The 57,671-nt window shown below is 54.6% G+C and carries 37 protein-coding genes, 1 tRNA gene and 2 pseudogenes (1 of these 40 cut by a window edge); 22 read left to right on the forward strand and 18 right to left on the reverse strand.

Annotated elements, in window-relative coordinates; genetic code table 11:
• Positions 1-81 precede the first annotated feature (81 nt).
• The 4 genes from HKK55_RS27220 (at position 82) to HKK55_RS27235 (ending at position 11,484) form a co-directional block, all read left to right on the forward strand.
• Positions 82-891: a hypothetical protein gene (locus HKK55_RS27220; protein WP_169357422.1), complete on the forward strand. Its 810-nt coding sequence runs from the start codon at positions 82-84 to the stop codon at positions 889-891.
• Between the two features lie 11 nt (positions 892-902).
• Complete coding sequence (locus HKK55_RS27225; protein ID WP_169357423.1) at positions 903-7,655, forward strand: S8 family serine peptidase; 6,753 nt, start codon at positions 903-905, stop codon at positions 7,653-7,655.
• Positions 7,656-8,182: 527 nt separating this feature from the next.
• Positions 8,183-9,283 carry a site-specific integrase gene (locus HKK55_RS27230; RefSeq protein ID WP_169357424.1) on the forward strand — a complete coding sequence of 367 codons (1,101 nt, stop codon included), beginning with the start codon at positions 8,183-8,185 and terminating at the stop codon, positions 9,281-9,283.
• Positions 9,280-11,484, forward strand: coding sequence for a DUF927 domain-containing protein (locus tag HKK55_RS27235; RefSeq protein ID WP_169357425.1), 2,205 nt, complete (start codon positions 9,280-9,282; stop codon positions 11,482-11,484). The genes HKK55_RS27230 and HKK55_RS27235 overlap by 4 nt, the downstream gene beginning before the upstream one ends.
• A gap of 153 nt (positions 11,485-11,637) precedes the next feature.
• Here HKK55_RS27235 and HKK55_RS27240 read toward each other — a convergent pair whose 3' ends face one another.
• From HKK55_RS27240 to HKK55_RS27260, 5 genes are all read right to left on the reverse strand, one after another.
• Entirely contained in the window at positions 11,638-12,519 is an 882-nt protein-coding gene (locus HKK55_RS27240; RefSeq protein WP_169357426.1) for a YafY family protein, read from the reverse strand.
• A gap of 579 nt (positions 12,520-13,098) precedes the next feature.
• Positions 13,099-13,446, reverse strand: a complete 348-nt coding sequence (locus tag HKK55_RS27245) for a hypothetical protein (protein WP_058421848.1) — start codon at positions 13,444-13,446, stop codon at positions 13,099-13,101.
• 76 nt (positions 13,447-13,522) lie between these two features.
• Complete coding sequence (locus HKK55_RS27250; RefSeq protein ID WP_169357427.1) at positions 13,523-14,683, reverse strand: site-specific integrase; 1,161 nt, start codon at positions 14,681-14,683, stop codon at positions 13,523-13,525.
• Positions 14,684-14,854: 171 nt separating this feature from the next.
• Positions 14,855-15,223 (reverse strand): hypothetical protein, encoded by a 369-nt coding sequence (locus HKK55_RS27255; RefSeq protein WP_169357428.1) that lies wholly within the window; start codon positions 15,221-15,223, stop codon positions 14,855-14,857.
• A complete protein-coding gene (locus HKK55_RS27260) occupies positions 15,201-15,752 on the reverse strand; it encodes a hypothetical protein (protein ID WP_169357429.1) in 552 nt (183 codons plus the stop codon). The genes HKK55_RS27255 and HKK55_RS27260 overlap by 23 nt, the downstream gene beginning before the upstream one ends.
• A gap of 1,295 nt (positions 15,753-17,047) precedes the next feature.
• Between HKK55_RS27260 and HKK55_RS27265 the strand changes: the two genes are divergently transcribed.
• The 6 genes from HKK55_RS27265 (at position 17,048) to imm2 (ending at position 34,492) form a co-directional block, all read left to right on the forward strand.
• On the forward strand, positions 17,048-18,760 hold the full coding sequence (locus tag HKK55_RS27265) for a ShlB/FhaC/HecB family hemolysin secretion/activation protein (RefSeq protein ID WP_169357430.1): 1,713 nt from the start codon (positions 17,048-17,050) through the stop codon (positions 18,758-18,760).
• 30 nt (positions 18,761-18,790) lie between these two features.
• Positions 18,791-32,764, forward strand: a complete 13,974-nt coding sequence (locus HKK55_RS27270) for a hemagglutinin repeat-containing protein (RefSeq protein ID WP_178128864.1) — start codon at positions 18,791-18,793, stop codon at positions 32,762-32,764.
• Positions 32,761-33,033: a colicin immunity domain-containing protein gene (locus HKK55_RS27285; protein ID WP_169357431.1), complete on the forward strand. Its 273-nt coding sequence runs from the start codon at positions 32,761-32,763 to the stop codon at positions 33,031-33,033. Before HKK55_RS27270 ends, HKK55_RS27285 begins: the two co-directional genes overlap by 4 nt.
• A gap of 349 nt (positions 33,034-33,382) precedes the next feature.
• Positions 33,383-33,640: a hypothetical protein gene (locus HKK55_RS27290; protein WP_169357432.1), complete on the forward strand. Its 258-nt coding sequence runs from the start codon at positions 33,383-33,385 to the stop codon at positions 33,638-33,640.
• 82 nt (positions 33,641-33,722) lie between these two features.
• Positions 33,723-34,139, forward strand: a complete 417-nt coding sequence (locus tag HKK55_RS27295) for a deaminase domain-containing protein (protein ID WP_080266532.1) — start codon at positions 33,723-33,725, stop codon at positions 34,137-34,139.
• Positions 34,139-34,492 (forward strand): Imm2 family immunity protein, encoded by a 354-nt coding sequence (gene imm2 / locus HKK55_RS27300; RefSeq protein ID WP_024672729.1) that lies wholly within the window; start codon positions 34,139-34,141, stop codon positions 34,490-34,492. The genes HKK55_RS27295 and imm2 overlap by 1 nt, the downstream gene beginning before the upstream one ends.
• Positions 34,493-34,837: 345 nt before the next feature.
• On the opposite strand, the gene HKK55_RS27305 is transcribed toward imm2, so the two are convergent.
• Positions 34,838-36,000 (reverse strand): IS3 family transposase gene (locus HKK55_RS27305; protein WP_169357433.1). Its coding sequence is split into 2 segments (ribosomal slippage): positions 34,838-35,745 and positions 35,745-36,000, totalling 1,164 coding nucleotides; the frame shifts between segments, so codons are not numbered across the junction.
• Positions 36,001-36,159: 159 nt separating this feature from the next.
• Between HKK55_RS27305 and HKK55_RS27310 the strand changes: the two genes are divergently transcribed.
• Positions 36,160-36,528: a hypothetical protein gene (locus HKK55_RS27310; RefSeq protein ID WP_169357434.1), complete on the forward strand. Its 369-nt coding sequence runs from the start codon at positions 36,160-36,162 to the stop codon at positions 36,526-36,528.
• A gap of 38 nt (positions 36,529-36,566) precedes the next feature.
• Here the strand turns inward: HKK55_RS27310 and HKK55_RS27315 are convergent.
• Positions 36,567-37,300 (reverse strand): annotated as a pseudogene (locus tag HKK55_RS27315) (IS3 family transposase); the annotation flags it as partial.
• 281 nt (positions 37,301-37,581) lie between these two features.
• Between HKK55_RS27315 and HKK55_RS27320 the strand changes: the two are divergent.
• Together HKK55_RS27320 and HKK55_RS27325 are read left to right on the forward strand one after the other, a co-directional pair.
• Positions 37,582-37,830, forward strand: a complete 249-nt coding sequence (locus tag HKK55_RS27320; RefSeq protein WP_169357435.1) for an Arc family DNA-binding protein — start codon at positions 37,582-37,584, stop codon at positions 37,828-37,830.
• Between the two features lie 355 nt (positions 37,831-38,185).
• The gene (locus tag HKK55_RS27325; protein WP_237151300.1) at positions 38,186-38,800 is read left to right on the forward strand and encodes a histidine phosphatase family protein; all 615 of its coding nucleotides are present in this window, start codon (positions 38,186-38,188) and stop codon (positions 38,798-38,800) included.
• A 774-nt stretch (positions 38,801-39,574) separates the two neighbouring features.
• On the opposite strand, the pseudogene HKK55_RS27330 reads toward HKK55_RS27325, so the two are convergent.
• A pseudogene (locus HKK55_RS27330) lies at positions 39,575-40,258 on the reverse strand (IS3 family transposase); the annotation flags it as partial.
• Positions 40,259-40,496: 238 nt separating this feature from the next.
• Positions 40,497-40,829, reverse strand: a complete 333-nt coding sequence (locus tag HKK55_RS27335; protein ID WP_169357436.1) for a hypothetical protein — start codon at positions 40,827-40,829, stop codon at positions 40,497-40,499.
• Positions 40,830-41,320: 491 nt separating this feature from the next.
• Here HKK55_RS27335 and HKK55_RS27340 point away from each other — a divergent pair, with 491 nt between their 5' ends.
• On the forward strand, positions 41,321-41,719 hold the full coding sequence (locus HKK55_RS27340) for a hypothetical protein (RefSeq protein WP_169357437.1): 399 nt from the start codon (positions 41,321-41,323) through the stop codon (positions 41,717-41,719).
• Between the two features lie 217 nt (positions 41,720-41,936).
• Complete coding sequence (locus HKK55_RS27345) at positions 41,937-42,353, forward strand: TonB family protein (protein WP_169357438.1); 417 nt, start codon at positions 41,937-41,939, stop codon at positions 42,351-42,353.
• Between the two features lie 378 nt (positions 42,354-42,731).
• On the opposite strand, the gene HKK55_RS27350 is transcribed toward HKK55_RS27345, so the two are convergent.
• The 4 genes from HKK55_RS27350 to HKK55_RS27365 form a co-directional block, all read right to left on the reverse strand.
• Positions 42,732-42,807 (reverse strand) — tRNA-Phe (locus HKK55_RS27350).
• Between the two features lie 103 nt (positions 42,808-42,910).
• Entirely contained in the window at positions 42,911-43,183 is a 273-nt protein-coding gene (locus tag HKK55_RS27355; RefSeq protein WP_155582961.1) for an oxidative damage protection protein, read from the reverse strand.
• On the reverse strand, positions 43,180-44,247 hold the full coding sequence (gene mutY, locus HKK55_RS27360) for an A/G-specific adenine glycosylase (protein ID WP_155582960.1): 1,068 nt from the start codon (positions 44,245-44,247) through the stop codon (positions 43,180-43,182). The genes HKK55_RS27355 and mutY overlap by 4 nt, the downstream gene beginning before the upstream one ends.
• Positions 44,244-46,460: an AsmA family protein gene (locus HKK55_RS27365; protein WP_169357439.1), complete on the reverse strand. Its 2,217-nt coding sequence runs from the start codon at positions 46,458-46,460 to the stop codon at positions 44,244-44,246. The genes mutY and HKK55_RS27365 overlap by 4 nt, the downstream gene beginning before the upstream one ends.
• A 295-nt stretch (positions 46,461-46,755) precedes the next feature.
• Between HKK55_RS27365 and HKK55_RS27370 the strand changes: the two genes are divergently transcribed.
• From HKK55_RS27370 to HKK55_RS27400, 7 genes are all read left to right on the forward strand, one after another.
• Positions 46,756-48,417, forward strand: coding sequence for an OFA family MFS transporter (locus HKK55_RS27370; RefSeq protein ID WP_169357440.1), 1,662 nt, complete (start codon positions 46,756-46,758; stop codon positions 48,415-48,417).
• 244 nt (positions 48,418-48,661) lie between these two features.
• Positions 48,662-49,255 (forward strand): imidazoleglycerol-phosphate dehydratase HisB, encoded by a 594-nt coding sequence (gene hisB / locus HKK55_RS27375; RefSeq protein WP_003218037.1) that lies wholly within the window; start codon positions 48,662-48,664, stop codon positions 49,253-49,255.
• Positions 49,255-49,893 (forward strand): imidazole glycerol phosphate synthase subunit HisH, encoded by a 639-nt coding sequence (hisH, locus tag HKK55_RS27380; RefSeq protein WP_169357441.1) that lies wholly within the window; start codon positions 49,255-49,257, stop codon positions 49,891-49,893. Before hisB ends, hisH begins: the two co-directional genes overlap by 1 nt.
• On the forward strand, positions 49,893-50,150 hold the full coding sequence (locus HKK55_RS27385; protein ID WP_169357442.1) for a DUF2164 domain-containing protein: 258 nt from the start codon (positions 49,893-49,895) through the stop codon (positions 50,148-50,150). Before hisH ends, HKK55_RS27385 begins: the two co-directional genes overlap by 1 nt.
• A 39-nt stretch (positions 50,151-50,189) precedes the next feature.
• On the forward strand, positions 50,190-50,927 hold the full coding sequence (hisA, locus tag HKK55_RS27390) for a 1-(5-phosphoribosyl)-5-[(5-phosphoribosylamino)methylideneamino]imidazole-4-carboxamide isomerase (RefSeq protein ID WP_169357443.1): 738 nt from the start codon (positions 50,190-50,192) through the stop codon (positions 50,925-50,927).
• 9 nt (positions 50,928-50,936) lie between these two features.
• A complete protein-coding gene (hisF, locus tag HKK55_RS27395; RefSeq protein WP_003171107.1) occupies positions 50,937-51,707 on the forward strand; it encodes an imidazole glycerol phosphate synthase subunit HisF in 771 nt (256 codons plus the stop codon).
• Between the two features lie 66 nt (positions 51,708-51,773).
• Positions 51,774-52,529 (forward strand): ABC transporter substrate-binding protein, encoded by a 756-nt coding sequence (locus HKK55_RS27400; RefSeq protein ID WP_169357444.1) that lies wholly within the window; start codon positions 51,774-51,776, stop codon positions 52,527-52,529.
• A 298-nt stretch (positions 52,530-52,827) separates the two neighbouring features.
• On the opposite strand, the gene HKK55_RS27405 is transcribed toward HKK55_RS27400, so the two are convergent.
• The 5 genes from HKK55_RS27405 to gpmI all read right to left on the reverse strand — a co-directional run.
• Entirely contained in the window at positions 52,828-53,769 is a 942-nt protein-coding gene (locus tag HKK55_RS27405) for a Vps62-related protein (protein ID WP_169357445.1), read from the reverse strand.
• Positions 53,770-53,838: 69 nt separating this feature from the next.
• Positions 53,839-54,630 (reverse strand): divergent polysaccharide deacetylase family protein, encoded by a 792-nt coding sequence (locus HKK55_RS27410; RefSeq protein ID WP_169357446.1) that lies wholly within the window; start codon positions 54,628-54,630, stop codon positions 53,839-53,841.
• Between the two features lies 1 nt (position 54,631).
• Positions 54,632-55,939, reverse strand: a complete 1,308-nt coding sequence (locus tag HKK55_RS27415) for a S41 family peptidase (RefSeq protein WP_169357447.1) — start codon at positions 55,937-55,939, stop codon at positions 54,632-54,634.
• A gap of 31 nt (positions 55,940-55,970) precedes the next feature.
• The gene (locus tag HKK55_RS27420; RefSeq protein ID WP_169357448.1) at positions 55,971-57,257 is read right to left on the reverse strand and encodes a murein hydrolase activator EnvC; all 1,287 of its coding nucleotides are present in this window, start codon (positions 57,255-57,257) and stop codon (positions 55,971-55,973) included.
• Positions 57,258-57,510: 253 nt separating this feature from the next.
• Positions 57,511-57,671 carry the 3' portion of a 2,3-bisphosphoglycerate-independent phosphoglycerate mutase gene (gpmI, locus tag HKK55_RS27425; protein WP_169357449.1) on the reverse strand. 1,366 nt of this gene lie beyond the right edge of the window, so the window shows 161 of its 1,527 coding nt (coding positions 1,367-1,527); the start codon falls outside the window, past its right edge; the stop codon is at positions 57,511-57,513.

Here is a 57,671-nt window from a genome sequence, read left to right on the forward strand (position 1 = left end):
GGAGCTGTTAAGTTTCGACTATTAGGGCCCTTGATTTGACTCGGTATCTTCGAGATTAATACAAATAGAGTTGGATATTATATGGATGAGAGCCGTAAGAGCTTGAAAAAGATTGGTGCTAGACTCTATATAACTGTTTGGCAGCTATTGAGGGGTGGGGCGGCAATTCTTTTGTTAGTTATTTTTGTGCCTCTATTAATAGCTGGTTATTACGGGTTTTTTAACGCTGAAAATACATCAAACACCGTCGAAGTGAGACAAGACGTGGATCCTAGAGTGGTGTGCGGGACGTTATCAAACACCATAATAGAAATCCCAAGAGAGTACATTGTTTTTTGGCCTGAGTACGAGGGAAAAAGCTCTTGGGAGAAAGGGTTCACCTCCAACCAAAAAGGGTGTGACGCCAAGCTAATGTCGTTATATATATCTGTTTCTTGGCCCGACTTTCAGCCATTATCAATCAATAAAAGCCTTGTAAATAACTCCAAGTCTTTGGGCCTAGAAATTACGATATCTCCAGTGCTTCGGAAAACTGATGATATGCAGTATTTTCTTGAGAGTCGCTTGAAGACAGGAGAAAATTTCTCAGCAACTTACCAGCATAAATATTACGATAAATCGTTTGAACTTTTTTACATAGACAGCAGCAGCCCTATCGTGCCCGAAGTAATGAATCGATACTATTGGGCTGAAAGCAATGGTTCGATACCCGTCGTATTCGAATGTTACCGCACGCGAAAAAGTACTGAGATGCATAGTTGCACAGGGTATTTTATTATGAGGGATTTTGATTATTTTGTAAGTCTGGAGTTTCCCTTTTACAAATTTAGAGAATGGCGAGAAATCGTTAAAAGCACTAAATTTTTTATTTCTTCTAAAGTAAATAAATAAGGAGTAACTATATGCCTCAAAAATTAACCGCAGCTGACTTGGAACAAGCCAAACAGATTTTAGAGTCATCCGGCCCCTCGGCTACTTATGATTTTTTATCAGCGAAAGGTTATAAATACGCTACTCTTGCGAATGGGGTAGCAAAAGGCAATTCTTTGTCAGGTGAAGCCGCAATTAACTTCATGAAAGTAACTGCGGAAGCGTCAGGGCATCCGCTTTCTGATGTCGATGTGAATCGCATACGCAAGGAAATGGCTGGCGGATACATCGATGCACTAAAAGTAAAATTGGATAATGCCTCTGGGATCTTGAGTTCCGATATAAGTTATAACGAGGCGTGGAAGTTTCACAAGCAAATCTTCAATGCTAACGGTCTTGGTGTAGATGCTTGGACTCTAAATTCAGTATTTTCGGTTATTACCGAAAATACCAGAGAAACCTACTGGCAGAGTGTTTTAGAATCGGCGGGTGATGTTTCAAAGGAACTGCTTTTGGCGATCAACACCGACAAAATGATGTCGCTGGCCACCACTATAAGCACCGATGATAATAAAAAACTCGCTAAGGGGTGGATTGATAGAGTTGACTCCCCTTCAGGGGCTTATACGATCACAAAAAGTTTATTTAGTCAGATGTACAATATGATTACAGGGGGCTTTTCTGACGAATCAACAAATATACCTCCTTCTGCATCGACCTCTACTCTTATTGATATTAATATCACGCCAGATCCACAGCCTCAGCAGAATATTCAAGGCGAAAACAAAGCTCGGCAGGATGTAAGCAATGGCTATGTTGTCAACTCGCCTACCCATAGTATTTCATTCAAAGATAATACCTTAAATGAAACGGGCTTTACTTCAACGCAAATTGCCAGTTTAGCGACAGGGGGAATACGACCAGGGGAAATACAACTCGACCCTAACGCTCGCCCCAATACCTATCTTTCACAGTTCTACCAGACCCCAGACAGCACTAGGCCGGACTTCAGTTTACGCAATGCTGTAACACTGAATGGCCTTTCGGCGATGACAACGGTCAATACCTACGTCGACCCCTTGCTGCTGGACTTGGGCGGCAACGGCGTTCGCATGACCGATATCCGGGATGGCGTATTGTTTGACACCGATCATAGCGGCACGCTCAAGCGCACGGGATGGGCTGACCGCAGTACCGGTATGTTGGTCATTGACGACGGTAGTGGCCAGATTAAAGATGTCAGTCAGATGTTCTCCGAATATTATGCTGGCAAGGCTGGGGTTGGCGGTGCCGCTGGGGAGGTACGATTCAAAGACGGCTTCGCCGCGCTCGCCAGTGAAGATGCCAATGCTGATGGTGTGATTGACCAGAACGATCCGATCTGGAGCAAGCTACGTGTATGGGTTGATGCCTCTCATGATGCTCAAACCGATGCCGGAGAGCTCAAGACCCTGGCCGAACTGGGTATCACTCAAATCAATGTACGAGCCACGACGGCGAGTAGTGAAGTCCGTGATGGGAATAGAGTGCTTGCCCAAGGCACTTTTACAATTAACGGTAAAACCCAAGAAGCTCTCGCGGTTGATTTTTTGGGCGATCCTGTAAGCAGCACACTGCTTGATCAGGGCGCCGGAACTAAGGTGACTTCCACCTCTGAAGGAGTCACAACGACTGCTTATGCAAGTAAGAGCACTACCGGTGAAACATTGGATGCTGCTCAGTTAGGCGTTAGCAATCTATATGGTGGTATCGGTAACGATACCCTCATTGCCGCGCCAACAGGTAGTTGGCTCGTGGGTGGAGGGGGAAGCAATACCTACACGGGTTCTGCTGGTAACGATGTCTTTGTGATCAGTGCATCAGACCGCATGGAAAATGTCCACGGTAACGGCGGACGCGATACGGCCATTATCGTCGGCGATGAAGGTGTGGCTTTAAACATGGCGCGAGCTGGACTGACAATTGCTCAGGGCGGCCGTGGTAACGATGTTATTGCCAGTGGTGGCACCTCTAGTGCATTCATCAAAGGAGGTTCCGGAGATTCGACGCTGATCGGTGGTGCGGGCAATGACGTCTTGGTCGGAGGAACGGGCCGCAACACCATTTTGGGAGGCAGTGGTAAGGCTGTTATTTATGCGGGTCCGAAAGGCGACACAATCTACGCGTCAGAAGGCGGCAGCATCATTCACGCGGGTGGTGGTGCAGACATTATTTACGGAAGTGTGGGTAATGATGTCGTTGAGGTTGGACGCGGCAATGCCATTATTGACGGTGACGGCGGTATCAATATCGTTACCCTGCATGGCAACCATGGCGACTATAAGATCACACGCACTGCCACGGGCTACGAAGTGGCCGATACGGTTGCCGGGCGAGATGGTACCGTCACACTAAAAAATATCCAAAAGCTGAGTTTTTCTGATATTTCAGCTGTGGATCTGGACTTGCCCAACGCAATGCCGGTGGGAGATGTTTTAACTGTCGATCAGGCTGGCAAGGCGTTTGACCGGACACAGGCCCATTTGATCTCAGCAGCCAGCCTGCTTGCCAATGATCAGCACCTCAATAGTACAGGCATTCTGCGTATCGCAAGTGTGGATGAGGCCGTTGGTGGCACTGTCAGCCTCACCCAACAGGGGGACGTACTATTTACTCCAGATCCACGCTTCACTGGATTGCTCAGTTTTAAATATGGTGTGGTTAATGAAGCGGGTAACCCGTCTGCTACGGTAGTCAACCTGGGGACGGGGCAAACGGCTCCCATGCGAGCCAATGTTACGTTACTGACTCCAGAGGTACCGCTGGATTCGCTGACGGCACAAGAGTGGTATCTCAGCAATATCAATGTCCTCCCTGTATGGAAAGATTACACCGGTAAAGGCGTGCGGATCGGTCAGTTTGAGCCCGGCGGCGAGTTTGCCACCCACCCTGAAATTTTCGACATCAAGCATCCAGATCTTGCGCCCAATGTTGATAAAGCTTGGCTGCAGACTCAGCAGGCCAATGGAACATTGCCAGACGTGGTGTCTAATCACGCGACCATGGTTGCCGGTGTCATGGTCGGTGCGAAGAATGGTATCGGAGGTGTCGGGGTTGCATATGATGCAACACTGGGAGGCTATTACCTGGCTAACAAAGGTGATGATCTGACAGGGCTTGGCCACATGGTCAGTTATGATATTGCCAACAATAGCTGGGGGTTTCAGAATGATTTTGCCATCAGCAATATGCAGCAAGGTCAAATCAATACTGCCAGTTCGTTAACGTCGAATGCCCAATATGCTGCAAATAATGGCCGAGGTGGATTAGGGACGATTATTGTCGCTGCCGGTGGCAACAGTCGTGCTACTGGCGGCAATGCCCAAGGATCGCTAACCAATAACAACCGACATTCGATTGAGGTCGGAGCTATCAATGCGCAAGGTGATCTGTCGACTTTACAAATAGGCTCAGCACCGTTCTCTAACCCAGGCGCAAGCCTATTGGTCTCGGCGCCAGGTAGTAATGTCGTGTCCACCAGCCATATGCTGGAAACTGATCGCGGCTCAACTTTCGGCAATAGCTACAGCGCCATGCAAGGCACCAGTTTTGCCGCACCTATTGTTTCAGGCGTCGTTGCGCTGATGCTTCAAGCCAACCCTAACTTGGGCTACCGAGATGTCCAGCAAATCTTGGTGCTATCGGCACGCAAGATTAACGATCCGTCTACAGTATGGAGCGACAACGGCGCCCGCAACTGGAACGGGGGCGGTATGCACACCAGTAATGACTACGGTTTCGGTGAAGTCGATGCCCGTGCCGCTGTGCGGCTGTCTGAAGCCTGGATGACTCAGAGCACTGGCGCCAACGAGTCAGTGTTCAGTGCTTCCAGTGGTGTTGTTGGTAAAACGTTGGCTGCGGGTGAAACCTTTTCATCAAGTTTGGCAATGAATGCTGTCTCGTACGTTGAGCATGCCGAAATCGACTTTGATGCTCAGGTCGGCCGTTTGGGAGATGTGACCCTTAAGCTTATTTCTCCAGATGGTACACAAAGCGTATTGCTTAACCGACAGGGAAAGGTGCCAGTTGGTACGGCAGGGGCGAGCGATGCTGACGTGGGCAGCACACAGTCAGGTGCTTTCAAGTATACCTTCATGAGTACTCATCACTGGGGCGAGCTCACGGCAGGTGAATGGAAGCTTGAGGTGACCGACTCCGCCACTGGGCTTCCTGTAACGCTGAACAGTTGGTCGTTGCGCCTGTACGGTAGCAAGATGAGTGCTGACGACACGTACTTTTATACAGATGAGTACATCAAGGCGGTAGCTGCGCAGGCTAACCGTGGTGTATTGGACGATGCCGCAAGTGGAACTGCTGGTGGGCGTAATACGCTCAATGCCGCGGCAGTCTCTGGTGATACTTCTATCAATTTGGTAACGGGCACTGCAAACATTGGAGGAGCGGCCCTCACGATCAACAGTCGTTCACCTATCCAAAACATTGTGACTGGCGATGGTAATGACACTCTGGTCGCAGGTTCGGCGGATGCATTGCTTGATGGCGGCCGGGGTAACAACACTCTGGAAGGCGGCACGGGTAAGGACTTTTTTGTGGTTCATCGCCGGGGTGGTGGTAACGATACCGTGGTGAATTACGATGTTGCCCATGGTGAGATCATTGATCTGGTTGGTTTCACCGGCAAGACCTTCGCAAATCTGGTTATCACACAGCTCGGCGCAGATGTGAGTGTCGATCTGGGAGATGCTCAATCAATTTTGCTGAAGAATCAAACGGCGTCGGCAATTACAGCCGCTCAGTTCAAGTTTCAGGATACATTTGTTGCGCCAGTGGAATACGTCAATAGCGACGTTTCTGCGGTTATCCCACAAGAGGGGCTGGGGACTGTCGTGTTGAACGGCGGCTCCAAGGGTGTGAGTATCACAACGGGGGCTGACGGTCAGTTTGTGGCGTCTCTATCCGGAACGGTGTACAGCCATGATAGTGCCACTTCAGATACCTTCGTTGTATCTCGACAGCCAGGGATTGCGGACTATCAAAATGCGCTAAGAGGGTTTAGGCAGGGCACCGACAAAATTGATTTAAGCCAGACAGGTATCACCAGCTTTGAACAGCTCACAATCAGTAAAAACAATCGCGGTACGATAAACGGGCTGTCGCAAATTCACGGTGTAAATATTGCGACTATGGCACTTGATCCTGCCGGAGGTAAGGTCGAATTGCTTTACTTGGATGCACTTGATGTCTCTCAATTGAATCAGTCAGACTTCATATTCGCTGCCCATGCGCTGGATCTAGTCCCTATTACTCCTTCGGTAGTCCCTCCGGTTGTGACTACCCCTGATCCATTGCATCCGACGATTACCGTGCCGGGCACACTGGAACCCTCTATCGAACGTCCAATAATTGATATACCAGCTGTTGTTCTACCTCCTATTCCACCAATCGATATTCCTAAAAGACCAACTGTCGAAGAGCTTTTGGCGGAGCGAGATCGTCTTCCAACGGGTACAAAAGTAAAAACTGCTGAAGAAATTTTAGCAGAGCGAGGTATTGATCCGACCAAACCGGTTGAAATGACTACCCCCACACCAATAGTTGGTGGTAGAGGTGTTGGCGGTGGTGTTGATATCAAGCCTACAGAAATAAAAATAAAAACTGTTGACGAGATCTTGGCGGAGCGAGGTATTGATCGAACTAAGCCAGTTGAAATGACCACTCCTACACCAATAGTTGGTGGTAGAGACGTCAGTGGCGTGGATTCTGATCGAACTGTACCAAGAGTCATTGATATTCCAGATATAGATCGAGATACATTCCCTTCGTATGAGACAATTAAAGATCGGAGGAACCCCGTTGCACCTAAGCCAACAGATCTTACTGACCTAGTGGTGCCAACTCACCCCCCGATGACTGGTGGAGCTGTAACCCCTTCGCCCGTTGTTGTAGATAAACCAACACAGATTGCACCAGTCGAAACTGATACCGTACTCGTAAACACTCCGTTTGCGATCATTAATTTTCCCGGTTTAGCTGAAAACGATCTTGCCGTCACTGGATTTAGCGCGAAAGTTACATTAGGTGATGGGGATAATACAGTTAGGCTTAATGGTATGATGGGAACATTAGTCGCTGGCAATGGTAACAATACTATTGACTCGACTGATAACACCACAAACGCCACTGTTGGTAATGGAAAAAATATTATAACGGGTATTTATCAGAAACTGGCAGTCGGTAATGGTGACAATATAATAACTGTCGCCAGTCGAACGAGAGCGGTTACCGTTGGAGATGGAAAAAACACAATCCAAGGTGCAATTCAAGAGCTGACTGTCGGCAATGGTGACAATACCATTGTCAATACGGAGTCAATGGCAAAAGTTAAACTAGGATATGGTACAAATACAGCAACTGTCAGTGGTGTTATGGCTACGGTGGAGGTTGGGCACGGTAGTTACGATCTAGGATTCCGTGGGTCTATGAGTACCTTGGTATTTGGCAAGGATATTACGCCTGATAAGCTATGGTTTGAGCATGCTGGACAGGATTTGCAAATTTCTGTGCTTGGTTCTAAGGAAGAGGTAACGGTACTCAATTGGTATGCTAGTGCGCCACAGCGACCCAGCACTATCAGCACGGGTGATGGTAAAAGCCTATCTGATCGGAATGTTGAGCTGTTAGTGCAAGCTATGGCTGCATTTGCACCCCCCGCCGCTGGTTTAACAAGTCTTGCAACATCAGAGCAACAGGCCCTTCAGCCAGTCCTTGCAGCCAATTGGCGATGAAAATGTGCTTAAAGTATCTTTTTTAGGTCGTGATTTCTGACCACAGTCTAGCTCCCTGCGGAGAGTAGTTCGCAGGGAGCTACTATTTTAAATAGATAAGATGCCTTGCCTGAACACGAAACGACTTTCACACACAGCCTTTGGTCGACGCCCGCGCAAAAGCCAAGCTGAAAAAACCATGGCGTTCACGGTCTAAACTGGTACCGTTCGTCGGAGTGGTATCGCCGCTATTTTTTAACTCTCTCCACCTGGAACGATATTTGCTAAACCGTTTTGGCAAGGATGTCCTTACTAAAACGGTTTTTGTGTCGCGCCGTATTTGTGAAAAATACGAAAAACTTGAAGTTTGCAAAAAATAAAGCGCTTTTCAAATCACACAGAGCTATTTAAATTCGCTTCAGTCAGTTCGGCCAGCCCCTACTTGAGGCCTTCCGGACGACGAATACTAAATAGCGTCATTAACGATTTACCCAAAATGGAAACCAATATGACTACTTACAACGCACAAATTTGTGCAGAGAATACTTATGCCCACTCCAAAGCAAATCGAATGCAGAGACATCCTTGTAAAAAACCTGATTGTGATGAGTTATCCAGGTTCGGGCAGCACTACTTATTGTACGCGCGGCGCGACCAACGGGCGTCCACGTAAAATATTGGGAACGTCCAAAACCATTAGCTTAAACGAAGCTCGCATCATGGCGTTGGGAGTCGGAAGTGCAGGCTATAACGTATCCTCTTCGACCCTTTCACATGTTTTCAATCTCTACGAGCAGTCCGGAACCTATAGCGGTAAACGCAGTATGGGACGTGACCGCAAACGTTACGATTCGGTAGTTGACCCTATTCTGGGTAAGAAAGAGATCAAAGCAATTAGCTTGGCTGATATTCAAACAGTCCTAGGATCGTTACGCTCATCGTTAAGTGACGCTACCAAGAACCGCTATTTAGCCATGTTACGTTCAATTTTTCGGTTTGCAGTGGATCACGACTATTGTGAAAAGGATCCGACTCGCAGCATAAAACTTAAGCGCGAAGTGCCGGTTAAGTTGTACGAGGTCAATGATGACCTAATTGGCCGTCTCGTTTTTGCGGTGGACTGGTTGGAGGGGCGATATCCACGAACGTCTTGCCTTGTGGAGTTGTTGCTGCGGACAGGGATGCGTTTAGGAGAGGCGCTCTCCCTCAAGTGGGGGGACGTTGATTTTACGTTGCAGCAGATCACCTTGAGGAGCACCAAAAGCGGTCGAGTCCGGCACGTACCCATCAGCGACGAATGCAGTGGCGTGCTTGATAGGCTTGCTGAGGTTACCGCCGACTTTCCAAAAGATGGCTGGTTGTTTCCCTCATCGTATGGGCCGTCTCACATGACCAGGCCAGTGCGCCCTTGGAAAAGAGCCTGTCAGGCAGCAGGGCTTCCCTCGTCGTTACGCTTTCATGATCTACGTCATATCTTTGCCTCGGCCTGCGTCAAGGATGGTATCCCCCTGTACACCGTGCAAGGGTTGCTCGGTCACTCCTCCATCAGAATGACAGAGCGTTATTCCGCATTGGCTTCTTCGGACTTGTTGAAGGCGAGTTGCCGTGTTTCAAGTGCCCTTTCCCTATGTGCTGGGGGTGCGAAATGAGCAAGTTTTTTTCGAACGACGCATTGAATGCCGATGTCGTTGATGCAGTAGTTCGTGCGGGAGGAAAAGCTCTTGATGGCGAGCTCGCCTCACTCATTGGTGTAAAGAGCATCGAGTTTGACGAAAGTACGGTGATTTTTTCGTTACCGAAAACTCATCGTGATTACATAAGACTTCTGCCGACCTTGAAGAAATATTGTTTGATTTTTCAATCAAGTGCTGGAGTGTTTTTGCCCTTTCCTAAAAAGGATATTGATGACAACAAATTACTGGTGTTTTTACAGCAGGCCTTGACAGGTATCGGCTTAAATATTGACTTTGCGTTAGCTGACGTCGATTTGAAGTATGGTCTGTGGTCGATTCCTGAGAGCGGGGTGGAGCCTCTCGTTCATCCCTTTAAAGTTCTGGAAATTTTTGAGTCTCATGGTATGGGCTTGATTGAAGCGATGTACGGTCGCAGTCAGTTCAACGGCTTTGAGTTTACTTTAGAGCAAATCCGATTCCGTAAAAAACAAGATGTGGAGGATGTAGCTCCGTGTATTTGGATCGATAAAGTATTACGGGATCCGGTTACGAAACACTATTTCACACAGATTAACATTTTGAGCCGTTCAGGCATGAAATATGGAGTGATATCGTCCATCATCCCGAATACCGACCTTCAAGACGCTAAGAAACTAACGGATTTGGTTATTTCTATAACTCCGAGTGTTGTCGATCGCAAGCTGTTGGGAACTCTTGTTAAAGAGCTCCTACGACACGCGGTTATTCAAATCGGCACTCAAACGTGGATACGGACTGAAGGATGGATTCGAGATGAGGACGGGGTGATCGAAGGCTGTGCTTGTGGTCAGGAACTGCTGCTGGCTCCAGGGGTTGACCCTGATCGGTTTCACATGGATATCGTCGCACCGAGGCTTGCGCAGATCGGGACACTCAGTGGCTGGAACGATGCTGTTCTGGCCCCTCTCAGTCAGAACCTTACGCTTCTTGGGGCTATACAACTCGGAATGGCAGGGCCGATGGTCGATCTGGTGCCCGGAGTGTCATCGTCCATCTTCAACTTCTTCGGGGGAGCAGGTCGGGGTAAGACCTTGTTGTTATCCACAGTGGCTAGCCTGTATGGCAATACCGGTGCACCGGGGCAAAGTAAACCCGGTCAGGTGGGCAAATCCATGATTGAGACATTTGGCGCAACGCGACGAGCGCTTCAGGCAAAAAGCCAGCAAACGTCCGTCGGCCCGTTTTTGATTGATGAAATCGGCAGTAACAGCTACGGAGACCTCTTCGAAAGCTACGTGTATGAGACGGGCAATGGCCTCTGTCATACGAAGCTTAGTGGCAACGGGGATTTACAAGAATCGCCATCTAAAACGTTGTTCGTACTAACGACCGGTGAAGTATCCATCATGTCGTTGGTCAGCCGTAACGCCAAGCAGGGCATTTTTGATCGGGGTGTGGATATCAATGTTGGGGGGGGCGATGTCAGCTTTGAAGGGGAGGATACCGACGACTTCGTCTTCCTACAGGAGGATGTGAAAAAAGCAGTCTCTGCGGGTATACCAAAGGAGTACGGTACGGTCGCCCCAGCGTTTGTGCGGGCTCTTTTAGCTGAAATGATGAGCCAGTGTTGGGAGGTCGAGCTTGCCAAAAAGCGTCAGGAGCTTGCTGATAACTTTCCGAGTTACGTCAGCAAGGACGGCCCGAATCGAGTGTTATCACGATTTGCGCTCGCGCTGCTGGCTGGGGAGGTGGCTTTACGAAATGGCGTATTCAACGAACAGTATGTGGATTCGGATGACCTCTTTAACGGGGTGCTGGTGTGTGCTCATCGCTGGGTCACCACTCGCTGGAACCATCTGTATGTTCTGGCCGATGCTCTATGTTCGCAAAAGCGTATTCCGTACTCCACACCAAAGTCCGGGTTACCGCTTTACCGCCACAAAGATCAATACGAAGGTATGCCAACGCTGATGATTACCAAAGATTTTATGGAAGAAATTTTTCCGGGGCGCAATCAAGTTGAAACGATCAGTAAGCGGTTCAAGGAAGATGGTCTTATTGTTCGTTCTGATCCTGGGCGTCATACGGTAGGCAAGGAGCCGTACTACCACCTCAAAACTGAATGGTTGCTGGAACATCAGATCGAATGGTCTGAAGACTGGGAGCGTTTCGAGGCTGTCGAGTTACCTGACATGTGACGGCTTTTGCCTGCGACCATTACCTTCTCAGCACTTAGCCCTGCGTCCACTATGAAGACGTGGGGCTTTTGCGTTTTCGTAAGCCTTGTCGCTAGCTGAAAAGCTCGCCCAGTCTTACCTGTCCACCCCGTGGATTGTTCCGACATCTTCTGCTCATAACTGGCTGAGGAGGACTTTCACATCGCGTTTAAGTTGCGCTTGCAAAGTGGTGGGGCTGATCACCAGCAGGTGGGGTAGATAGGCTTTTATCGTAGGGAGTAACTGCATCACGTCTATCACATGGCTCGAAAGAAGCAGGCTACCGTCATCGAGCTCTTTGAGCATGGCCTGTTGGGGTAGAACGATGCGATGTAGGAAGTTATGGGCAATGCACGCAGCAGCCTTGAGAATCACCTCGACCACGGGCATCGACTCATTCGCCACCATGCGTTTTAGCTGGACGATGACGTCTTCTTGCTGCATGAACGTCTCAGCCAACTCCTCCACGTGAATAATATTGGCAATAGGCTCAATGATGAGGGTGTCAGTGCTGACCCCTGCAAGGTGCCAGCAACCTTTGTGGTTGATGAGCAGGTAGGGTGCAATGACCGCCGTCCCGAGGCCTCCCTGCCATTGAATGCTGACGCGGCAGCGGTGGGTAATCGCTTTGGCTAGTGGTTTTAAGTGTTGATGCTGCTGGCTTTCACTGTCCAGGTTAAAACCGGATAGAAAGAATACAGGCGAGCCTGATGGTGCGAGCCATTGACTGAATAGCGATTGGTGATTGTCGGGAAACAACGCCGTGGCGCCGACCTGCTCACAAAGGCGAAGTAATGCCGAGGTGTTCGAGCGCCCGAAGTAAGACGGATCAAGTGAGTAATGTTGTCCTTCTCGCTGCAATGGTAGGTACGCCAGCCTGACGTTCAAGTCGCGCTGAATGGTGCGCTCGGATACGTTGAATTCTTCAGCCAAGCTGGTAATGGATAAGCGCTGCCCACCGTTGAGCTTGGTTAAAATGATGCCCAAGCGCTGGGCTAACGTATCGTGCTCGGCCATTTAAGAAGAGTCGTTGTCGTTGAAAAACCATTGTCCAGTGGGTGCCCGACAGGGCGTGTCGAGCTGGATTTTCACGGCATTGAGAACAAGAGGTAAGCGACGTTGTTATTGACGTGACGAAAGTAGAATTGCTTCGAGGCACGGCCTGATAAGCCCAGGCAAACCGCGTGTACCGCGTGACTTTTAATCAAAAATTTAGAAGCAGCAGTTTGCTATGCTCTTTCAGCGCTATTCATGTCGTTGCAGGTTGAGCACGACCCTGTTGCGATAACCGCGTGCACTGCGTGACTTTTGAACAGAAAAAAGGCAGCGATTCGCTATGCCCTTTCAGTGCAATTCGTGCCGTTGCAGGTTGGGCATGACCCTGCTGCGATACCGCGTATACCGCGTGACATTTGAACCAAAAAATAAAAAGCAGCGATTCGCTAAGCCCTATCAGTGCCACTCATGTCATTGCAGGTTGAACATGACCCTGGTGTGATACTGCGTGCACCGCGTGACTTTTGAATGAAAATAAAAAAGCTCAGCAACTCGCTGAGCCTTTTCAGTCGTGCCTATTCGGTCACGCACAGGTTCGATTTATCGCTTGCACCGCAATGTGCCGGCGCTTTCCATTTTGTTCGCTTCTGCCTGCTGGTTTTTCGTCAAGTACTTATCCAGATCAGCCTCTGTAGCGCGCTGACCATTCATGCTCGCATTCAGCAAGGCGGTGGTTTTTGAGTGTTTTAACGTCGATGCCATATCCTGGGCGCTGTATGGCTGAAGCGACCTGCCCTGGTCATTGCTGACATAGCTGGTGCCTCCCTGCTTTTCACATTTTTGTGCGAAATACTGCATGGCAGATAATGAGAGCAAGCTGTTGGCTTGAGCTTGAAAACTGATGGCTAGAAGCGATGTGACGGCAGCGGTGATGAGTGTTTTTTTCATGAGTGTGTTCCAGATGAATTTGAGTGTCGCGGCGGTGAGATCATGGCAACCGTGCCCGACAGGGCGTGTCGGGCATTCAGCATGTTCTGGCAGCCGTTACCAGATCGCTTACCCGATTGGAGGCCACTCGAAGGTTGTCAGAGGCGAGGTGCGCGTAACGTTGGGTGGTTTTGTTACTGGCGTGGCCCAATAGGTGCTGAACCTCATACAGGCTTGCCCCGTTGTTGATAGCCAGAGACGCGAAGGTGTGGCGTAAGTCGTGGATTCGTAGATGAGCGAGCCCTGCGACTTTTAGAGCACGCTGAAAGCATTTGCGGGCGTTGTTGAGTGGCTTGCCAGGTCTGGCACCGGGGAAGAGGTAATGACCGCTACCTAATCCCGGCAATTCGTTGATGACGGCCAACGCCGGTTCGCTGAGCATCACAAAGCGTTGCCGCCCGCTCTTGGTGATGGGCAGGTTCCACAGCAGCCGCTCCTGATCAATGTCCTCCCATCGGGCCTGTAACGCTTCTTCGCGCCGTACACCGGTGAGTAGCATCAGCTTGATGGCTTTTGCGGCGATCTGGTTTTGCTCGGTGCTGAGTACCGCCCACAAACGTTTCGCCTCATCAATGCTGAGGAAGCGTTGAGATTGATTGTTCTCCGTGTGCATGCGAATACCGGTCGCCGGGTTGGCGTCGAGGTAACCCCATAAGATGGCCAGGTTGAAGCTCCGCTTCAGAAGCGCGAGATGTCGATTGGCGGTTGCAGGGGCTCTTCTGCTGATTAGCTCGTCGTGGTAGCGCTGGATCTCCTGGCGTGTGATCGAGGCTAAAGGCCTGGAGCCGAATAGCTTGAAGAGGTGAGTTTTGAACTTCGAGTCATCGCTGTTCGCACTGCGCTTACTGGCATAAGCATGCGGTAGGTAGTGGTCATCGATGAAGCGGCGAAAGGTCATCCCTGATTCGACAAGCGTTTCTTGTGGATCAACACCACTTGAAAGCTGAGCCCGGTGTTTGAGTGCCAGCAACCGGGCATCGCCAATTTCCAGCTCTCCATAATTCCCCAGCTTCATGCTTCGCTGTCGCCCGGCATGTCGGTAGCGCAGATAGAAGAACTTGCGACCTTGTTTGTTGACCAGCAGTTTCAGGCCTGAGACCTCGGTGTCTGAATACTCACTTTCCCTTGCTTTTGCCTCTGTTGGTTGCGGTGGTAGTGCGTCGATCAAACGCTTGGAAAAGCGGATGAGCTTGCTCATAGGGCACCTTTTCTCGACACGAGTTTGGACTATCCCTGAGTCAGCTCAGAAAGCTGAGCCAGGGCAGCCATCAAGGGTCGGTATGGTTGGGTTGATGGGGTGGTTAACGTGGCGTTGCTAATTGCGCCCGTCGCTCCGGTGCATTTCCGGTGCTTTCGGGACTACTACCGGTCACTGCGGGCTCCATTGCGCAAGCCGCGTGCTCATCTCTGATGGAAGGCTGAGTCCTTTCGGAATCAGTACCTCCACCGAGAACAGATCAGACAAGAGGATGACGGCTGCATAGAAGTGACCGTGGTCTTCGACGATTTCGAATGAAGCTTCTGGATCACAGGGACTTTTCAACAGGCTTCTAATACCTAGGAACAGTCCCTTGTCGTAGGGATCATCACCTTCACCCCAGACGGCAAACCAACCGAGTTCATCGGGTTGCCACTGCGTGCCGTACGTTTGTAGATCCCGGAATTGGATTTCCACCCATTGGCGCATTTCATTGTCGAGGATCTGGGCGGTAGCTTCACGTTGGCGAATCAGCAGCATGCTCCACCTCCTGGGTTTGCCCTTGCTCCTTGTTGGGCTCAGACGATGGTTTGTTCTCCGCTACCGATAGGATCGGCTTACCATCAAGCCGAACACGTATGAGCTTACCTTTGATTGCCTGCACGGTTTTTTTCCAACTGGCAGCGTCGCCGATCACACGCAATTTGGATTCGAGCTTTCCATCTCTTCCCAGTAGCTTTTCAGCCAGCAGGGCGGCGGCGAGGAATGGCGCATTATTGCTGGAGCGTCCTACAAACACGGGTAGGAGGACTTTGCTGGGGAATGCCTCTGCTCGTTGACCCAAGTTTTCCAGTATGTCGAGGATGGCATCGGTATTGATCCACTCGCGGCTGAAATAACCTTGGCTGCCACTGTCGACTAAGGAAATGAACACCTGTTTTTTGTCGGTTGAAAGCGCTAGCTGATAGATAATCTTTCCTTCTGCGCCGGAGCTGAGTTTTGATGCTTGGGCTTCTTTTACCGCGATGAGATCCATGAAGCTGGGTTCGACGGCTTTGGTTCTGCTCATATTATTTCCGAAGTGTGCTGACGTGACGGGCGAAGTGTCCGCTCAGACAGGAAATGTCGTAATCACGTTGATTAATGTCATTTGAATGCCCTCTAATCGTTTAGATAAGGGGGTATTAACGAAGCTAACGCTATGAAGTGTGCACAACGTGGGCTTTAGTGTTAACGGCGTTTAAACGCCTACTTTTCGCGGCAAAACGTACAGAACAGATCGTAGACGCTGACGGCCGCTTGTATACGTGGGTCGGGAAGCTTCCGGCCCATATCAACGGCGCTGGAAATCCAAGGGTTTTTACATGAACACATAGATATCTCCTGACTACTCACCCGACAAAGTGTTGGGATCATAGAAATATATATTCGCGATATTCGAACAATTACGGTTTCGGAGGTTATGGTTTTACTCAGGACTTTCAGGAGGAACTGGGCCGCGAGTGGTTTTGCGTTGAATTTTGGGGTCTTTCTATTTTTTATTTGCTGATGAATACTATTTGTAGAAAACAGTACAAAAGAGGTGGCGTAATGTCCGATATGCAGTTTTATGAATTGGTGAGTGCCGATTTTCGCAGTAAGATTGATCTATTGACTAATAAAGATCGTTTCTTTGAGTTGTTTGCCAGGAATCGTCCGAATGCTTACGATGTTCGGCTATTCAAAGATTTTTATTGTTTTAAGCTACGGGAGTGTTCTAGGGCGTAAAAAATCAGCCAAGCACGGAGTTTCGGGAAAGTGTTGGTGAAAGAGATCCCGGAATGGATTTTGGCAATGCGCAGCTATCAGTCAAACGGGCACCCTATTAGCAATCAACTATTCAAGAAGGTATTAGGGAAAGGGCGGCAGGCCTACTGCAAGGCTGAATTGCAGAAGGTGAGGTGCTGAGGGAACTATCGTTTGATTTAATCTGGGGTGCCATGTCGCTTAGGCATGGCCTCTCCTTGTACGCCGATCCCCCGTCACGTGGCAAGCGCCCGTTCAGATAGACTGAGTGGAAATATGAGGGTTTCCTACCCGGCGGTCTGCGTTAGTGGTTGATACTCCGGCTGTTGACGTTGATCGAAAATTGGCACCGTGAGATGAAGGCAAACCGCGATGCCATCGCTCGTCAGGTAGATGATCGATACCGTCTGTCGGAATAAAAACATCAAATACAGATACTTGTAGGGTTTTTTACATTTAATTATTATTAATCAATAGGTTGGTGAGCCTGTAGGAAATTTCTGATAATGCAGTCGGGATATTGGCTCACCCATGCTTCGATGTTAGTTTGCCCCCCCTTTGTAATTCGACGGATCGAACATGTCTTCTGTTACGCCACGGACTCGGCTGCTGCTGGGCGTTTGCCTGCTGACTTGCTTCGCGCTGAACAGCGCGGCGGCTGCCCCCACGCCTGGCGATCAGGACCTGATCCGCGACCGCCAAAACCGCTTGCTGGAAGAACAGCAACGGCGCCTTGAAGAACTCAAGGACTTGCCCGGCAAAGAGGCAAAACCCGTCGCTCCCGCCGCCCCGGTAGACACCCGCTGCTTCCCCATCAAAGACATCGAGCTCAAAGGCGCCGACAGCCTGCCTGCCGCTGACCGCGAGCGCTTGCTCAAGCCTTATATCGGCCAGTGCCTGGGTGTGTCCCAGCTCAATGAACTGCTCAAGGCCATCACCGATTACTACATCGACAAAGGCCTGGTCACCAGCCGCGCTTACTTGCCGCAGCAGGACTTGTCCAAGGGGCATCTGCAAGTGTTGGTGGTGGAAGGCAAACTCGAAGGTTTGAAAGGCGCCGACAACAGCAAGCTCTCGGACCGCGAACTGGCCATGGCCTTTCCCGGCAAAAACGGCGACTTGCTGAACCTGCGAGAAATCGAGCAAGCCATCGACCAACTCAACCGCTTGCCGTCCAACCAGGCGCAAATGGAGCTGGCGCCGGGCGATGCCGTTGGCGGCAGTTCGGTGCTGGTGAAAAACAACCCACAGAAGCCTTGGCGTGCCAGCTTGTCGCGCAATAACGACGGCCAGAAAAGTACCGGCGAGCAGCAGTGGGGCACCGGGTTTGAATGGGACAGCCCATTGGGTCTGGCCGATCAGCTGATTCTGCGCGGTGGCCACGACGCCATCAGCGACCACCAGAAAACCTCGAAAAACGCGATGCTCTACTACAACGTGCCCTGGGGCTGGTGGAACTTCAGCTACAGCTACAACCAGAGCGATTACCGCTCGGTTGCTCAAGGCAATGGCTTTGATTTCAAGCAAACCGGCGACAGCGAAAACCACCAGCTGCGCGCCGAGCGGGTGATCCATCGCGATGCTTTGAGCAAGACTTCGGTCAACGTCGGCCTGTCCCACCTGCGCACCAACAACTACATCGAAGACAGCCGCCTCAAAGAAAGCAGCAATCGCCTGAGCGAACTGCAACTGGGTATCAACCACGGTCGGCGGGTCGGCAGCGCCTTCGTCAACTTTGATGTCGGCATGCAAAACGGTACCGGCGCCTTCGACGCCCAGGGCAATCACAACCCGCGCCCTGGCGTGCCCGATGCGCGCTATCGCAAATACACCGCCACCGTCAGCTACCTGCAACCGTTCAAGGTGTGGGGCGAGTCCTTCAGTTTTACCAGCCTGGCCACCGGGCAGCGCAGTGAAGATGTGCTGTTCAGCCCCCAGCGCATGAGCCTGGGCGGCTCCTCGTCGATCCGCGGCTACAAGGACCAGCAACTGAGCGGCGACAGCGGCGGCTACTGGCGCAACGACCTGCGCTGGAGTCGCCCGGTGACCCTGGATTGGTTGCGTCCGGTGTTCGGCGAATACGGCGCCAGTGTCGGTTACGACCAGGGTGTGATTCGCAACGGTCGCTACAACGGCGAAGTGCACGGCCGGGTCTCGAGCAACTCACTGGAGCTGTTCGCCCGTGGCAAATACCTCAGCACCAGCGTGACCTTTGCCCACTCGCTGGAACGCCCGGCCGCGCTGCTTGAACGCGAAGCGCCGATCTACTTCCGCATGGATTTTTTCCTGTAATTCAACGCTTAGTTGCATCGAGAATTTGAAATGGATGTTCGCCAATTTGCCTTCCTGGCTCGCCAGCCTTCCTCAGCCCTGAAAAGCCGTGACTCGTTCTTCGGCCTGCCCAAGCGTGGCCTGGCGCTGATTTTGGCGAACGCGCTGTTCTGGCAGCCGTTGCTGGCCAATGCCGACGGCATCGTGGTCAGCGCACCGGGCACCAGCCTGGGCGCGGCGGGCAATGGCGTGCCGATCGTGAACATCGCGGCGCCCAATGGCAGTGGCTTGTCCCACAACCAGTTCAAGGACTACAACGTCGGCGCCAACGGGGTGATCCTCAACAACGCCACCGACCGTACCCCATCGACCCAGCTGGGCGGGATTATCCTCGGCAACCCGAACCTGCAAGGCCGCGCCGCCAACATTATCCTCAACGAAGTCAACGGCGGCAGCCCCAGCCAACTGCGTGGCTACACCGAAGTGGCGGGCCAGTCGGCCAAGGTCATCGTCGCCAACCCCTACGGCATCAGTTGCAACGGTTGCGGCTTCATCAACACCCCCAACGTCACCCTGACCACCGGCAAACCCATCCTCGATAACGGCCGCCTGGACCGTTACCAGGTCGATGGCGGCGCCGTGACCATCGACGGCCAGGGCCTGAATGCCAGCAACGTCGACCGCTTCGAAATCATCACCCGCTCGGCGAAGATCAACGCGCAGATCAATGCGCGCAACTTGACCGTGATTGCCGGTCGTAACGATGTGAATGCCCAGACCCTGAATGCCACCGCGCGTGCCGATGACGGCAGTACCAAGCCGGAGCTGGCGATTGACTCGTCGGCGTTGGGCGGGATGTACGCCGGTGCGATCAAGCTGGTGGGCACCGAAGCCGGTGTGGGCGTGAAGCTGGACGGGACGTTGGCGGCCAGTGGCGGGGATATTCAGCTTGATGCCAATGGGCATCTGAGCATGGCGCAGGCGGCGGCCAGCGGCGCGGTCAACGTCAAGGCCGCGAGCCTCGACGCCCAGGGACCGGTCTACGCCGGCACGGCGTTGGATGTGCAGACCCAAGGCGACCTGAACAGCCGTAAAACCCTCGCGGCCCGCGACAGCATCACCTTGACCAGCGGCGGCCAACTGACCAACAACGGCATTATCGAGGCCGGGGTCAACGCGGATAACACCCGCAACGCCACAGGTGATCTGAGCCTCAGCGCACAAACCATCAACAACAACGGCAACAGTCTGGTCGCCAGCCGCAACCTGACCGTCAACGCAGCACAAGCCCTGAACAACCAGGGCGGAACCTTGAGTGCCAAACAGGTCGCCAATATTAGCGCGGGCACCCTGGACAACCAGAACAAAGGCCGCGTGCTGAGCACGGGCGGCCTGACCTTGAATGCCAGCCAATTGCTCAACGCCCAGGGCGGGCTGGTGAACAGCAGTGGTCCATTGAGCGCGACGGTCGGGCAATTGAATAACCGCAGCGGCGAGGTGTCGAGCCTTGACACGGCCACGCTGAACATCGCTTCGCTGGACAACGTTGCCGGGCTGGTCACTGCGGGCAACGCCCTGAGCCTCACCGCCAGCGGCGCGGTCAATAACCTGAGCGGCAAACTCACCAGCCAAGGCACTCTGAACCTCAAGGCCGGTGCCGTGGATAACAGCGCCGCTGGCCGTATCGCCAGCAACCAGGCACTGACCGCCAACGTTGCCAGCCTGAACAATAACGCCGGTCAACTCACCAGCGTCACGTCGCTGACCCTGGACGTGAACAAGGGTCAGTTGAACAACCAGAGCGGCTTGATCCGTGGTCCGGCCCTGGCCCTGAACAACCTCGCCGACGTCGGCAACCAGAGCGGTGAAATCTCCAGCGCCCAGGGTTTCACCTTCACGGCGAAGAGCCTGGATAACACGGGCGGCAAACTGCTCAGCGATCAGGCCTTGAACGTGCGCCTGGACCAGGCGCTGACCAACGTCAACGGCGTGGTCTCGGCCAACGGTCTTGATGTCCGTGCGGTCAGTGTGAACAACAGCACGGGTACGCTTACCAGTGACGCCGGCCTGTTGCTGAACCTGGACGGGGCCCTGGCCAACAACCAGGGCGAAGTTTCCAGCACGAACGCCACGCAAGTGCAGGTTGCCAGCCTGGATAACAGCGGCGGTAAGGTCACGGGCGATACCTCGTTGAGCGTTGATGTGCGTGGCGCGCTGAACAACCGCCAAGGCGTACTCGGCACCGGCCAAACGGCCTCGATCACCGCCGCGAGCCTGGACAACAGCAACACTGGCAAAGTGCTCAGTGACGGCAGCCTCACCGCGCGTATCACGGGCCTGCTGGACAACCAGAGCAACGGTCTGCTCACCGCCAAAGGCGCGATGGATGTGCAGGCGGGCAGCCTCGATAACCGGGGCGGCAGCCTGAGCGGCAGAGACTTGCTGACCCTGAACACGGCCAGCCTGGACAACCGTGGCGGCAAGGTCAGTGCCGACAAGAACCTGCAGCTCAACGTCACCCAGTTGAATAACCAGGACAAAGGCCTGCTCAGCGGGCAATCGGCGATCCAATACCTGGGCACGACCCTGAGTAATCAGGGCGGCTTGCTCAGTGGCGTGGGACCGGTGCGCCTCGACGCGACGACCGTGGAAAACGCCGGCGGGCGTATCTCCAGCAAGTCTGATCTGACGGCCAACGTCACCCATTTCAATCAGCAAAAAGGTGAGTTGGTCGCCGAGGGCAATTTGAGCCTGACCGGCAGCACACTGAATAACAGCAACGGCGGTCTGATCGGCGCGACAAAAGCGTTGACCCTCACTGTCGATGACATCAACAACCAGGCCGGGGAAATCTCCAGCGCGGTAGACGTGAACCTGGCGGGTACCCGCCTGAATAACAGCGGTAACGGCAAGCTGCTGGCGGGCACCGACCTGGGACTCAAGGTGGCGCAGGTCATCAACCAGAGCGAAGGGCTGTTGTTCGGCAAAGGCCAGGTGACACTGCAAGGCCAGAGCCTGGACAACAGTGGTGGCACGGTGTCCAGCCAGCAAGGTCTGACGCTGACCCACAGTGGTGATATGAATAACACCGGCGGCTTGCTCACCAGTGAAGGCTCCATCACCGCCACAGCGGCCGGGCTGAACAATACGTCAGGCAAGGTATCGAGTGCCGGTGCCATTGCGCTAAGCACCACGGGTGCATTGACTAACCAAAGTGGCGCCGTGACCACTAACCAAGGCTTGACCCTTAATAGCGCCAGCCTGGACAACCGCGCGGGCACGCTCAGTGCCAAGGGCGCGGTAAGCGTTACCACCGGTGCTTTTGACAATACCCAGGTCGGTAGCCTGATCAGCAATGACACCCTTACTCTGACCGCCGGCCAAGTCAGCAACGGCACGGACAGTCGTATCGCCAGCGACAAAAATCTGGTCGCCAGCGTGACGGGTTTTGATCAGCAGGGCGGGCAGCTTTTCAGCAAAACCTCACTGAGCCTGGACCTGAACAACGGTCAACTGAACAACCAGCAAGGCCTGATCAACGCGCCCTTACTGATGCTGAAAAACCTCAACGGGGTAAACAACCAGAACGGCGAAATCTCCAGCGCCCAGGCGTTCACCCTGGCCAGCAAAAACCTGGATAACAGCAGCGGAAAACTCATCAGCAACCAGGCGCTGACCCTGCGCGTTGAACAGGGCCTGAGCAACATCAAAGGTCTGGTTTCTGCGGCTGCGCTGCAGGTTCATAGCGCCAGCCTGGATAACAGAGGCGGTCTGCTCAGCAGCCGTGGCGAGTTGGGTATCACCGTCGACGGTGCTTTCAAGAACCAGGACGGCTCGGCGATTGGCGACGGCAACGCGCAACTGACGGCGGCCAGCCTGGACAACACCGACGGCCAGGTTTCGAGCAAAGGTGATCTCACGGCGAACGTCGCGACGCTCACCAACCAAAACGGCGCCCTGATCGCCCAAGGTGCGCTCGCCCTTACAGGCCAGACGCTGGACAACCGGAAAAATGGTTTCGTAGGCGCCAACCAACGTGCCGACGTCAACGTGGGCGTGGTGGATAACCGTGGCGGTGAGATCTCCAGCAAAGCCGCTGTGCAGATAACCGGCCAACGTTTGGATAACAGTGACAGTGGCTTGGTGCTCGCTGCGACCGACTTGAAGCTGAACGTCGACAAGGTGCTCAACCGTAACAAGGGCCAACTCAGCGGCCAGAGCGGTGTGAACTTGACAGGCACCAGTCTGGATAACAGCGGCGGCAGCCTTATCAGCCAGAAAGACCTTGGCCTTAAGCTCAGCGGCGAGCTGAACAACAACCAAGGCAAGCTGAGCAGTGAAGGTCTCCTGACCGTTAACGCTGCGAGCCTGAACAACCGTAAAGGCAGCGTATCCAGTGCAGGAGCGTTAAACGTCACCACCCCAGGGGTCGTGGATAACCAAGGCGGGGAACTGGTCACCGATGCAGGCCTCACCCTGAGCAGCGCCAGCCTGGATAACAGCCAAAAAGGCACCCTCAGCAGCGCTGCAGCCCTGAAAATCACCACTGGTGCATTCGACAACAGCCACGGCGGCAACGTCAGCACCAGCGACACCCTCGACATCACCGCCGGACAATTGACCAACCAGGACGGTGGTCGCCTGACCAGCAACAAGGCCCTGACCGCCAAGGTCACCGGTCTGGATCAGCAGGGTGGCAAACTCTTCAGTAACACCTCGGTCGCACTGGACCTGAACCACGGCCAGTTGAACAACCAGGGCGGTTTGATCAACGGCCCGCTGTTGATGCTGAAAAACCTCAAAGGCGTGAACAACCAGGGCGGTGAACTCTCCAGCGGCCAAGCCTTCACCCTGGCCGCCGACAGCGTGGATAACAGCAACGGCAAATTGCTCAGCAACCAGGCCCTGACCCTGCGCATCACACAGGCGTTGAGCAACGTCAAAGGCCTGATCGCCGCCCAGTCCATCGACGGCCATGCCGCCAGCCTGGACAACAGCGGCGGCACCCTGACCAGCCGTGGCGACACTTTGCTTAATGTCGACGGCCAGCTCAACAACCAGAACCAAGGGCTGATCAACGCCACCAATGCCCTGACCCTCAATAGCACTGGCCTGAACAACCAGGGCGGCTCCGTGCTGGGTAAGTCGATTGCCATCGATCTGGGCAACGCTACTGGCGACCTGAATAACAACGCCGGCCTGATCACCACCGACGGCCAACTGACCATCACGCACCTGCGTGACCTGAGCAACCAGGGCGGCGAAATCTCCACCGCCCAGAACCTCAACCTCAGTGGTCGCACCCTGGATAACAGCGCTGGCAAACTGATCAGCAATAACCTGCTGACCCTGAGCGGCAATAAGCTGGTCAACCAGGCCGGTCTGATCTCCGGTTGGCAGGGCGTCAGCGTCAGCGGCGCCGACCTGGACAACCGCAACCAAGGCACCGTCTCCAGCCGTTATGGCAACGTCGACGCCACCCTGAGCAACAGCCTGCTCAACAGCGGCGCCGGTGCGCTGGTCAGCCAAAAAGCCCTGACCGTCAAAGCTGCCAGCCTCGACAACAGTGACAAAGGCATCATCTCAAGTGCAGGCGGGCAAACCCTGACCGTCACCGGCCTGCTCAACAACGCCCAAGGTGGGTTGATTGACAGCGGCGCTGCCCTCGACCTGCAAGTGCAAACGCTCAACAACGCGGGCGGTACGGTCAATGCGCAACAGGCACTCAGCCTGATCGGCACCAGCCTCGACAACAGCGGCGGCACCCTGATCGGCAACGGCGCCGTAACCCTCGACCTGCTCGGCGCCCTGACCAACACCAACGGCAAACTCGCCAGCGCCGGTACGCTGCTGCTCAAACGCGCGAGTGAAATCAACAACCAGGGCGGCCAACTGGCCAGCCAAAGCCTGCTGACCCTGTTCGCGGGCAGCCTGGACAACCGCAATCGCGGCACCGTCGCCGCCAACGGCGCAGTGGCCGTCACCACCACTGGCGCCGTACAAAACAGCGGCGACGGCCTGATCTACAGTCAGAACGCTGACTTGAAGCTCAAGGCTGCGAGCCTCGACAACGCCAAGGGCTCGATCCAAAGCCAGACCGCCCTGAACCTGGAGATAGACAAGGCCCTCGACAACCAAAGCGGCAAAGTCATCGCCCAGGCCGGTGATGTGAACATCACCGCTGCGACCATCGACAACCGTGGCGGCACCCTGGCCAGCCTCAAAGGCGCCCTGCAAGCCAAAGCGCTGGGTGGCTTATTGCGCAACGACTTCGACCTGAACAACAACCGCCAGGCCGGCATCATCCAGGCACAGAGCCTGATCCTGAACAGTGCCAGCCTCAACAACAACGGCGGGCGCATCGCGTCGCAAACCGGCGACACCGTCGTCACCACCGGCGCCTTCGACAACCGCGACGGCGGCCTGTACGCCAAAGGCGCGGTCAAGGTCATCGGCAGTAGTTTTGATAACGGCGGTGATGTGCGCGGCCAGGTTGCGGGCGGGCAGATTGACCTTAACCTCAGCGGTGCGTTGAACAACCAGAAAGGCGTTATTGAAAGCGATAGCACGCTGAAAGTCGTTGCGGGTAGCGTGGATAACCAGAAAGGCCAGCTGCGGGCGCTGGGGACTAGCGGTAAGACTGAGTTTGAGATTGGCGGGTTGCTTGATAACCGCGACGGCACACTGGAAACCGCCAACAGCGATTTGACGTTGAACGCCGGCACGCTTCAGAACACAGGCGGCAACGTACTCCACGTCGGCACTGGCACGTTCGACATCAGCATGGCCAACCTGACCGGTGCCGGTGGCAATCTCGTCACCCGTGGCGGCTTGACCCTGACTGCTGACGAGTGGACCAACAGCAGCGTGATCCAGGCAGGGCGATTGACGGTCAACGTCAGGACGCTCAACCAAACGGCAGGAGGCCAGTTGCTGGCTTCCGACAGCTTGATAGGTGACGGTGGTAACTGGAGTAACGATGGGCTGATTGCCAGTGATGGTAGCTTCAAATTGAGGCTGGACGGGACCTATGGCGGCAGTGGTCGGGCAAGCAGCCAGGGCACCTTTGCGTTGAACGCCGCGCAGGTGAACGTAGCCAGTGCGGGGAGCCTGGCGGGTGGTGGGCGTACCTCGATTGATGTGGGACAATTGGTTAACCGTGGCCGGATCACCTCAGCCTCTGACCTGATTATCAAGGCCGGTACCGTTCAGAATATTGGCACCTTGGGCGCTGCTGAAGACCTCACTATCACTGCCCAAAGTCTGATCAATGATCGCGATGCGGCAGATCTCAATATTCGTGGTTTCGCCTTCAGTGGTGAAAACTCGACGTTCAACGTCAATACCTTTACGAATAACTACGGTGAAGTCGTCAGCCTTGGCAGCCTGGCTGTTGCAGGTTTTGCCACAGGCACCTCGGCGCAAAGCTTTCGTAACATATCGGGCAATATTCAAAGTACGGGTGATATGACCCTTGCGGCGAATGAGGTGGTTAACGAGCGTGAGAAGTTTCAGTTAAACCAGAAGCTGACGTCTGCTGGTCTCAGCATCACCTGCGTACAGCACTGCTCCGGGGGCTGGAGTGACAGAAGAACCCAGTTAACTCTGAACCGCACAGTTGACAGTGTGATAGAGCAAGACTCTCCGTCAGCCACCCTCAGTGCCGGCCGTAACCTGAGCATCACTAGCCAGCAGTTTTCAAACCGCTATAGCGTGGTCTCAGCTGCCAACGATCTCTCTATTCAGGGCGATAACATTGTTAACCAGGCAGCGATAGGGGGTTCTGGAACCGGTAATGGTGTGTACACGGCGGCCCCGAAGATTCCGAAGGCCCAACACAATGCTCTGGTTCAAGCGGTCGCGATCTACAACCGAGATCACCCGCCAGGTTCACCGGTGGATGAGAAGGCGCTGGCAGCGCTACTGGCGAACTTCAATCCGGTGATATTTGCCGGCATCAACAATCCGATTGAGATAAAAACCAACGGTGTCATCGCAGCGCCCGCCATTATCCAGGCTGGTGGCACTGCCAAACTCACCGCCAGTAATGACATCAGCAACATCAATGTGCTCAAGACCGCTCTGGCGGTAAACGGCCGCGCCCTCGACACCAGTGTGGGCGACCACAAAACAGCTGTAGTGGTTGTTAACTCGCAACTTCCACCGAATCTTGCCCAGCAACAGGTCAACCCACTAACGCTTCCAGGCTTCGATTTACCTTCAGGCCAAAACGGCTTGTTCCGCCTGAGCCAGCAAGACAGTAGTGCGCCGACCAACCTTGCTCCACAAAGTTGGACCATGGGCAGCGCCGTTGTCAGTAATGAACAGCGTCAGCAGGCATTACCGCTCAGCCCCGGGCGCGAGATTGAGTTGAGTGGCACCAGTCAGGCAGCGGCCAGCACGCTGGGACAGGTTGAGGCCAGCCGTCAGAAAGTCGAAGTCGTTGCGGGTATCGATGCGCTCAATATTGTCGCGCCGACCACATCAATTATCGGCGCTGAACTTCCAGGGCGCACGGTGGTTGCTGATCCCCTGCAAGCGATTCCCGTTGGTACCGCAGTAACAACGACCGATACACAAACCATCAACCGTGTTCAGGGGTTGCCATCCAACGTTACTTCGTCGCAGCCGCATAAGTACCTGATCGAAACCAACCCGGCCCTTACCGACCTCAAGCAATTCATGAGTTCGGACTACCTGCTGTCCAACCTGGGCTACAACCCCGATGACAGCTGGAAGCGTCTGGGTGATGGCTTCTATGAACAGCGCCTGATCCAGCAAGCCGTGGTAGCCCGCACTGGTCAGCGCTTCCTTGCCGGGCAGAATACTGACGAGCAGTTGTTCAAGTACCTGATGGACAACGCGATCAAGAGCAAGCAGTCACTTAACCTGGCCGTGGGTGTCAGCCTGACCTCCGAGCAGGTTGCAGCGCTGACCCACGACATCGTCTGGCTTGAAAAGAATGAAGTAAATGGTGAACAGGTCCTCGTTCCGGTGCTGTACCTGGCCCACTCCAACAACCGCCTGGCGCCTAACGGTGCGCTGATCGCCGGTAATGACCTCAACCTGATCGCCGGGAAAAACCTGGATAACGCTGGCACGTTGCGTGCGACGAATAACCTGTCAGCCAGCGCCGGCCAGAACCTGGTCAACAGTGGTTTGATCGAGGCGGGTAACCGTCTCGATTTGCTGGCGGGCAACAACCTGGTGAACAAGTCTGGCGGCATCATCGCCGGTCGTGATGTGAGCCTGCGGGCAATCAACGGTGACGTGATCAATGAACGCACCGTGACCAACTACCAGGAGGATCATGGTAACAACCGCAAGCTTCAGCAAGGTTATGTAGACAGCGCGGCACGGATTGAATCAGCCAATAACCTGAGTGTGTTGGCGGGGCGCGACGTCAATAACCAAGGAGGTGCTCTTAAGAGTGGGGCCGACACGGTCATCCAGGGTGGACGTGACGTCAACATTACCTCGGCTGAACAGATGAGTCGGGTGAACCTGAACACCAAAATCAGCAGTCAGGACATCAAACAATTCGGCTCCACGTTGGAAGCCGGCCGTGATCTGAAGGTCGATGCGGGCCGCGATATCAAAGCCATCGCCAGCCAGATTGACGCCAAACGCGATATTGCCATGGCGGCCACGGGTGACCTGACCCTGGCGTCGGCGGCGGACGAACAGCATTCTGGGTATAACTCCAAGAAGCTCAAGATCCAGGAAGACCACGCCCAGCAAGTGTCCACCACGGTGAAGGCCGGTGGGGATGTGGCGCTGAGTGCAGGGCAGGATTTGGCGCTGATTGCCAGCCGAGTGACGGCGGGGAATGAGGCGTATTTGTATGCCGGAAAAGATCTGAATCTCAACACTGCCGAGAACACTGATTACTCGTATTACTCCAAGACCAAGAAGGGATCGTGGGGTAAGAAGAGTACGAAGATGACTGAGAGTGACAGTGATGTTGCTGTCAGCTCATCCATTGGCGCGGGCAAGAAAGTTGTTATCTCGGCGGCTCAGGATATTAATGCCGAGGGCGCCAAGATCAATAGTGGCGGGGCACTGCTGGCTACCGCGGGGCACGACATCAATCTAGTTGCGGCCGAAAATTATGCCAGCCAGGCCAGCTCTTCATCCAAGAAAGGCCTGTTTTCGAGTAAGTCCAGTAGTAACTCGAGTATCCAGACAACGTTGAATAGTACCGAGCTTGTAGCCAAGTCAATTGATCTGCGAGCGGATAACGATATCTCTCTGGAAGCAGCGGCTCTCCGGGCAGAAGGCGTGGTTAAGCTCAACGCTGGCAATGATGTGGAAATCGGTACGGCTGAAGTGCAGCAGGCCTCAAGCCAATCCAAACAGTCCAGCAAGGTCGGCGTATCGCTCACCGTTGGAATGTCTGCGTCACAGAAGGGGCAGCAGGCCCAGCAAAGTGCCTCGCAAAGCATCGGCAGTGATATCAGCGCCGATAGCTTGCAGATCACCAGCGGACGGGATACCACCGTGCGTGGAAGTACGTTGGTTACGGACCGTGACCTACAGATCGACGCAGGGCGAAATCTTGAAGTGGTTAGCGCTGAAAACACCGCAAGCGCAAGCTCCAAGTCCAACAGCAAGAAGGTTGGGGAGGTGGGCTCCTGGTGGCAAAGTGCGACGGGTATCGTCAAGACCAAGAAGGCTGATCAGAGCGAAACTAGCCGTCAGACCGGCAGCCAGATCGCGTCGTTGGGGGGCGATGTCAGCCTTACGGCTGGGGAGCATTACAACCAGATTGCCAGCCAGGTTGTTGCACCTAAAGGCGATATCGATATCAAGGCCAAACATGTAGATATCGAGGCTGGATTCGATACCTTGAAAGCCAACAACACGGCGAGCACCAGTCGCACGGCGGTTGGCGGCACCGTCAGCGTTCCTATGGTTGATGCACTGCGAAGCCTTCAGGGGACAGTTGAATCAGCCCAACAAACAAGTGATGGCCGCATGCTCGCGCTGTCCGCTGTGAATGCTGCCATGAGTGCCAATGCAGCGCTCGACGGTGGCCAGGCGCTGATGAAAAAAGATCTCACAGGCGTGAAGATCAGCGTCAACTTGAGCGACAGCCGTAGTCACAATGAAAGCAGCCAAAGTGGCCGCAATGTAGTTGGCAGCAGTGTGGTTGCAGGTGGTGACGTCAATATCACAGCCAAGGGCGCGGGCGCTGATAGCAATTTGAATGTGGTGGGCAGCCGGATCGACGCTGGAGGTGATGCCAACCTCAAAGCGGATGGCAAGATCAACCTCCTGGCCGCGCAAAACACTGCACATCAGGATAGCTCCAACAACAACAGTGGCTGGAGCGCTGGTGTCGGGTTCAGTTTTGGCGGGCAACAAAACGGGTTCACATTGGACCTCGCCGCCAATAAAGGGCGGGGGATGTCCGATGGTGACGATGTCACCCAAACCAACACATCAGTCAAGGCTGGGCAGACAGTACGGCTTGATAGCGCCGGAGATACCAATCTCAAAGGTGCAGTCGTTACCGGCCAGCAAGTTCAGGCCAAGGTGGGCGGTGATCTCAATATCGAGAGTCTGCAAGACACCAGTACTTATCGCTCCGAGCAACTGAGCGCAAACGTCGGGGTCAGCATTTGCGTACCACCATTCTGTATGGGAATGAGCAGCGTCAGTGGTGGCATTGGTCAGCAAAAAATGCACAGCGACTACGCCAGTGTCAGCGATCAATCGGGCATCAAGGCGCGCGATGGTGGGTTCCAGGTTGAGGTCAAGGGTAATACCGACCTCAAGGGCGCGATCATTGCCAGCACCGATAAAGCGGTAGCCGATGGTAAGAACACCCTCACAACAGGCTCTCTGACGAGTTCGGATATCAAGAATAAGGCCGACTATGACGCTACCAGTATCAATCTGAGCGGTGGCTATAGCAAAGGCGGGAAGGTTGGCAGGGATGCAGACGGCAACGTCGACGCTACCAAGACCGGGACGCCTGTAGCCAACAAAGGCGGATTTGGTGTGAATGCTCCCGTTGCGCTGTACGCCGGTGACAGCTCCAGCAGTAAAACCTTGAGCGGTATCAGCGGCGCAGCAGTGACGGTTACTGACAGCGCCAAGCAGCAGGCGTTGACCGGCCAGACGGCCGAGCAAGCTGTGGCTGCAATCAATACTGACGTGTCCAGTGATCGAGATGGCAGTAACAAGCTAAAGCCAATTTTCGACGCGAAGGAAATTCAGGTCGGTTTCGAGATTACTGGCAAGTTTGTTCAGAACGTAGCGGCGTATCTGGAGACTCGCGCCCGTGAGGCGGATACGCTGCGTAGCGACGCTGAAAAGGAATTTGCCAAATCCCGCGACCCTGAAGTCGACCCTAACGTACAAGCGGTTCATCGACAGAAATACCTGGACCTGAATAAACAAGCCAATGCCGTCGCCGCTGATTGGGGCGCGGGCGGTACCTATCGACAAATCGCGACCGCATTGGTCGCGGGTGCAAGCGGCAACGTAACCGGTGGTGGTGCGCAGTTTGCACAGAATATGGTCGTTAACTACGTCCAGCAACAAGGCTCGGACTACATCGGCAAACTGGTAATCAATGGGCTGAAAGAAGGCAGCCCCGAGCACGCCAGCTTGCATGCCATTCTCGGCTGTGCCGGTGCTGCCGCCAGCAGCCAGAGCTGCTCAGCGGGCGCGCTAGGTGGTTCGGCCAGTAGTTTACTCGCAGGCCTTTTCAACGAAACCAGTCCTAACGAAACCAGCGAGGAGCGAGAGGCCAAGCGCAACATTATCGCGTCGATGGTGACCGGCATTGCTGCAATGAGCAACCCGAACGGCGCGGCGACGGCTACTAACGCTGCGATTGCGAACGTCGACAACAATTGGTTGGCGACTCAACAAATAGTCCAAATGGTCAAGGAAGTAGCAGAAGCCAAAACGTTCACTGAAAAAATGAAGGTGACGGGCAAGTGGTTATCCATTTCTGGTAGCCAAGATATGGCTTCAGCCAGCGCGCTCTTCAATAGTTTCAAAGACAGTATGGCAGGCGCTGGCATAGATGCTCTGAACGGTGCAGTGGGTGTTCTGCGCGATCCAGTTGCAAGCATTGACGCTATGAACGCGTTCATATTGTCAGTGGAGGGGGAGAGGCTCTTCGGTGCGGCTGCCGCTGGCTTCAAGTCGCAAATTAGTCAGCTTCGCGATGCGCTGGTTGTTGGTGGTGATGAAAACGCCGAGAAGCTTGGTAAGCAAATGGGTGAGGCGGTGGCGTTGTACGCCCAAGTCATTGCTACCGGCGGAACAGGGGGAGCTGCTCAGGGCGCGTCAACACTTTCTAAAGCTGGCGTCGAGGTCTCTATCAATGGGTTCAAAGAGATTGCTGCCGCCACCAAGGCTGCGGGTGGTGTTGAGGGTAAGCTGGCGAAGTTTGAACGTGTTGGGCCAAATCCTGAGGTGCCACATCTGATCGATGTGCCCAATCACGTGCCAGTGGGTGGCACCCAATACGTTAAAAGCGCCACGATTCAGGCCAATACGACAGTCGAACTCAGTGAGAGCGTAACGCTGCAGAGTGGGAAGGTGATTCCCAAGGGCAGCATTGTCACTGTCAGTGACGATACGATGAAGGTTGTGTACGCTGATGGGCGTAGTGAGCTTGCTTCATATTCGAAGGTGAATACGCCGCCGTTGCTGCTGACGGATGGTGCAAAAGGTAATAGTGTTGCTGAGGCTTTAACTAGCGTTACCCAGAAGCAGCTCGATAAAAAATTCAAGCATGCTTCTGATTTTGGTGTGGTGACTACAAAGAAAAATCCTGAAACACTTGCTCAGTATGAGTCTGCAATCAAAAATCACATGGGGTCCACTTCTACGACTCAGCAAGGCACATACGGATTTGTAAAAGACTCAAAAGTGTTCTTTAATTCGACCACCAACAACGCTGTTGTGCTCGATGCATCAGGAAATTTTGTGACGGGCTTTAAGCTCTCGCCGGGAACCCAGCAGTTTGAAAATTTTATTAAAAATGGAGTTCTGCGATGAGTCTTACTATCTTGGAGTTTGCAAGATCGTATGTGGCGGGAAGGCTGAAATCCGAAATTTTTTCTGAAGCGTATATTGAGCTTTGGAAAATTGAGCGGGATAGCAATGTCCTTCAGCTCGATGAGCCTTCGTTGAGCGAGTGTTTGTCCAGTATTTTTTGTGCTGCGGATATGTACGAGTCAAACGAATCAAGGGAAGAGTATGAATTTGACGATGAAAGACTTAGAGTTGAAGTCGCGAGCTTGCTGCAAAAAATAGTCGCTGATTAGTTGGTGCAAAAGGCGTTCCCGCTATTGCTGAGTCAGGAGCGAGCAGCGCGGCTAATGCTGCTAGACTTAAAATGCAGATGGTTGCTGAGCAGGCCGCCGGAGCCAGGGCACCTACACAAATCACTAGCTATTCAAATCACGCATTGGAGCAATTTGCAGGAAGGGATGGTGGTATTGGTGTAAGCCAGTCAGCACTCAGTGGAGCTTGGTCTAGTCCTCTAAAGATTGAATATGTCCCTTCAAAGTATGGTCCAACATTTAGGTATACGGGGACGGATGCAGTCATAGTGGTCAATGCTGAAGGTAAAGTTGTCACCGGTTGGGGAAAATCAGCTGCGGGGACCGGTAAATGAGTAGCCTCTTAACAAGCGCCCAATTACAGCTTTTATTGGCGTTGTGCTTTATGGCAGGAGAGCACCAACTGGCACTGGCTGAGAAATTACTTAATAGTTCATTATCATCAAGTGAGGTGGATGAGCTTTGTGAGTTGATTTCTAATGAATTTTTGATAAATGGAATAGAGGAAAGCTTCGAGCCGAATTGTTATGGCCTTGAGCTAGAACTGCTTCTGGATGCGGTCAACAGAGGTCGTGATCAAGGTCGTTAGAGCTTCGTAATTTTTTGGCTCTTTGGTTGTAGCAAAAGCGACTGCGACCGTGATTGACACTGCTCCGATGGCCCAACGGGTCATGGACGTTCGAGCTGGGTTGCCGTCTGGCTTACGGCGAAGTGGTAACGTAGCTGTCGCGGAAATAGATATTCCCGGAATACCTAAGCAGATGGCCGCACACAGCCAAGTCTCTGATGCTGGTAAGGGGCTTGTCGGCTCCGGAAATGGGAATTTTGTCGCTCAATCTGTACCCAATAAGGCTGGAGACTTGGTTTATCGGGGAATAGATACGGAATACAAAATTCTAGATAATATCGCTGACCAGTTGGGGAGAAATACCTCCGCAAGAGGAACAGTAAATATCCTTACGGAGAAAGCGGCTTGTGCCAGCTGTCTGAATGTGGCTGAGCAGTTCAAGGCGAAGTACCCCAATATTACCGTTAATATTCTTGATAATCAGGGTGTTATGCTGCGCCCTCCGAGGAAGACGCCGTAATGGAAGACAGAGTGACTTATGGTGAAATCCGGGCTTGGTTTCTGGGTAGCTATTATAGCTATTGCAAGGTCAAGCTCAGCCACCAAAGCTCATGGGCTGAAGGTGAAAGTGAAGTGGGTTATGCCTATGGCGAGCTTGAAAACTCATTTGAATTGCCTATTGAAAAGTTAATGCTCGAAGTTATAGCACTTATTCTTTCAGCAGGGCGATCTCCGGAAAAGGTCCAGAAGTATCATCTGGATACCATCTCTAAATTGTTAGAGGAGTTTGAACTCTCCTCTATCTTGGAAGATCTGCCTTCTGATGAAGTCGTGGAGCTTAAAGATGACCTTAGATTATTAGGTGTATGTTAATAGGGTAAAGCAGATATAGTCCGAAATATTTGTTGGTGCAAAAGCGACAGGTCAGACCGGTGCAAGCGCGGCGACCGGCGGGAACCTTGTTGTCGATAATGGCCCTAAGCTCCTGACTCACTCCCCAGCAACAAAGTTTTTCAAGGGTGATGAAGCGGTCCAGCACTTTGGAAAGCATGGTTCAGAGTTGATGGGGGCATTTGGCCGGAGTTCTTATAATCTTAAAAACTATCTAGATGATGCAAATCATGTAATTAAAAACGGAACATTTGTTTCGGAAATGAATGGGTATGTAAGGCTGATTGGCGGCGAAGGAAGTGCTAAATATGGGTTTGTATGTAGTGGTCAACTAATACCGGACACGACGTTAAGTTTTTCTTCGGCCCGAGCTGGCGCCAGCCCACCGTTGAGTTGATGGGGTCGAACCCAGTTGTACCGATGCATCAAGAAGTGGCTGATATCGCGCTGGGCTTCTTGAGCCGTTCGGTAACCCGTGGTCGGTATCCATTCCGTTTTCAAGCTGCGGAATACGCGCTCCATTGGCGCATTGTCCCAGCAATTTCCCCGACGACTCATGCTCTGGCGCATGCGATAACGCCACAGCCGTTGGCGAAATAAACGACTCGCATACTGCGCCCCTTGATCCGAGTGAAACAGCAGACCCTGAGGTCTTCCTCGTTGCTCGTAAGCCATATCCAGCGCCTTGATAACCAGATCAGCGTCCGGTTTTTCCGACAACGCCCAGCCCACCACCCGGCGCGTACAAAGATCCAGCACGACAGCCAGATAATGCCATTTCCCCTGGGCCCAGATGTAGGTGATGTCGCCGCACCAGACCTGATTGGGTGCCGGAACATCGAACTCTCGATTCAAGATGTTCGGGATATCCAACCGTTCAACCGTCGCTCGTTTATAGGCATGTGATCCGGGCTGTTTACTGACGAGGTCAAGCTCGCGCATCAGGCTGCGCACTTTGAATCGTCCGAGCTGCTCACCGTCTTCGCGCAGCATCGATAAGATGCTACGACTACCCGCGGCACTGCGACTTTGCGTGAACAGTTCATTGACCCGGCTGCGCAGCCGAAGCCGCTCAACGTCGGGAGTCCGGCGCCTGAGACGCTGGGCGTAATAACACGAGCGAGTGACTTCAAACACCTTGCACAGCCAATCAACCGGCTCGTGGACGCTCAGTTGGTCAATCAGCGCGAACGCTCGTGATCTTCCGACATCAAGAGCGGGGTAGCCTTTTTTAGGATGGATTTCTCTCGCTCAAGCCGAGCGATACGAGCTTCCAATTCCTGGATTTTCTGCTGTTCCGGGGTCAGGGCTTTGCCCTGCGGAGTGACGCCTTGGTGCTCCTGCTGAACCTGATCAACCCAGCGACGCAGGGCCGACTCGCCGACACCCAGTGAACGGCTGGCTTCGATGTAGCTGTAGTTTTGCTTGAGCACGAGGTCGGCAGCCTCGCGTTTGAATTCAGCAGAAAAGGAGCGGCGTTGTTTGGTCATCTGACACCTCGATCTGGCGAGCATTCTCGCCTAAATGGGTGTCCGGTTTCATTAGACCACTACAGTAGGTCTGGATAGGGCAACAGGAAATATAACTACATTCCATGTTAAGTCTGTAAGTGAGCTGGCAAGAAAAGCACCTAGTTTAGGGTTTTCTAAATGATCGTTAAGCGGTGTGAATGGATTTCTAAAGATGCGCAAGAGGCAATGCTGACAATTGGTGATGAAAATTTTGAGTGCGTGGCTTTTTCTCATCCATGCAGCATGCAGGTGGGGGATCGCCTGCGCGAGCCTTTGCTTGCCATCTCGATTAGGGGAGCAACCAAGGCGGAATTGAATGCTCAGCCAGTCATGCAACGTTTAGGTGAGAGTTTTGCTCATGAGTTTCTGGCTGAGGTGATTGATCTAAAAGAGCGGTTAGTGGTGGTTGGCTCAGTTGTCGTTGAATTAGATGATGTTTTGCCCGGAGAAATTAGCGTCGGCGATTTGATTCGGTTTTCCTGTGGTCGTCTTGACGTGATTTCTTAGCTGGTGCAAAAGACGCAGGCTGAATCGCCCCGGATTCTCTAGACACCTTGTAAGCTCATTGCGTAACGCTTTTCAAACTCTACCGGTAACAGCTGATTGTTGAAACCATGGCGGCGTTTTACGTTGTAGAACATCTCGATGTAATCGAACACATTACTACGAGCATCTTCCCGCGTGATGTAGATTTTTCGCTTGATCCGTTCCCGTTTCAGAAGCTGGAAAAAGCTCTCGGCCACGGCGTTGTCATGACAGTTGCCTCGGCGACTCATGCTGGCAACCAAATTGTTTGCGCTCAAAAAGCTGCGCCAATCGGAGCTGCTGTACTGGCTGCCCTGGTCGGAATGAACCATCACCTCTTGCTTCGGTTTACGCCTCCAAACCGCCATCAACAACGCGTCAATAGCCAAATCTCTGGTCATCTGCGCCTTCATTGACCAGCCAACGACCTGACGAGAAAACAGATCCAGCACCCCGCCAAATACAACCAGCCTTCATACGTACGAATGTAGGTGATGTCGGTGACCCAAACCTTGTTGGGCTCCACGACATCGAACTGGCGCTTCAACAAATTGGGTGAGGCGACCGCTGGCTTACCGCCGTACTTTCCAGGACGGCGTCGATAACCTGTCTGAGAGCGCAGCCCTTCAAGACGCATCAGCCTTGCCACACGATGGCGCCCGCAAACTTCACCGACCTCGCGCAGGTCGTCATGGATTTTGCGGTAACCATAAACGCCGCCGCTCTCCAGCCATGAATGTTTTATCAGCCCCACCTGATGGCATCTCTGCTGCCCAGCCGCCTGCATTCGACTCACCTCAGTGCAGGCGCTGTCGCTATCCGTACCCAGTGACGTCGTTTGAACATTAAAAGGGCTGTGGCAGTAAGGAGAGCTGAGCTCAATCATTCCGTCGAAAGTCTCTGCCGCTATAGCGCGTGTTTGGAAGAGGGGCTGCTCTGTTAGGGGGAAGGTATTAACTCTTTGGGAAAACTCCTACAGAAACCCACGTGATGATATTTATATGATATTGATTCGTTACCTATTAGAGTCGGAATATGCAAAGCAATCGTGAGCCTTTTATTGTGCGCCTCCCAATTCAGCTTCATGCGCAAATTAAGAGTACTGCAAAGGCAGACAGGCGGAGCATGAACAATGAAATCGTTGGAAGGCTGGAGAGGTCTTTTGAGGGGAGTCAGACCAAGACTGCAGATGACATCATAAAAATTCTTCTGTTGCAGAAAATCGAATTCCTGGAGAAAAAAGTCAAAGCTTATGAGCTCGCGTGTAGGTACTCGGCGGAGTGAGTCCGCGCGGCTACCCAACCCTGCAAAGCCAAGACATGGTGTGCACTTAAATTCAAGTGGGCACCAGTTTTAGCCTTTTAAGTGGGTATTTCATGCAGCCAACACACCGTTCCTATTCCAAGTCCTTCAAAGCTCTGGTCATTCAAGAGTGTGCCCACCTGGTTATGCTAGACGGTTTTGGATGATGACGATTAAGCCGGACTCACTGACGTAACAAACAACGAAAATTCATACGTGCCTGTCGGAAATTTCCTAACCTCATAATTTTTCTGCCTTGTTAGCATCCTAGGCGATTTCAATTTCTCCGAGCTAAGTATGGCTTGGGATTCGCGACTTTTAGTTAGGAGCTATACAAGTGATCAATGGAAGTCTATCCAAGGTATTAATTAGCATTGGTTTTGTCAGTGCTGCATTTATTGCTTACGACACATTCGCGAAAAACACGGTAGAAGACTTAGGAGCAAACAACAAATTAGCTCAATCAGGCATTTTTGATGACTGGGAAAGTGGAAGTGTCATTTTATTGATAAGGCACGAAGAGCGCTGCGACCGCTCAAGTAACCCATGCCTAGGCCCAGAAGATGGGATTACACTGTTTGGAAGCCAGAAAGCAAAAGAAACTGGCGCTCTTATAAGATCACATTTTTTATTAGATAATTCTGATATTTTTACCAGCCCAACCACTAGAACAGTTCAAACATCAGAATTTATGCTGGGCAAATCAATCCTTTTACCAGGCCGAGAGACTATTTGCGGAAGCGACATAGTTAAAAAACTACAAAAGCATAAGGTCGTCAACAAAAATCTTATAGTAGTGACTCACAATACATGCATTAATGACTTAGTAAAGGCCAGTAACTACAAAAAATCAGATAATCCTGAGTATGGAAGTTTGCTTTTTGCAAAAATATCAAACGCAAATAAAATGCACATTTTCGGAAAATTAAATCCTGGCGACCAACCTAGATAATTGCTTATAGGCAAGCCCGTTGTGACCTTCACAGTAATATGGCTACCGCGCTCCCTGACGATTACTGGCGGCACTGAAAGTCGTCCGGTCTCCGATAGCTATACGGGTGACCGAGGATATTCCGCGAACGTTCCTTGAACGCATGAGCCGGGCTGTGCGATAGGTTGAACGTGGTCACCTGGGACTGTTCGTCGATTCGAAAATCGGAAAAGCAACGCTCGAAAGTGGTACAGCCGTTTGATGAGCCTCCGGGGCGAACTGTGCTCTGAAAGGTCATAGAGTTGAGCTGCATATTGTGTTCCTTGCATAAGAACAATCACGATTACAGATATTGTGCGTGAATCAGGCAAGGCAAGACTATAGGCCTCCAGCGAATGTCCGCTTCTGGCCGATTCTGTTGAAAAAGTCGGCGGCAGTTTTTGAGGCATCAAAGTACACGTCGGAGATTAAAATTTCGAATATTCGCAGAGCCTTTCAGGCTGAGATTTCACATAAATACGTGCTGAGGAGGCGTTTTCACCACCCCATCCTACAGTGTTCTGAAAAAACCGACTATTTCAACAGAATCGACCAAAAGCAGCCCGTCAGAGCAATTCAGATTACCCATCATCAGGCTTGCCCGCCGCGATTCTGAACTGCCCTTAAGGACGGCTAGCCTGCTCTTGACCCCTTCAGCTTGGCCAGCCCTTGTTTGATGTGGCCAGCGTTTTCACCGATTGTTGGCGCTTATTTAAAACTGACCCAGTGGGGATGCGGACAAAAACTTGGACTGGGTTATGCCGCGAAGCCCAGGCTTTCACGATACTCAATGGGACTGAGCGCGCCGAGGGAAATCTTTATACGTTTTTCGTTGTACCAGCGAATGTATGAATCCAAGGACTGAATGAACTGCTCGATGCTCGTTGACTGCCAGTTGTGAGGATAGAACAGCTCCGTTTTCAGTCGGCCGAAGAAACCTTCACAAGCCGCGTTGTCAGGTGAGCAGCATTTGCGCGACATCGAACGAATCAGCTTCGCATCAGCGATGCGCGATAGCCAGCCGGGCCAGCGGTAGTGAGCGCCACGATCGGAGTGAACAACAGGCCGTTTATCGTTGCTGGCCACCGTTTTGACAGCGGCATCCAGCATCGTGTTCACAAGCTCGGCGTCGGGACGCGTGCCGATCGACCAACTGATTACCTTCCCATCGAAGCAGTCGATCATGGGGGACAGGTACACCTTGCCGGCCGGGATCTGGAACTCCGAGATGTCGGTCAGCCATTTCTCATTCGGAGCTAGGGCCCTGAAGTCGCGGTTGAGGAGGTTTTCCGGCGCCGGACTGATCTCCCCGAGGTAGGAACCGTATCGACGCCGTTTCGGTTTGGCGACGACTAGGCACTCCTGCTTCATCAAACGCTGCACCACCTTCTCTGAAAGGCGCACACGCTGCCTGCTCAACGAAGCTCGCATCCGACGGTAGTCGACGAATAGTTGCCCCGGTTCGCTTGCCCAGTTTGATGTAGAGCTTGACCGCTCGGATACGGTCTTCGTATGAATACATGAACTACCTCCAGGTAGTCCAAGATTTCCGCCGCATCCCCGGTTAATGCAGGCTGACTGCGGCTGAATTAGCACTTGGCCGCCATGCCAGTAGAGGCGGATTAGGGGGGCTATAGAGTTCGGAAAGAATCGTACGCTAAGCCCCGTGGGAATCCACTTACATCGACTTGATCGAAACTACTTCAACAAATCGGTATTTTTTCCTAGCCACCTTGGTAGCTTCTTGCTCCGCCTGGAGGGTACTCAGCGTATCAGCCTCATGGACCATCTCATACGTCTTGCCTTCAAATTCATTGCCCACCCGCAGGGTAACTCTCAGCCTGGGAGTGAATGGTTTCGTGACTTTCTTTTTCTCAGCCGTTTTTGCCGACTGGGTGCTCACGATATCAGCGAGTGGCTTTTGCACTGGAGGTGCATTGTCCTGCTCTAATTGCTCGCCATCACCGAACAATGCCCGGCGCATCTCTTCTTCAGCTAATTCTGAGTTCATGCAAATTCTCAAAGGGCTTGTTATGAGTAGCTCGCACGATTCTATCAGGATGACGAATTGCGCTATCGCTTCCTTACGAAGCTCGGAGAAGTCGTAAGTATTCTTCGATCAATCATGGCCCTGGACCTACCGAGGGGAGAGTAGGGGCTACCGCTCTTTACGGTCAGCGATCCTGGTGAAGGTGTTGACGTAGATCTGCCGGCCCTTGATCAGATGCGGCGCTAAGTCTTCTCCTCAATAGCTTCACATCAACGCGTCGGCGTTTAGTTGTCCGTGCCCTTGCACACTGCGCTTACCGCGTGACTTTAAGAGTCAATGAAAAATTGAAACAGGAAGGGTTGCTCAAGGCTCCAGTGGTTCATCAGTGGTGATGTAAGCGCAATGTTCACCAAACTTCATAAAGGTTAGGACACGCAAGAGGATGTTAGCTGGGCGGATGAGCAAGCGCAGCAGCATATAAATCAGCCCTTTGTGGCTATGAGGATACCAACATGACGTTATCTGGACTTTTTGAAAAGCTTGGTGCTCCTCTCAACAACCCGCGCTGGTCGTGGGGCAGCGTCAGAGATTCTGATGGTGTGATATTTCTGCGTGTTTGGCAGGATGGCACCAAAAAAATCGGTGAGAAGCGATACATCTGGGTTTTTGACGAAAGCCTTCAATCGAGTAGCTTGGGAGCTGACGAGCGTCTGCGCCATACACGGCTGCTACAGGCCGGATGCCCATGTTATTTAGTCATGTGTGAAGCGATGGACACCAGCGCAACCGTCCGAGTGGTTCGAGGCTTTAATAAAAATGAAGTCTTCGAGGCAGGAGAGATATTGTTGTTTGAAGGGGCTTACTGGCTTGAGCTCAAAGGAAGGGTTCCCGCTGACGGGCTTTTCATTTGAGGTGGGAGCCGTTTGGTAGTTTGGTCTATTGGTGGGAGCACACAGCGTAATGGCGTACGCACCGCGTGATTTCTGAGCTTATGAAAAACAAAAGCAGTAAGGGCTGCTCAGAAGCTCTGTGGCGCGCCAGCGGGAGCGAAAGATCCATGTTGGGAGGACTTATTGCCGGCGCCTCAGCGTGTCTGAGGGAGGCTGAGAAGCTTAAGGAGATGCATTTATGAAATATTGCTCGGTGTCACTTGCTCTGCTGCTTTGCGCCTGTGCAAGAGCCCCCACTCCTTTGCAACTGGCAGAACAGCACTTATGGGAGCAACAGTTGTTAACACATGTACAACTGTTCAAGTTTTACCCAGCAAACGCTCAGGCGCAGAGGCTAGAGGGTCAGGTTAATGCCGAATTTACCATCGATGCTCAAGGCAGCTTGGTGCGTGAGCACATTATCAGTAACTCAGGCTCTGAACTTTTCATCCTGGCAGTGCAGGCATCTCTTTCGGCTGCATCACCAATGCCCGCGCCACCTGCCTCAGTTCTAAAGGAAGGCAAGGTCGACGTGCGCGCTCCCTTTATATTTTGCCTGGACCAATCATGCGCGGAGCAAGCTATACACGGTGAGGCCATCGATAGGCAGAGATGATTTTATGTGGAACATGAGTGTGTACTTTCAATTAGGTGCTCTTGTGCGCACCGCGCATACCGCGTGACTTCAGAGGCTATGAAAAGCAAAAGCAGAGAGGGCTGCTCAGAGATCCTATAACGCGCCAGGAGGAACGAAAGAGCCACGTTGGGACGGACGGTATTGCCGACGCCTCAGCTTGTCTGAGGGAGGCTCTCAACCTGACAATCTAAATTAGATTAAATCTATTCAGCTTTTTGTCGCTGCTCCATAAATCCCTTGGACACCTTTCAATCACACTGTCAAAGCACCTTGGTCCAGAAATGGTCCAGAGACCATAAGATCGCAGGCAATAAAAAACCCCAAGGACAGATTGTTCCTTGGGGTTTCTCGGTATTTTGGTGCCCAGAGACGGAATCGAACCGCCGACACGGGGATTTTCAATCCCCTGCTCTACCGACTGAGCTATCTGGGCAACGGGGCGCATTAAACTGGTTTTTCAGGGGGTCGTCAAGCAAGTTTTCAAAAAATATTTAATTATTACCGTCGCTTACGTTCCAACCCCCGATTTTGATCAATTATTCAGCAGGTGGCACGTAACCGTCGGCCTTGGCGTATTCCTCGCCGGAAAAGAACTTGTCCATCTCGCCCTGAAGATATTTGCGGTCTTCGGCGTTCATCATGTTCAGGCGCTTTTCGTTGATCAGCAGGGTCTGGTGTTTTTGCCAGTCGGCCCAGGCCTGGGCAGAGACGTGATCGAAAATATCCTGACCCTTGGCACCCGGAAACGGGGCGCGCTCCAGGGCGGGCAATTCTTCGTGGTATTTGCGGCACATGATGGTGCGGGTCATGACGAAACTCCTGCGTTCAATACATCGGCCGCGCGCTTCAGCAGTTTTTTCACCGGGGCGGCAAGGCCCAGGCGCGGCGGGGTGGCGAGGTTATACCAGAGCCAGTCGGCCTCGGCCACGTGATGGGCGGATTCCTGGACCTGGACCAGCCAGGGTTCGATAGCCAGTTGGAAGTGGCTGAAGGTGTGGATCAGGCTTGGCAGCTCCTGCTGTTTGCCCAGTTCCAGCGAGTGCTGGTTGGCCAGATGCTCCAGGTCGCTCAGGTCATCCAGCTCTGGCAAGCTCCACAGTCCGCCCCACAAGCCCGTAGAAGGGCGACGGTAAAGCAGAATTGCGCCCTCGCCATTGGCCAGCAGCGGCATCAGCGTGCGCTTCTGCGGGACGGTCTTGCGTGGCTTGGGAATCGGGTAACGTGTCTCCAGGCCAAGCATGTGGGCTTCGCAGCCCTTTTCCAGCGGGCAAAGCAGGCAACTGGGCTTGCTGCGGGTGCAGAGGGTGGCGCCCATGTCCATCATCGCCTGGGTGTAGGCGTTGACGCGGGTCTGTGGTGTGAAGCGCTCTGCGGTGGCCCACAGCTGTTTAGCGACCTTGGGTTCGCCCGGATAGCCTTCCTGGGCGGTAAAGCGCGCCAGCACCCGCTTGACGTTGCCATCAAGGATCGGCGCCCGCAGGCCCATGCTCAGGCTGGCAATCGCGCCTGCGGTGGACAGGCCAATACCCGGCAGCTCAATGAGCTTCTCGACATCCCGAGGGAATTCGCCAGCGTATTGAGCAACGACGATTTTTGCGGTCTTTTGCAGGTTGCGGGCGCGGGTGTAGTAACCCAGCCCGGTCCACAGGTGCAGCACTTCGTCTTCCGGTGCGGCGGCCAGCGCTTCGACCGTTGGCAGGGAGGCCATGAACCGGTCGAAGTAATTCAGCACCGTGCTGACCTGGGTCTGCTGCAACATGATTTCCGAAACCCACACTCGGTAAGGCGTGATGCCCTGTTGCCAGGGCAGGTCGTGGCGGCCGTGACGGTCATACCAATCCAGTACCGCCGTTGAAAATTGCTCGGCTCTCATCGTTTGAACAGGCCTTTGAGTGCGTCTTTCAACTGCGGATTGACCTTATCGAGCTTCTCTTCCAGCTTCTCGCTGATCTTGTTGCCGGCCGCCTTGAGAGCGACCTGGCTCAGGCCGTCCTTGTCCAAGCGGCAAGCCTTGGCACCCAGTTCCAGCGGGCCACGGCAGCGCAAGGGCACTTCGATGCCCTGGAAGTTCGAGCCCACCTGGCAGGCCGGGTCCGGCATATCGCGTTTATCGCCTTCGACAATGATGCCGACGCGGTAGTCCATGCCCAGCACCCGCAGGTCGACATCACCGTTGCCGTTGACCGTCAGGCCCGGGATACGCACTTTCAGGTCCGGATTGCTGGCCACGCCGTTACGGAAGGTCAGGTTGCCCTTGAGTTCCTGGAACGGTGTGTCCTTGCCCCGTGGCTCGCTGCTGAGGGTCTTGCGGTTTAGCAGGGCTATGCCGGTGCACAACTGCTGTTCGATGTTGGCATTGAGCAGCACGCCGTCGGTGATCACGAAGCTGGCGGTACCGTTGAGGCTGTCGATCAGGGCTTTCTGGCTGTTGCCACGGCCGCTCACGTTGCTGTCGAGGGTGACCTGGCCTTTGATCGGCGGGTTTTTCCCCTGGGCTTGCAGGATGCGTTCTACCGGTACTTGCTTGATGTGGGTTTGCAGGGCCAGCACCGGGATATCCTGGCGTACGTCGAGGTTGCCGTTAGCCTGGAAGGTGCCGTTGTAGAGGCCGCCGCTCAAGGTATCGAGTTTGAGTTGGCCGTCCAGGCCGGACGCTTTCAGCACGGCGTTCTGGATGGGCAGCTTGCTCAGCGTCAGTTGATCGAAGGCTAGGTCAGCATTCACATCCAGGGTGCGCAGGCGTGTCAGCGGCAACAGCTTGTCGGTGCTCCAGGCGCCTTTGGTCGGGGCGTCCGGCAGCGGCGAGTTGCCACCGGCGGCCATGGCGCCGGCTTCGCTGCTCTGGACTTCGGCCTGGCGGGCGACGGCGGCACTGTTGGCCGCTTCGGACTTGGCCGGCAGGTAGTTGTCGGCGTTGAAGGTGTCGGCCTTGAGCTGTAGGCGCAGGGATTGCTTGGCGAAATCATCCACGGCGATGCGACCGGTGAAGGTGCTGCCGTCGAGCTTCAGGTTGAGGTCTTCCAGGGCCAGGCTGGTGGGCGTGCCCGTGAGACGGCTGACCATTTCGACCTTGCTCAGGCTACCCGGCGCCATGGCCGGCAAGGTGTGGCCGACGCTGTCGAGAAACTTGGCCAGGTCGAACTGCGCGATCGACAGGGCGCCGCTGATCTGCGGGGTCTTGTCCAGGTCATTGACCTTCAGTTCGCCCAGGGCGCGCAGTTGGTTCGCCGAGAGTTTCAGGCCGGTCCATTCGGCAATGTTGGCTGCCAGGTCCACCAGCAACTGGCCCTGGGTGGCGAATGTCACGGTCTTGCCTTGCAACGGCTCGCCGGTGGCTTCACCGGAGACTTTCATGTCTTCGAGCTGGTACCGCTTGAGGGCGCGCTGAATGCGCAAATTGCCGTTGAGCTCGGTCTTGACGCGCATGACCGGCTGATTGGTGCCGAAGAATGCTGTGAGCTTCACCGGGATGCTGGCACCGTCGTGTATGGCGCCGGCGCTCAACTGGATGCTTTCGGCGCTGAACTGCTTGCCCGTCTGCTCGTCGTTGTATTCCACGCGGGCGTTATTGATGGTCAGGCTGTCGATGTCCAGGCGGATCGGCTGGGGCGGCTTTTCAGGCTTGGGCGGCGTGGCAGGTTCAGTGACGGCGGGCGCATCGGGGGTTGTTCCCGCGACCGGTACATTCTTGCCGATGTCTTCCCAGTTGCCGTGGCCATGCACATCTTTGTTCAGGCGCAGGTTCAGGCCTTCGACACGCACATCGCTCATCTGCACTTCACGGCGCAGCAAGGGCAGCACTCGCACTGACAGGCCGAGCATTTGCAGGTCGGCGAACGGTTGGGTCGGATTGGTCAGGGTCGCCACACTGGCTTCGTGCAGCTCAAGGCCCAGCCAAGGGAACAGGCTCCAGCCGATGTCGCCATTGAGCGTCAGCTCGATATGGGCCTTGTCGCGGGCTATCTGGCGGATCTCGTCTTTATAGTCGTTGGGATCGAAGAGATGGGTCAGGGCAAAGCCTAGAGCCACAATGATCAGCAACAGCCCGAGAAGTACCAGACCCAGGATTTTGCCGAACGCTTTCATGGGCGAGTCCTTGTATGTCGATTTCAAAAATTAGCCAAAGAGTATAACGCCCGTGGACGTACGGCTGTTTATGGATCGTTACATGGTGTCAAACAAAGCAGATATCCCGAAAAAGGTGATATCAGTTTGGTTTTTCTGTCATCCACAGATGCTAATCTCTGCGTGTTCGTCCGCCTTCTGCGACTAAACGTCGCGCCAAAAGGGAGCTTTACTCAATAAAACGGCCACGCCTTGCGTGCAAGGCCGAGGGAGAGAGCGCCTGACGGACACATACTAATAACTGGGGGAAACACCAATGAGCACTAGCACTGCGGCCGATCATACTGCCGCACAGCCTGCGTTCCTGTCCAAGGAACGTATCATCGCCAAGCCTGGCTTCAACCGTTGGCTGGTACCACCGGCCGCCCTGGCCATCCACCTGTGCATCGGTATGGCCTATGGCTTCTCGGTGTTCTGGCTACCACTGTCCAAGGCTCTGGGCGTTACGGCTCCCGTGGCGTGTGCGCCGGACATGAGCTTTATCGCTCAAGTCTTCTCGTCCCAATGCGACTGGCCCATCTCCATGCTGGGCTGGATCTACACCCTGTTCTTCATTTTCCTGGGCTGCTCGGCAGCGATCTGGGGTGGCTGGCTGGAGCATGCCGGGCCACGTAAGGCGGGCGTCGTGTCGGCGCTGTGCTGGTGTGGTGGTCTGCTGATCTCGGCGTTGGGGATTTATACCCACCAGATCTGGTTGATGTGGATCGGCTCGGGAGTTATCGGCGGTATCGGCCTGGGCCTGGGTTACATCTCGCCCGTTTCGACCTTGATCAAGTGGTTCCCGGACAAGCGCGGCATGGCGACGGGCATGGCGATCATGGGTTTTGGTGGCGGCGCGATGGTGGGTGCTCCGTTGGCCGCCGCCTTGATGGGGCACTTTGCTTCGCCGACCAGTGTCGGTGTATGGCAGAGCTTCCTGGTCATGGCTGCGATCTACTTCGTATTCATGATCGGTGGCGCCTTGTCCTACCGCGTTCCGCCGACTGGCTGGAAGCCTGAGGGCTGGACCGCACCGGCGAAAAAAGCCAGCAATGCGATGATCACCCACCGTCATGTGCATGTGAACGTGGCCTGGAAAACCCCGCAATTTCGTCTGGTGTGGCTGGTACTGTGCCTGAACGTATCCGCCGGTATCGGCATCCTCGGCATGGCTTCGCCACTGCTGCAGGAAGTGTTTGGCGGCAAATTGTTGGGTAACGACCTGGCGTTCGGTCAGTTAGATGCCGGTCAATTGGCTTCCATTGCTGCCATTGCCGCCGGTTTCACCGGTCTGTTGAGCCTGTTCAACATCGGCGGGCGGTTCTTCTGGGCGTCGTTTTCCGACTACCTGGGCCGTAAAAATACCTACTTCGTGTTCTTCGCTCTGGGCTTTGCCTTGTATGCGCTGATCCCGAACCTGGGTCACTTGGGCAACGTGGCGCTGTTCGTGGCGGCGTTCTGCATCATCCTGTCGATGTACGGCGGTGGTTTTGCGACGGTGCCGGCTTACCTGGCAGACCTGTTCGGTACGCAAATGGTCGGCGCGATCCATGGTCGTCTGCTGACGGCATGGGCGGCGGCGGGCGTACTCGGCCCGGTGCTGGTGAACTACCTGCGTGAGTATCAACTGAGCATCGGCGTTGAACGCGCTGCTGCCTACGACATCACCTTGTACATCCTGGCCGGCCTGCTGGTGCTGGGCTTTATCTGCAACATGCTGGTACGGCCGGTGGCAGACAAGTACTTCATGACCGACGCGGAACTGGCGGCTGAACAAGCGCTGGGTCACGACAAAGGCGCCGATTCCAGCACTGTGCTGGAATGGAAAGCCTCTTCCGGTAGCGTGCCATTGGCGGTTGCCGCCTGGCTGGCGGTCGGTATTCCGTTGGCGTGGGGTGTGTGGGTAACCCTGCAGAAGACGGCGGTATTGTTCCACTAATACGCTGGATCTTGCGGGAACCGGCTTGTGTGGGAGCCGGGCTTGCCCGCGATGCAGGCGCCTCGGCAGGTCATTTTGACCGAGGTGATGCCATCGCAGGCAAGCCAGCTCCCACACAAGCTGACTTGTATGCACATGTCTATCCCCGACACTCCATCAGTCTTATCCCCTCCGATGTTTCTGTTTAGCGCCCGCGCCCCTATAATGGCTGCCTTTTTCGCCCAATGATTTTGCGGAGTTGGTGATGGCCGAACGTAAGGCGTCCGTCGAGCGCGACACTCTGGAAACCCAGATCAAAGCCTCGATCAACCTGGATGGCACCGGAAAGGCCCGATTTGATATCGGTGTTCCTTTTCTTGAGCACATGCTGGACCAGATCGCCCGTCACGGGCTGATCGACCTGGATATCGTCAGCAAGGGCGACCTGCATATCGACGACCACCACACCGTGGAGGATGTCGGTATCACCTTGGGTCAGGCCTTCGCCAAAGCCATCGGTGACAAAAAAGGCATCCGTCGCTACGGCCATGCCTATGTGCCGCTGGATGAAGCGCTGTCGCGTGTGGTCATCGACTTCTCGGGCCGCCCAGGCCTGCAGATGCACGTGCCGTATACCCGCGCCACCGTGGGCGGCTTCGATGTCGACTTGTTCCAGGAGTTCTTCCAGGGCTTCGTCAACCACGCACTTGTCAGCCTGCACATCGACAACCTGCGCGGCACCAACACCCACCACCAGATCGAAACCGTGTTCAAGGCTTTCGGCCGCGCCCTGCGCATGGCCGTAGAGCTGGATGACCGCATGGCCGGGCAAATGCCATCGACCAAGGGCGTCCTGTAATGCAGACGGTCGCGGTTATCGACTACGGCATGGGTAACCTGCACTCGGTGGCCAAGGCCCTCGAACACGTAGGCGCCGGCAAGGTGCTGATCACCAGCGATGCCGACGTGATTCGCGAAGCCGACCGGGTGGTTTTCCCCGGTGTTGGCGCGATTCGCGATTGCATGGCTGAAATTCGCCGCCTGGGCTTTGACAGCCTGGTGCGCGAAGTCAGCCAGGATCGTCCGTTCCTCGGCATCTGCGTGGGCATGCAAGCCTTGCTCGACAGCAGCGAAGAGAACGACGGCGTCGACTGCATCGGCCTGTTCCCTGGCGAAGTGAAATTCTTCGGCAAGGACCTGCACGAAGACGGCGAACACCTGAAAGTCCCGCACATGGGCTGGAACGAAGTGCGCCAGACGGTGGATCACCCGCTGTGGCACGACGTCCCGGACCTGGCGCGTTTCTATTTCGTCCATAGCTACTACATCGCCGCCGGTAATCGGGGCCAGGTGGTGGGTGGTGGGCACTACGGCGTCGACTTCGCCGCCGCCCTGGCCGACGGTTCGCGCTTTGCCGTGCAGTTCCACCCGGAGAAGAGCCATACCCATGGCCTGCAATTGCTGCAGAACTTCGCCGCCTGGGACGGGCGCCGGTAATGGCCAAGAAGATCAAGCCGCCGATCTTGAACCTCACTCCCCAGCAGGAGAGTGAGGCGACTGACAAGATCAAGCGTTTCATGGAGGACCGCTTCGAGCTCAAGTTGGGCTCGTTCGAGGTGGCTGAGATCCTTGAGCTGTTCACCACTGAAATTGCTCCGCACTATTACAACAGGGCGATTTTCGATGCGCAGACGCACCTTAAAGAAAGGTTCGAAAGCATCGAAAGCGACTTGTGGGCGCTCGAGAAACCCTGATTTTTCGAGCAATGCTGAATATCGAATAAGGTTTGCCAGATGCTGATTATTCCCGCTATCGATCTCAAGGACGGCGCTTGCGTACGACTGCGCCAGGGCCGTATGGAAGATTCCACGGTGTTCTCCGATGACCCGGTGAGCATGGCTGCCAAGTGGGTGGAAGGTGGTTGCCGTCGTCTGCATCTGGTGGACTTGAATGGTGCGTTCGAAGGCCAGCCGGTCAACGGCGAAGTAGTGACGGCAATCGCCAAGCGCTACCCGAACCTGCCGATCCAGATCGGCGGTGGCATCCGCTCCCTGGAAACCATCGAGCACTATGTGAAAGCGGGCGTGAGCTACGTGATCATCGGCACCAAGGCCGTGAAGGATCCGGCGTTTGTCGCTGAGGCCTGCCGCGCGTTCCCAGGCAAGGTGATTGTTGGCCTGGATGCCAAGGACGGTTTCGTCGCCACCGACGGCTGGGCTGAAATCAGCACCGTGCAGGTGATCGACCTGGCCAAGCAGTTTGAAGCTGATGGTGTGTCTGCCATCGTTTATACCGATATCGCCAAAGACGGCATGATGCAGGGCTGCAACGTTCCGTTTACCGCTGCACTGGCCGCTGCCACCAAGATCCCGGTGATTGCCTCCGGCGGTATCCACAACCTGGGCGACATCAAGTCGCTGCTGGACGCCAAGGCGCCCGGGATCATCGGCGCCATCACTGGCCGGGCGATCTACGAAGGTACTTTGGACGTCGCCGAAGCCCAGGCTTACTGCGATGCCTACAGAGGCTGAGGACTGACCATGGCGCTGGCCAAACGTATCATCCCTTGCCTGGACGTCGACAACGGTCGAGTGGTCAAGGGCGTCAAGTTCGAGAACATCCGTGATGCCGGCGACCCGGTGGAAATCGCCCGTCGTTACGACGAGCAAGGCGCTGACGAGATTACCTTTCTCGACATCACCGCCAGCGTCGACGGCCGCGACACCACGTTGCACACCGTCGAGCGCATGGCCAGCCAGGTGTTTATCCCGCTGACTGTCGGCGGTGGCGTGCGCACCGTGCAAGACATTCGCAACCTGCTCAACGCCGGTGCGGACAAGGTTTCGATCAACACCGCCGCCGTGTTCAACCCCGAGTTTGTCGGCGAAGCCGCGCAGCACTTCGGCTCGCAGTGCATCGTGGTCGCCATCGACGCCAAGAAAGTCTCCGGCCCGGGCGAAACGCCGCGCTGGGAGATTTTCACCCACGGCGGGCGCAAACCTACCGGGCTGGATGCGGTGGAGTGGGCGATGAAGATGGAAGGCCTGGGTGCCGGTGAAATCCTGCTGACCAGCATGGACCAGGACGGCATGAAAAACGGCTTCGACCTGGGCGTGACTCGCGCGATCAGCGACGCTTTGGGCATCCCGGTGATCGCTTCCGGCGGCGTCGGTAACCTGCAGCATCTGGCCGATGGCGTGATCGAAGGTCATGCCAGCGCGGTACTGGCGGCGAGCATTTTCCACTTCGGCGAATACACCGTTCCCGAGGCCAAGGCCTACATGGCCGCGCGCGGAATCGTCGTACGCTAAACGTCACTGGACACCATGGCAGGCTCGCGGCACTCTTGGGCCTGCCATGGATTTCGGTAACCTTTCATGTTCAAAGACCTGCTTCTTGCCCTCGCCAGCTCTTCCATTTTGTTGGTGGGCTCGGCCGATGCTGCCGACCCGGCTGACACTTCACTGGTGTTGCTGACGGAAAACTTTCCGCCCTACAACATGGCGAAAAACGGCAAGAATTTCGCCAAGGACGAGAACATCGAAGGCATTGCCGTGGACATCGTCCGCGAAACCTTCAAGCGTGCCGGTATTTCCTACAACCTCACCTTGCGTTTCCCTTGGGAACGAATCTACAAACTCGCCTTGGAAAAGCCTGGCTACGGCGTGTTTGTAATGGCTCGCTTGCCGGATCGCGAAGCGCTGTTCAAGTGGGTGGGGCCTATCGGTCCGGATGATTGGGTGCTGTTGGCCAAAGCGGATAGCAAGATCCAGTTGAGCGAGCTTGAGCAGGCCCGCCGCTACAAGATTGGCGCCTACAAGGGCGATGCCATTGCTGAGACCCTGGAGAAGCAAGGACTCAGGCCGGTGCTCGTGTTGCGTGACCAGGACAATGCGCAAAAGCTCCTGGATGGCCAGATCGACCTCTGGGCCACGGGCGATCCAGCCGGACGCTACCTGGCGCGGCAAGTCGGGGTGACGGGGCTAAAGACGGTGTTGCGCTTCAACAGTGCCGAGTTGTACCTGGCGCTGAACAAAGAGGTGCCTGACGATACGGTGGCCAAACTTCAGGCGGCGTTGGATGAGCTGCGTAAAGAGGGCACTGTGGATGCCATCATGGCACGCTATCTCTAAATCGGTTTGCAGGTGACTTCACACTCCCTTGCAGGCGGGTACTCACTCCAATACACGCTGTCACCGTCGGTGTAACTGACATCGGTAGCGACTTGTGTGCCGTTCTTCCGCAGCAGCTTGTAGTCGCTCTGAATCAGATACACCGCGACTGCCTTATTCGCCGGTACCGTAGCGGCGACTTCAAAGGCTGTCGATGTTACCCATCCGCTGGCCGACGTTTCCGTGTGAGTGAGGCTTTTACTCAGTTTTGCGGAAAAGGTGATGGAGGAGGCCCATATATTGAATTGCCACTCGGCACCTACCTCAATGGCAGTGGTATCTGTGAGTATTTTTGATTTCCCTCCGTTTTCCCCCGGGTGGCAGTCCATTTGAAGTTCTGTGGAACGGTGGTTTTGTTGTGGCCAAAGCCCACCAATACGTATCGGTCTGTTCTTTCCAGCCTATAGACGGGGGATGTGCGTAGTTGCTCGATAGGAAGCAAGTTAGGATCTTTTACGGTGAACCAGCAAATTTCGGCAACGTGACTGATGCTGCCTGCTTCGAAAGGAGAAGGCTGTGCATAACTTGGCAGCGCCGGTGCCACAGGGGGAGGGTTGACCTTCAGTGGGATCTGTATCCGCAAGGCGTAGGCAGTGATGTGTTGAGCCGGTTTTGTATAGCTGCCGACACCGACAAAAGTACCTGCTGAAAAATACACTTCACCTGATGCGGCCCCCGGTGGCTGGATACTCCAGGCACTGAAGTTCTTGTAAGCGCCGCTGCCTCTGTCATTCCAGATTAACTCGCCGACGTAGGATGCGATGATCAGGTCGGCTCGGACGCAACGTATTGCGTTGCGCGACGGTTTGTCATGGCCGGTACCGCAGACCAGCCCCATCGCTACATATCCCTCAGGAGGAATCGGGCGCCAGATTGAGCCGTTGGCGTACGCACCTGACCCAGAATCTTTCCAGACCAACTCATAATCATCGGGTTGGCTGAGTGCCTTGTCCTTTACGAGGGCCTCGCTGCCAGGGGGCTCGCCTTCCTTGACCACGGCGACGATGTTGCGTTTGTTGATGTTGTCGTGCCCGGGGACCGCAAGGTCGCCTAAAGGAAAGTAGCCCGCCAGGAAATCTGACGAAGGAACGGGTCTCCAGAAGCTGGCGCTGCGTACGCTGCCTGATCCCTGATCATTCCATAAAGGGGTGAACTCGGATGTAAAGTTGATGAGCAGGTTGCCGAACTTTATTGATTCCATGAGATGTCCTGAAAGTTGAACTGCAAGTTTCAACTATTCAGGATTGGGTCTTGGCCGAGTGGTATCTATCTAATGACTAGGGAGGTAAGTGCCATTTTTGCCATGTCCACTCATGGCCTGGTTGCTGCGCACGCTGATCATCAGCTTGATATCAATCCACTCGATGCCCTGGGACTTGAGCTTGGGCAACTCGCGTTCCAATACCGCCAGGGTCTGTGGATAGGGATGGCCGATCATCACCGCCGAGCCCTGTTTGTGGGCCAGCTTGATGGCGGTTTGTAGTTGTGTGGTTATCGCCGTTTCGGTGCGCTCGTCATCGAGAAATACATCCCTCGAAACGCTGGCCAGGCTGATCTTCTGCGCTTCGGCGGCAGCCACGGTCTTGGCGCTAGTGCGGCTGTCGACGAAGAACTTGTGCCGACGCTGCAACTCAGCCATTAGCCAGGCCATGGCCTCAGGCTGCGCAGTCATGCGGCTGCCCATGTGGTTATTGATGCCGGCGGTGTACGGCACGGCCTTGAACGCGGCGTCCAGGCGTTTGCCGAGTTCTTCGATGGACAGGTCAGGGTGCCAGGCGAATGGGCCGGTGGCCGGGTCCATGGGCATGTGCAGGATGACGATCTTGCCGGCGCGATGAGCCTCGCGGGCAAATTCGGCGGCGTGGGGCGTGTCGGGCATGATTGCTGTGGTGACCGGGCCGGGCAGGGCCAACACGCGACGATCCCGGGGCAGGTTCTGGCCGAGGTCGTCGATGATCAGGGTCAGGTAGGCTTTGCGGGGCGCGGGATCGACGCTGGCAGGAGCGCCTTGGGCAACTCCCGCCAGACAGCACAACAACGTGATGATCAGTCCACAACGCATATCAACGGCTGCGCGTGATGCTCAAGCCCTTGAGCAGGCTCAGCGCCTGGGCCAACTGGTAATCGTCGTCCTGAGGCATCGACTTGGCTTTCGGGCTGCTGCCGGTAGGCTTATCGGCGCCGCCGTTGCCATTACCCAAGTGACCTTGCAGGTCGGCTTCCTTGAAGTACTCGCTGTCCTGCTCGTTGGTGATCTTGGCCTTGCGCACTTCAATGTCCGGGATGATGCCCTGGGCCTGGATCGAGCGACCATTTGGTGTGTAGTACAGCGCCGTGGTGATCTTCAGTGCCCGCTCGTTGTTCAGCGGCAGCACGGTTTGCACCGAGCCTTTACCGAAGCTGGTGGTGCCCATCAGCACGCCACGTTTCTGATCCTGCAGTGCACCGGCGACGATTTCCGACGCTGAAGCGCTACCACCGTTGATCAGCACAACCATCGGCACGCCTTCGCTGAGGTCGTTGCCGGTGGCCGAGAAGCGCAACTCGGAGTTGGCGATACGGCCCTTGGTGTAGACGATCAGGCCTTTGGTGATGAAGTGGTCGACCACTTCCACCGCCGCCTGCAACACGCCGCCTGGGTTGTTACGCAGGTCGAGGACGATACCGCTGAGCTTCTTGCCGTTGTCCTTGCGCAGTTTCGCCAGGGCCTTGGCCACTTCGTCGCCGGTCTTGACCTGGAACTGGGTGATACGGATGTAGCCGTAACCCGACTCCAGCAACTGGCTCTTCACGCTCTTGACCGTGATGGTCGCCCGCGCCAGGGTCACGTCAAACGGCGCTCCGCCGTCGCGTACCAGGGTCAGGGTGATTTTCTGGCCGATCTTGCCGCGCATCTTGTCCACAGCTTCGGTCATCGTCTGGCCACGGGTCGGCTGGCCGTTGATCTTGACGATCAGGTCACCGGCCTGGATCCCGGCCTTGGAGGCTGGCGTATCGTCGATCGGCGAGACCACTTTGATCATGCCGTCTTCGGAGCCTACTTCAATCCCCAGGCCACCGAATTCACCGCTGGTGCTTTCCTGCAGCTCAGCGAAATCTTCCGGGCCCAGGTAGGCGGAGTGCGGGTCGAGGTTGCTGAGCATGCCCTTGATGGCATTTTCCAGCAGGGTCTTGTCGTCTACAGGTTCGACATAGGCTGCCTTGATCCGGTCCATGACCTCGGCAAAGGTGCGCAACTCGTCCAGAGGCAACGGCGCCTTGGTGGTCGCGGCAACGGCTGACTGAGCGGTCTGGTCGGCGAATGCCAAAGGCGCGCCGATCACCAGGGCGATCGTCAGGGCCAGCGAAGTGAGGCGGGACAAATGCAGCATGTCGAACGAACTCCTAATTTAGGTACGACCCTTATCCTTGGGTGCGACACCATTGTGCCGGGTCGCTCGGGCGGCCCTGCTGACGAATAGCGAAGTACAGCGCCGGGGTATCCTGGCCGCCACTGCTACCGACAGTGGAGATGGATTCACCGGCTTTTACAACATCACCTGCAGCTTTGAGCAAAGTCTGATTGTGGCCGTAAAGGGTCAAATAGCCATTGCCGTGGTCAAGAATCACCAGCAAACCGGCGCCACGCAACCAGTCGGCAAACACCACGCGACCACCGTGAACGGCATGCACCTGGCTGCCGGCGGCGGCGCTGATCATCACGCCATCCCACTTGGTGCGGGTGTCGTCGCCACGGTTTTCACCAAAGCGCGCAAGCAATCGACCATCAACTGGCCATGGAAGTTTGCCCCGGGATGACGCAAAAGGTCCGCCGTAGGACACGCCAGCGCTGGAAACCAGTGGGCCAGGTGCCGCATGCACCGGTTTGCGCGGGGCGTCGGTGGCGACGGCTTCAGCTTCACGCTGGCGCTTTTTTTCCGCTTCCTGCTGGGCGAGCAGCGCTTTTTGTCGCGCTTGCTCGGCTTCGCGGGCCTGGCGAGCCAGGGTTTCCTCGATGGTTTTCAGCACTTTGCCCAGGTCGGCCTGGTCCTGCTCGCGAGCTTGAAGCTTGGCGTCACGGGCCTTCACGTCGTTGTTGAGCTTGGCCAGCGCCTGCTGGCGCTCCTTGCGGACCTTGTCCAGCTCATCGCGCTGGGCGTCGAGGCTGCTTTTCTGGTCCAGCAACTGTGATTGCTGGTTGGCAATTTCCTGTTCGACATTGGCCAACTGGCGCAGGGTCTCGTTGAAGCTTTTCAACTGCTCCAGGCGGGCCTTGCTCAGGTAGTCGTAATACGTGAGGGTGCGGGCGAATTTTTCCGGATTCTGCTGGTTGAGCAGCAGCTTGAGATATTCCTGGCGGCCGTTCTGGTAGGCGGCGCGGGCCTGGATCGCGATCAGGCGTTGCTGTTCAACCCGTGCGCTCTGGAGTTTTTTTTTCTCACCGTCGAGTCGCTCCAGTTCCGACTCGCTCTTCTTTAATTCTTTTTGTAGCTCCTGGACCTGCTTCTCCAGCTTGCCCATCTCGGTTTCCGTGCCACGCAGGTCTTTCTGCACCCCGGATTTCTCTTCCTGGAGCTTGCCGAGCAATTTTTTCAGCTCAGTAATGTCCTGACGCGTAGCGTCCAACTGTTGTTGGGTTTGTGCGCGCTCATCGGCAAAAGCCGGTTGAAGCAGGCAGACAAGAGCGAGGGTAATCAAGGCGCGAAGCATAGAGGCGGGCGACACCAGGGAAAGGGACGGCCTAGTATGCCCGGCCCACGCTGCAAAAAAAACGCCCAATTCGGGCTGGCGGGCAAGTTAGGTGCTGAGTGGCAGTGGGATGGCTAAAAGACATCCCCTAAATTGCCACAAACCCATGTGGGAGCGGGCTTGCTCGCGAATGCGGTTTATCAGCCACTGCATTCGGTGACTGATAAACCGCATTCGCGAGCAAGCCCGCTCCCACACTGTTTTGTGTGGTGCTTTAGACCAGGATCGACGTACCCGTCATCTCTTTCGGCTTTTCCAGCCCCATCAGCTTCAGCATGGTCGGTGCCACGTCTGCCAGTACGCCACCTTCACGCACTTTCAGGTCGCGCTTGCCAACGTAGATGAACGGTACCGGTTCCGTGGTGTGGGCCGTGT

This window comes from Pseudomonas sp. ADAK18 (assembly GCF_012935695.1).
In the GTDB taxonomy this organism is placed as follows: domain Bacteria; phylum Pseudomonadota; class Gammaproteobacteria; order Pseudomonadales; family Pseudomonadaceae; genus Aquipseudomonas.

Bases quoted from the DNA above. Each gene is read 5' to 3' on its own strand.
- HKK55_RS27220 (WP_169357422.1), top strand. From the start codon at position 82: ATGGATGAGAGCCGTAAGAGCTTGAAAAAGATTGGTGCTAGACTCTAT.
- HKK55_RS27225 (WP_169357423.1), top strand. From the start codon at position 903: ATGCCTCAAAAATTAACCGCAGCTGACTTGGAACAAGCCAAACAGATT.
- HKK55_RS27230 (WP_169357424.1), top strand. From the start codon at position 8,183: ATGCCCACTCCAAAGCAAATCGAATGCAGAGACATCCTTGTAAAAAAC.
- HKK55_RS27235 (WP_169357425.1), top strand. From the start codon at position 9,280: ATGAGCAAGTTTTTTTCGAACGACGCATTGAATGCCGATGTCGTTGAT.
- HKK55_RS27240 (WP_169357426.1), bottom strand. From the start codon at position 12,519: ATGGCCGAGCACGATACGTTAGCCCAGCGCTTGGGCATCATTTTAACC.
- HKK55_RS27245 (WP_058421848.1), bottom strand. From the start codon at position 13,446: ATGAAAAAAACACTCATCACCGCTGCCGTCACATCGCTTCTAGCCATC.
- HKK55_RS27250 (WP_169357427.1), bottom strand. From the start codon at position 14,683: ATGAGCAAGCTCATCCGCTTTTCCAAGCGTTTGATCGACGCACTACCA.
- HKK55_RS27255 (WP_169357428.1), bottom strand. From the start codon at position 15,223: ATGCTGCTGATTCGCCAACGTGAAGCTACCGCCCAGATCCTCGACAAT.
- HKK55_RS27260 (WP_169357429.1), bottom strand. From the start codon at position 15,752: ATGAGCAGAACCAAAGCCGTCGAACCCAGCTTCATGGATCTCATCGCG.
- HKK55_RS27265 (WP_169357430.1), top strand. From the start codon at position 17,048: ATGTCTTCTGTTACGCCACGGACTCGGCTGCTGCTGGGCGTTTGCCTG.
- HKK55_RS27270 (WP_178128864.1), top strand. From the start codon at position 18,791: ATGGATGTTCGCCAATTTGCCTTCCTGGCTCGCCAGCCTTCCTCAGCC.
- HKK55_RS27285 (WP_169357431.1), top strand. From the start codon at position 32,761: ATGAGTCTTACTATCTTGGAGTTTGCAAGATCGTATGTGGCGGGAAGG.
- HKK55_RS27290 (WP_169357432.1), top strand. From the start codon at position 33,383: ATGAGTAGCCTCTTAACAAGCGCCCAATTACAGCTTTTATTGGCGTTG.
- HKK55_RS27295 (WP_080266532.1), top strand. From the start codon at position 33,723: ATGGACGTTCGAGCTGGGTTGCCGTCTGGCTTACGGCGAAGTGGTAAC.
- imm2 (WP_024672729.1), top strand. From the start codon at position 34,139: ATGGAAGACAGAGTGACTTATGGTGAAATCCGGGCTTGGTTTCTGGGT.
- HKK55_RS27310 (WP_169357434.1), top strand. From the start codon at position 36,160: ATGATCGTTAAGCGGTGTGAATGGATTTCTAAAGATGCGCAAGAGGCA.
- HKK55_RS27320 (WP_169357435.1), top strand. From the start codon at position 37,582: ATGCAAAGCAATCGTGAGCCTTTTATTGTGCGCCTCCCAATTCAGCTT.
- HKK55_RS27335 (WP_169357436.1), bottom strand. From the start codon at position 40,829: ATGAACTCAGAATTAGCTGAAGAAGAGATGCGCCGGGCATTGTTCGGT.
- HKK55_RS27340 (WP_169357437.1), top strand. From the start codon at position 41,321: ATGACGTTATCTGGACTTTTTGAAAAGCTTGGTGCTCCTCTCAACAAC.
- HKK55_RS27345 (WP_169357438.1), top strand. From the start codon at position 41,937: ATGAAATATTGCTCGGTGTCACTTGCTCTGCTGCTTTGCGCCTGTGCA.
- HKK55_RS27355 (WP_155582961.1), bottom strand. From the start codon at position 43,183: ATGACCCGCACCATCATGTGCCGCAAATACCACGAAGAATTGCCCGCC.
- mutY (WP_155582960.1), bottom strand. From the start codon at position 44,247: ATGAGAGCCGAGCAATTTTCAACGGCGGTACTGGATTGGTATGACCGT.
- HKK55_RS27365 (WP_169357439.1), bottom strand. From the start codon at position 46,460: ATGAAAGCGTTCGGCAAAATCCTGGGTCTGGTACTTCTCGGGCTGTTG.
- HKK55_RS27370 (WP_169357440.1), top strand. From the start codon at position 46,756: ATGAGCACTAGCACTGCGGCCGATCATACTGCCGCACAGCCTGCGTTC.
- hisB (WP_003218037.1), top strand. From the start codon at position 48,662: ATGGCCGAACGTAAGGCGTCCGTCGAGCGCGACACTCTGGAAACCCAG.
- hisH (WP_169357441.1), top strand. From the start codon at position 49,255: ATGCAGACGGTCGCGGTTATCGACTACGGCATGGGTAACCTGCACTCG.
- HKK55_RS27385 (WP_169357442.1), top strand. From the start codon at position 49,893: ATGGCCAAGAAGATCAAGCCGCCGATCTTGAACCTCACTCCCCAGCAG.
- hisA (WP_169357443.1), top strand. From the start codon at position 50,190: ATGCTGATTATTCCCGCTATCGATCTCAAGGACGGCGCTTGCGTACGA.
- hisF (WP_003171107.1), top strand. From the start codon at position 50,937: ATGGCGCTGGCCAAACGTATCATCCCTTGCCTGGACGTCGACAACGGT.
- HKK55_RS27400 (WP_169357444.1), top strand. From the start codon at position 51,774: ATGTTCAAAGACCTGCTTCTTGCCCTCGCCAGCTCTTCCATTTTGTTG.
- HKK55_RS27405 (WP_169357445.1), bottom strand. From the start codon at position 53,769: ATGGAATCAATAAAGTTCGGCAACCTGCTCATCAACTTTACATCCGAG.
- HKK55_RS27410 (WP_169357446.1), bottom strand. From the start codon at position 54,630: ATGCGTTGTGGACTGATCATCACGTTGTTGTGCTGTCTGGCGGGAGTT.
- HKK55_RS27415 (WP_169357447.1), bottom strand. From the start codon at position 55,939: ATGCTGCATTTGTCCCGCCTCACTTCGCTGGCCCTGACGATCGCCCTG.
- HKK55_RS27420 (WP_169357448.1), bottom strand. From the start codon at position 57,257: ATGCTTCGCGCCTTGATTACCCTCGCTCTTGTCTGCCTGCTTCAACCG.